Source organism: Mycobacterium marinum (assembly GCF_003391395.1).
Taxonomy (GTDB): domain Bacteria; phylum Actinomycetota; class Actinomycetes; order Mycobacteriales; family Mycobacteriaceae; genus Mycobacterium; species Mycobacterium marinum.
Map to the genome: position 1 here is coordinate 2303636 of NZ_CP024190.1, position 56244 is coordinate 2359879.

At 67.7% G+C, this 56244-nt stretch carries 47 protein-coding genes, 4 tRNA genes and 3 pseudogenes (2 of these 54 only partly in view); 24 read left to right on the forward strand and 30 right to left on the reverse strand.

The annotated features are described in order from the left end of the window. The 3 genes in view from CCUG20998_RS09705 to CCUG20998_RS09715 are tightly spaced (each overlapping or abutting the next) and all read left to right on the forward strand, a layout consistent with a single transcriptional unit that may run on beyond the window. A protein-coding gene (locus CCUG20998_RS09705; protein ID WP_020728417.1) for an ABC transporter ATP-binding protein crosses the window boundary here: on the forward strand, positions 1–7 show its 3' portion. The gene continues 893 nt to the left of window position 1, outside the view; the window shows 7 of its 900 coding nt (coding positions 894–900); its start codon lies beyond the left edge, outside the window; the stop codon is at positions 5–7. Further along, positions 4–714 (forward strand): fluoroquinolone export ABC transporter permease subunit, encoded by a 711-nt coding sequence (locus tag CCUG20998_RS09710; RefSeq protein WP_036455479.1) that lies wholly within the window; start codon positions 4–6, stop codon positions 712–714. The genes CCUG20998_RS09705 and CCUG20998_RS09710 overlap by 4 nt, the downstream gene beginning before the upstream one ends. Next, positions 711–1475, forward strand: a complete 765-nt coding sequence (locus tag CCUG20998_RS09715; RefSeq protein WP_036455482.1) for a hypothetical protein — start codon at positions 711–713, stop codon at positions 1473–1475. The genes CCUG20998_RS09710 and CCUG20998_RS09715 overlap by 4 nt, the downstream gene beginning before the upstream one ends. Before the next feature lie 5 nt (positions 1476–1480). Here CCUG20998_RS09715 and CCUG20998_RS09720 read toward each other — a convergent pair whose 3' ends face one another. Genes CCUG20998_RS09720 through CCUG20998_RS09730 form a run of 3 tightly spaced genes read right to left on the reverse strand, consistent with a single transcriptional unit; the run spans position 1481 to position 4594 of the window. Next, positions 1481–2767, reverse strand: a complete 1287-nt coding sequence (locus CCUG20998_RS09720; protein ID WP_020728420.1) for an ArsB/NhaD family transporter — start codon at positions 2765–2767, stop codon at positions 1481–1483. 38 nt (positions 2768–2805) lie between these two features. Continuing rightward, positions 2806–4095, reverse strand: a complete 1290-nt coding sequence (locus CCUG20998_RS09725; protein ID WP_020728421.1) for an ArsB/NhaD family transporter — start codon at positions 4093–4095, stop codon at positions 2806–2808. A 55-nt stretch (positions 4096–4150) separates the two neighbouring features. Continuing rightward, complete coding sequence (locus CCUG20998_RS09730; RefSeq protein WP_012393810.1) at positions 4151–4594, reverse strand: CBS domain-containing protein; 444 nt, start codon at positions 4592–4594, stop codon at positions 4151–4153. 203 nt (positions 4595–4797) lie between these two features. Here CCUG20998_RS09730 and dxs point away from each other — a divergent pair, with 203 nt between their 5' ends. After that, on the forward strand, positions 4798–6711 hold the full coding sequence (gene dxs, locus CCUG20998_RS09740; RefSeq protein WP_020728423.1) for a 1-deoxy-D-xylulose-5-phosphate synthase: 1914 nt from the start codon (positions 4798–4800) through the stop codon (positions 6709–6711). 42 nt (positions 6712–6753) lie between these two features. On the opposite strand, the gene CCUG20998_RS09745 is transcribed toward dxs, so the two are convergent. Then, on the reverse strand, positions 6754–10623 hold the full coding sequence (locus CCUG20998_RS09745) for a PE family protein (RefSeq protein ID WP_116269101.1): 3870 nt from the start codon (positions 10621–10623) through the stop codon (positions 6754–6756). Positions 10624–11308: 685 nt separating this feature from the next. Between CCUG20998_RS09745 and CCUG20998_RS09755 the strand changes: the two are divergent. Beyond that, a pseudogene (locus CCUG20998_RS09755) lies at positions 11309–12164 on the forward strand (transketolase C-terminal domain-containing protein); the annotation flags it as partial. Here the strand turns inward: CCUG20998_RS09755 and CCUG20998_RS09760 are convergent. From CCUG20998_RS09760 to CCUG20998_RS09770, 3 genes and pseudogenes are all read right to left on the reverse strand, one after another. Beyond that, positions 12161–13468 carry a ribonuclease D gene (locus CCUG20998_RS09760; protein ID WP_036455486.1) on the reverse strand — a complete coding sequence of 436 codons (1308 nt, stop codon included), beginning with the start codon at positions 13466–13468 and terminating at the stop codon, positions 12161–12163. The pseudogene CCUG20998_RS09755 and the gene CCUG20998_RS09760 overlap by 4 nt on opposite strands. A gap of 1 nt (position 13469) precedes the next feature. Further along, positions 13470–14149 (reverse strand): annotated as a pseudogene (locus CCUG20998_RS09765) (DUF3000 domain-containing protein). A 40-nt stretch (positions 14150–14189) separates the two neighbouring features. Next, a complete protein-coding gene (locus CCUG20998_RS09770; RefSeq protein ID WP_020728428.1) occupies positions 14190–14999 on the reverse strand; it encodes an enoyl-CoA hydratase/isomerase family protein in 810 nt (269 codons plus the stop codon). A 122-nt stretch (positions 15000–15121) separates the two neighbouring features. Between CCUG20998_RS09770 and hemE the strand changes: the two genes are divergently transcribed. Genes hemE through CCUG20998_RS09790 form a run of 4 tightly spaced genes read left to right on the forward strand, consistent with a single transcriptional unit; the run spans position 15122 to position 18994 of the window. Continuing rightward, positions 15122–16183: a uroporphyrinogen decarboxylase gene (hemE, locus tag CCUG20998_RS09775; protein ID WP_036455489.1), complete on the forward strand. Its 1062-nt coding sequence runs from the start codon at positions 15122–15124 to the stop codon at positions 16181–16183. Then, complete coding sequence (locus tag CCUG20998_RS09780) at positions 16180–17547, forward strand: protoporphyrinogen oxidase (RefSeq protein WP_036455491.1); 1368 nt, start codon at positions 16180–16182, stop codon at positions 17545–17547. The genes hemE and CCUG20998_RS09780 overlap by 4 nt, the downstream gene beginning before the upstream one ends. A 5-nt stretch (positions 17548–17552) precedes the next feature. Further along, positions 17553–18248 carry a hydrogen peroxide-dependent heme synthase gene (hemQ, locus tag CCUG20998_RS09785; RefSeq protein WP_020728431.1) on the forward strand — a complete coding sequence of 232 codons (696 nt, stop codon included), beginning with the start codon at positions 17553–17555 and terminating at the stop codon, positions 18246–18248. Beyond that, positions 18245–18994 (forward strand): class I SAM-dependent methyltransferase, encoded by a 750-nt coding sequence (locus CCUG20998_RS09790; protein ID WP_020728432.1) that lies wholly within the window; start codon positions 18245–18247, stop codon positions 18992–18994. The genes hemQ and CCUG20998_RS09790 overlap by 4 nt, the downstream gene beginning before the upstream one ends. 5 nt (positions 18995–18999) lie before the next feature. On the opposite strand, the gene msrB is transcribed toward CCUG20998_RS09790, so the two are convergent. From msrB to CCUG20998_RS09810, 4 genes are read right to left on the reverse strand one after another with little or no spacing between them, the layout of a single operon-like run. Beyond that, positions 19000–19440: a peptide-methionine (R)-S-oxide reductase MsrB gene (gene msrB, locus CCUG20998_RS09795; protein ID WP_036455494.1), complete on the reverse strand. Its 441-nt coding sequence runs from the start codon at positions 19438–19440 to the stop codon at positions 19000–19002. Continuing rightward, the gene (gene aftC, locus CCUG20998_RS09800) at positions 19437–20747 is read right to left on the reverse strand and encodes an arabinofuranan 3-O-arabinosyltransferase (RefSeq protein WP_020728434.1); all 1311 of its coding nucleotides are present in this window, start codon (positions 20745–20747) and stop codon (positions 19437–19439) included. Before aftC ends, msrB begins: the two co-directional genes overlap by 4 nt. A 19-nt stretch (positions 20748–20766) precedes the next feature. Continuing rightward, positions 20767–22356 (reverse strand): alpha/beta fold hydrolase, encoded by a 1590-nt coding sequence (locus tag CCUG20998_RS09805; protein WP_103654031.1) that lies wholly within the window; start codon positions 22354–22356, stop codon positions 20767–20769. 30 nt (positions 22357–22386) lie between these two features. Next, positions 22387–23169, reverse strand: coding sequence for a pyrimidine reductase family protein (locus CCUG20998_RS09810; protein WP_020728436.1), 783 nt, complete (start codon positions 23167–23169; stop codon positions 22387–22389). A 21-nt stretch (positions 23170–23190) separates the two neighbouring features. Here CCUG20998_RS09810 and zapE point away from each other — a divergent pair, with 21 nt between their 5' ends. Further along, positions 23191–24303, forward strand: a complete 1113-nt coding sequence (zapE, locus tag CCUG20998_RS09815; protein ID WP_036455498.1) for a cell division protein ZapE — start codon at positions 23191–23193, stop codon at positions 24301–24303. Here zapE and CCUG20998_RS09820 read toward each other — a convergent pair. From CCUG20998_RS09820 to CCUG20998_RS09830, 3 genes are all read right to left on the reverse strand, one after another. Then, complete coding sequence (locus tag CCUG20998_RS09820) at positions 24281–24784, reverse strand: GNAT family N-acetyltransferase (protein ID WP_223161269.1); 504 nt, start codon at positions 24782–24784, stop codon at positions 24281–24283. The genes zapE and CCUG20998_RS09820 overlap by 23 nt on opposite strands. Before the next feature lies 1 nt (position 24785). Beyond that, the gene (locus tag CCUG20998_RS09825; RefSeq protein WP_020728439.1) at positions 24786–25346 is read right to left on the reverse strand and encodes a hypothetical protein; all 561 of its coding nucleotides are present in this window, start codon (positions 25344–25346) and stop codon (positions 24786–24788) included. Positions 25347–25424: 78 nt separating this feature from the next. After that, a complete protein-coding gene (locus CCUG20998_RS09830; RefSeq protein WP_020728440.1) occupies positions 25425–26168 on the reverse strand; it encodes a Clp protease N-terminal domain-containing protein in 744 nt (247 codons plus the stop codon). A gap of 108 nt (positions 26169–26276) precedes the next feature. Here CCUG20998_RS09830 and CCUG20998_RS09835 point away from each other — a divergent pair, with 108 nt between their 5' ends. From CCUG20998_RS09835 to CCUG20998_RS09845, 3 genes are read left to right on the forward strand one after another with little or no spacing between them, the layout of a single operon-like run. Further along, a complete protein-coding gene (locus CCUG20998_RS09835; RefSeq protein ID WP_036455818.1) occupies positions 26277–26600 on the forward strand; it encodes a DUF732 domain-containing protein in 324 nt (107 codons plus the stop codon). 53 nt (positions 26601–26653) lie between these two features. Then, positions 26654–27613 (forward strand): alpha/beta fold hydrolase, encoded by a 960-nt coding sequence (locus tag CCUG20998_RS09840; RefSeq protein WP_020728442.1) that lies wholly within the window; start codon positions 26654–26656, stop codon positions 27611–27613. Continuing rightward, positions 27613–29280 (forward strand): tetratricopeptide repeat protein, encoded by a 1668-nt coding sequence (locus tag CCUG20998_RS09845; protein ID WP_020728443.1) that lies wholly within the window; start codon positions 27613–27615, stop codon positions 29278–29280. Before CCUG20998_RS09840 ends, CCUG20998_RS09845 begins: the two co-directional genes overlap by 1 nt. Here CCUG20998_RS09845 and CCUG20998_RS09850 read toward each other — a convergent pair. The 4 genes from CCUG20998_RS09850 to CCUG20998_RS09865 all read right to left on the reverse strand — a co-directional run bounded on the left by CCUG20998_RS09850 (position 29258) and on the right by CCUG20998_RS09865 (position 31054). Continuing rightward, on the reverse strand, positions 29258–30658 hold the full coding sequence (locus CCUG20998_RS09850; protein ID WP_020728444.1) for an APC family permease: 1401 nt from the start codon (positions 30656–30658) through the stop codon (positions 29258–29260). The two genes, CCUG20998_RS09845 and CCUG20998_RS09850, sit on opposite strands and share 23 nt — an antisense overlap. A gap of 130 nt (positions 30659–30788) precedes the next feature. Further along, positions 30789–30863, reverse strand: a tRNA-Val gene (locus CCUG20998_RS09855). A 15-nt stretch (positions 30864–30878) separates the two neighbouring features. After that, positions 30879–30952 (reverse strand) — tRNA-Cys (locus CCUG20998_RS09860). Between the two features lie 29 nt (positions 30953–30981). Beyond that, positions 30982–31054: transfer RNA gene (locus tag CCUG20998_RS09865), tRNA-Gly, on the reverse strand. 170 nt (positions 31055–31224) lie between these two features. Between CCUG20998_RS09865 and CCUG20998_RS09870 the strand changes: the two genes are divergently transcribed. Then, positions 31225–31296, forward strand: a tRNA-Val gene (locus CCUG20998_RS09870). A 103-nt stretch (positions 31297–31399) separates the two neighbouring features. Here the strand turns inward: CCUG20998_RS09870 and CCUG20998_RS09875 are convergent. From CCUG20998_RS09875 to CCUG20998_RS09900, 5 genes and pseudogenes are all read right to left on the reverse strand, one after another. Beyond that, a complete protein-coding gene (locus tag CCUG20998_RS09875; protein WP_116269102.1) occupies positions 31400–33613 on the reverse strand; it encodes a PE family protein in 2214 nt (737 codons plus the stop codon). Between the two features lie 539 nt (positions 33614–34152). Further along, positions 34153–34968, reverse strand: coding sequence for a hypothetical protein (locus CCUG20998_RS09880; protein WP_020728446.1), 816 nt, complete (start codon positions 34966–34968; stop codon positions 34153–34155). A 127-nt stretch (positions 34969–35095) separates the two neighbouring features. Beyond that, positions 35096–36618, reverse strand: a pseudogene (gene arsB / locus CCUG20998_RS09890) (ACR3 family arsenite efflux transporter). Then, positions 36615–36992 carry an ArsR/SmtB family transcription factor gene (locus CCUG20998_RS09895; RefSeq protein ID WP_012393832.1) on the reverse strand — a complete coding sequence of 126 codons (378 nt, stop codon included), beginning with the start codon at positions 36990–36992 and terminating at the stop codon, positions 36615–36617. Before CCUG20998_RS09895 ends, arsB begins: the two are co-directional and overlap by 4 nt. 79 nt (positions 36993–37071) lie before the next feature. Beyond that, positions 37072–37542 carry an ArsI/CadI family heavy metal resistance metalloenzyme gene (locus CCUG20998_RS09900; protein WP_020728450.1) on the reverse strand — a complete coding sequence of 157 codons (471 nt, stop codon included), beginning with the start codon at positions 37540–37542 and terminating at the stop codon, positions 37072–37074. 101 nt (positions 37543–37643) lie between these two features. Here CCUG20998_RS09900 and CCUG20998_RS09905 point away from each other — a divergent pair, with 101 nt between their 5' ends. The 3 genes from CCUG20998_RS09905 to CCUG20998_RS09915 all read left to right on the forward strand — a co-directional run bounded on the left by CCUG20998_RS09905 (position 37644) and on the right by CCUG20998_RS09915 (position 39381). Further along, on the forward strand, positions 37644–38003 hold the full coding sequence (locus CCUG20998_RS09905; RefSeq protein ID WP_011741093.1) for an Rv2640c family ArsR-like transcriptional regulator: 360 nt from the start codon (positions 37644–37646) through the stop codon (positions 38001–38003). 97 nt (positions 38004–38100) lie between these two features. Further along, positions 38101–38391: a hypothetical protein gene (locus CCUG20998_RS09910; RefSeq protein WP_012393834.1), complete on the forward strand. Its 291-nt coding sequence runs from the start codon at positions 38101–38103 to the stop codon at positions 38389–38391. A gap of 42 nt (positions 38392–38433) precedes the next feature. Then, on the forward strand, positions 38434–39381 hold the full coding sequence (locus CCUG20998_RS09915) for a catalase family peroxidase (protein WP_020728451.1): 948 nt from the start codon (positions 38434–38436) through the stop codon (positions 39379–39381). Positions 39382–39400: 19 nt separating this feature from the next. On the opposite strand, the gene CCUG20998_RS09920 is transcribed toward CCUG20998_RS09915, so the two are convergent. Beyond that, a complete protein-coding gene (locus CCUG20998_RS09920; RefSeq protein WP_020728452.1) occupies positions 39401–39841 on the reverse strand; it encodes an anti-sigma factor antagonist in 441 nt (146 codons plus the stop codon). A 152-nt stretch (positions 39842–39993) separates the two neighbouring features. On the opposite strand from CCUG20998_RS09920, the gene CCUG20998_RS09925 reads away from it, so the two are divergent. Further along, the gene (locus CCUG20998_RS09925; protein ID WP_020728453.1) at positions 39994–40599 is read left to right on the forward strand and encodes a TetR/AcrR family transcriptional regulator; all 606 of its coding nucleotides are present in this window, start codon (positions 39994–39996) and stop codon (positions 40597–40599) included. 10 nt (positions 40600–40609) lie between these two features. Here the strand turns inward: CCUG20998_RS09925 and CCUG20998_RS09930 are convergent, their stop codons facing one another. Further along, on the reverse strand, positions 40610–41266 hold the full coding sequence (locus CCUG20998_RS09930) for a DedA family protein (protein ID WP_020728454.1): 657 nt from the start codon (positions 41264–41266) through the stop codon (positions 40610–40612). A 231-nt stretch (positions 41267–41497) separates the two neighbouring features. Here CCUG20998_RS09930 and CCUG20998_RS09935 point away from each other — a divergent pair, with 231 nt between their 5' ends. After that, entirely contained in the window at positions 41498–43135 is a 1638-nt protein-coding gene (locus CCUG20998_RS09935) for an acyl-CoA synthetase (protein WP_020728455.1), read from the forward strand. 9 nt (positions 43136–43144) lie between these two features. Here CCUG20998_RS09935 and CCUG20998_RS09940 read toward each other — a convergent pair whose 3' ends face one another. Together CCUG20998_RS09940 and CCUG20998_RS09950 are read right to left on the reverse strand one after the other, a co-directional pair. Then, positions 43145–43774, reverse strand: coding sequence for a phosphotransferase-like protein (locus tag CCUG20998_RS09940; RefSeq protein WP_020728456.1), 630 nt, complete (start codon positions 43772–43774; stop codon positions 43145–43147). 522 nt (positions 43775–44296) lie between these two features. Continuing rightward, positions 44297–44800: a nitroreductase/quinone reductase family protein gene (locus CCUG20998_RS09950; RefSeq protein WP_051173348.1), complete on the reverse strand. Its 504-nt coding sequence runs from the start codon at positions 44798–44800 to the stop codon at positions 44297–44299. Between the two features lie 627 nt (positions 44801–45427). Here CCUG20998_RS09950 and CCUG20998_RS09955 point away from each other — a divergent pair. Together CCUG20998_RS09955 and CCUG20998_RS09960 are read left to right on the forward strand one after the other, a co-directional pair. Further along, complete coding sequence (locus tag CCUG20998_RS09955) at positions 45428–47746, forward strand: PE family protein (RefSeq protein ID WP_116269162.1); 2319 nt, start codon at positions 45428–45430, stop codon at positions 47744–47746. Positions 47747–47846: 100 nt separating this feature from the next. Beyond that, positions 47847–48128: a DUF1876 domain-containing protein gene (locus CCUG20998_RS09960; RefSeq protein WP_012393843.1), complete on the forward strand. Its 282-nt coding sequence runs from the start codon at positions 47847–47849 to the stop codon at positions 48126–48128. 33 nt (positions 48129–48161) lie between these two features. Here the strand turns inward: CCUG20998_RS09960 and CCUG20998_RS09965 are convergent, their stop codons facing one another. The 3 genes from CCUG20998_RS09965 to CCUG20998_RS09975 all read right to left on the reverse strand — a co-directional run bounded on the left by CCUG20998_RS09965 (position 48162) and on the right by CCUG20998_RS09975 (position 52626). After that, the gene (locus tag CCUG20998_RS09965; RefSeq protein WP_020728459.1) at positions 48162–49472 is read right to left on the reverse strand and encodes a phosphoribosyltransferase; all 1311 of its coding nucleotides are present in this window, start codon (positions 49470–49472) and stop codon (positions 48162–48164) included. Positions 49473–49571: 99 nt separating this feature from the next. Beyond that, entirely contained in the window at positions 49572–50696 is a 1125-nt protein-coding gene (locus CCUG20998_RS09970; protein ID WP_036455504.1) for an Rv2629 family ribosome hibernation factor, read from the reverse strand. 64 nt (positions 50697–50760) lie between these two features. After that, on the reverse strand, positions 50761–52626 hold the full coding sequence (locus CCUG20998_RS09975) for an AMP-dependent synthetase/ligase (RefSeq protein ID WP_036455507.1): 1866 nt from the start codon (positions 52624–52626) through the stop codon (positions 50761–50763). Positions 52627–52879: 253 nt separating this feature from the next. Here CCUG20998_RS09975 and CCUG20998_RS09985 point away from each other — a divergent pair, with 253 nt between their 5' ends. The 3 genes in view from CCUG20998_RS09985 to CCUG20998_RS09995 are tightly spaced (at most 57 nt apart) and all read left to right on the forward strand, a layout consistent with a single transcriptional unit that may run on beyond the window. After that, entirely contained in the window at positions 52880–54133 is a 1254-nt protein-coding gene (locus tag CCUG20998_RS09985; RefSeq protein WP_036455509.1) for an alpha/beta hydrolase family protein, read from the forward strand. A gap of 15 nt (positions 54134–54148) precedes the next feature. Then, entirely contained in the window at positions 54149–55576 is a 1428-nt protein-coding gene (locus CCUG20998_RS09990; RefSeq protein WP_020728464.1) for a wax ester/triacylglycerol synthase family O-acyltransferase, read from the forward strand. Between the two features lie 57 nt (positions 55577–55633). Beyond that, positions 55634–56244, forward strand: partial view of a hypothetical protein gene (locus CCUG20998_RS09995; protein ID WP_020728465.1) — the 5' portion only. 70 nt of this gene lie beyond the right edge of the window; only the first 611 of its 681 coding nucleotides appear in the window; it begins with the start codon at positions 55634–55636; its stop codon lies off the right edge, out of view.

Sequence of the window (56244 nt, forward strand, 5' to 3'; positions counted from 1 at the left end):
GTCGTGAGCCGCTTGAGCACGGCGCTGCGGCTGGAGCTGACGCTGCAAAACCGTCAGCGGTTCCTGCATGCCGCGGTGTTTTCGGGGTTGATCTGGCTGGCGGTGCTGCTGCCGATGCCGGCCGACTTGCGTTCGGTTGCCGAACCTTACGTGCTCTCCGGTGACATCACCATCATCGGGTTCTTCTTTGTCGCCGGCACGGTCTTCTTCGAAAAGCAGGAGCGCACGCTGAGCGCGGTGATCGCCACCCCGCTGCGGTTCGGGGAATATCTGGCGGCCAAACTGGCCGTCCTGCTGATGGTTTCGGTCGGGGTGGCGGTGGTGGTGGCCACCATCGCGCATGGGTTTTCCTACTCGCCCGCGCCGATGATCGTCGCGGTGGCGCTGGGGACGTTGTTGATGCTGCTGGTGGGGTTCATCAGCTCGTTGCCATTCGCCTCGATCAGCGACTGGTTCCTGGTGGCGACGATCCCGCTGGCCGTAATGAATCTGCCGGTGCTGTACTACTCCGGGGTGTGGCCGCACCCGGTGCTGTATGCCATTCCCACCCAGGGGCCGCTGTTGCTGCTCGGCGCGGCCTTCGGTCAGCTGACCCTGGCGCCCTGGCAAATCGGATACGCGCTGTTGTATCCGTCGGTGTGTGTCGGGGTGCTGTATCGAGTGGCTGAGGCAAGTTTCGCCCGTTACGTCGTCGCTGCGGCGGGTAGCTGGTGAGCGCCCCGGCCGGCGCGTCGATACGCGCACTGATCGCGTTTGGGCGCAACGACATCCGCGGTACCTATCGTGAGCCGCTGTTGGTCATGATCGTGGTCGCACCCGTCATCTGGACCAGCGCAGTCGCGCTGCTGACGCCGCGGGTGACCACGATGCTGGCCGATCGCAACGGGTTCGACCTGAGGCCCTACTATCCGCTGATCCTGACCGCATTCCTGTTGTTGACCAGCATCATCATCGTCGGTGGTTTGGCGGCGTTTCTCGTTCTCGACGAGGTGGACGCCGGCACGCTGGCCGCGCTGCGGGTCACCCCGGTGCCGCTGTCGACCTTCTTTGTCTATCGTGCCGCCACCGTCATGTTCGTCACCACCATCTATGTGGTGGCAACGTTGTCGCTCAGCGGCATACTCGAGCTGCGGCTGTTGCCCTCGCTGATCCCGATCGGCCTGCTCGCGGGACTGTCGGCGGTGGTGACCCTGCTGTTGATTCTGGCCGTGGCCAACAACAAGATTCAGGGTCTGGCCGCCGTCCGCGCGCTGGGGATGCTGATCGCGGGATTGCCCTGCCTGCCCTGGTTCATCCACTCCAACTGGAACTTCGTGTTCGCGGTGTTGCCCCCGTATTGGCCGGCCAAAGCGTTCTGGCTGGCCAGCGATCACGCCACCTGGTGGCCGTACCTGGTGGCGGGAAGCGCCTACAACCTGGCGCTGGCCTGGGCGCTGTTCCGCCGTTTCCACGCCAAACACGTGGCCTCGGTGTAGCCGGGTCAACTCCAAACGAAGTAGCGCAGCCACAGGTAGGCCGCCGCCACCAGCAGTGAGATGGTGGTGACCACGATGCCTTTGCGGGTGAATTCCCAGAATGAGATGGGAGTGCCTGCCCGGCGGGCGATTCCCAGCATCACGACGTTGGCGCTGGCGCCGACGGCGGTGAGGTTGCCACCGAAGTCGGCGCCCAGGGCCAGCGCCCACCACAGCGCGTCCGGGTTGACCTGACCGGGCATCACCGCGACCAGTTCGGTGACGATCGGCGTCATGGTGGCGACGTAGGGGATGTTGTCGATGATGCCCGACACCGGAGCCGACACCCCGATGATCAAGAAGACGGTGAATAGCTCGTTGCCGCCGGTCAGTTCGATGGCCCCGCGTGCCAACTTGTCCACGACGCCGGTCTTCACCAGAGCCCCGACCATGATGAACAGTCCCGCGAAGAACAGCAGCGTTTCCCACTCGACGCTGGCCAGATAATCGCGGCCGGCCAATCCGGAGATGATGATCAGCACCCCCGCGCCCAGCAGTGCCACCACCGAGGGCTGGATGTGCAGCACCGGATGGCCGACGAAAGCGGCGAAAACCGCCAGCAGCACCACGCCGCATTTGATCAGCAGCTTGCGATCGCTGATCGCTTCGCGTTCGTTCAGCGACATGACGTCGGCGACCCGTTCCGGCTCGACGGTGATCGAGCCGAACAGGCGGGGCAGTAGTGCGACAAAGATGACCAGCACGATAAGAACTACCGGAGCCATGTTGATCAGGAAGTCGTTGAAGGTCAGCCCGCCCTTGCTGGCGATGATGATGTTCGGCGGGTCGCCGACCAGTGTCGCCGCGCCGCCGATGTTGGATGCGAAAACCTCGGCGATCAAGAACGGAGCCGCGTTGATCACCAACCGGTCGCAGACCAGCAGCGTGACCGGGGCGATCAGCAGCACCGTGGTGACGTTGTCCAACAGGGCCGATCCGAATGCCATCACCAGGACCAGCAGGATCATGATGCGGGTTGGGGAGCCTTTGGCACGTTTGACGGCCGAGATGGCGATGTACTCGAAGACACCGGTCTGCCGTAGCACGCTGACGATGATCATCATCCCCAGCAGCAAAAAGATGACGTCCCAGTCGATTCCGGTGTCGTGCGAATAAAACACGTCGTGGGAGTCAACGATCCCGATCGCGAGCATGATCGCCGCACCCACCAGCGCCGCCCGGGTCTTGCTGACCCGGTCGCTGGCGATGAGCGCGTAGGTGACGACGAACACCCCGATCGCAATGGCGCTCACGGGATCTCCTCAAAAACGTTACCGGGTGTCTGCACTGGTCAACTCAGCACGAAGTAGCGCACCCAGAGATAGATGGCGGCCAGCACCAGTGACATCGTGGTGACCACAATGCCCTTGCGGGTGAATTCCCAGAAAGAGATGGGATTGTCCGCCCGCTTGGCGATGCCGAGGACGATGACATTGGCGCTGGCCCCGATAGCGGTGAGGTTGCCACCGAAGTCGGTGCCCAGGGCAAGGGCCCACCACAACACGTCCGGGTTGCCCTTGTCGACCAGGACCGGCACCAATTCGGCGACGATCGGCGTCATGGTGGCCGCGTACGGAACGTTGTTGACGATGCCGCTGATCACCAGCGAGGCGGCCAGGATCACCATGGTCGCCAGCAGTGTGTTGCCGCCGGTCGCGGTCACCGCCATTTGCGCGACCTGCGTGACCACACCGGTTTTCACCAGCGCGCCGACCATGATGAACAGACCCACGAAAAACAGCAGCGTGTCCCACTCGACGCTGGACAGATAATCGGAGTGGTCCAGCCGGGAGACGACCACCAGAATGCCGGCACCGATCAGCGCCACCATGGACGGCTTCACGTGCAGCGCAGAATTCGCGACGAATGCCGCGAACACCAGGAGCAAGACGATGCCGCACTTGATCAGCAGGCCGTGGTCGCGGATGGCCTCCTTCTCTTCCAACGACATCACGTCGGCGACTCGCTCGGGGTCGGCCTCGAATGCGCCGGGGAACAGGCGCGGCAGCATCAGGATGAACACCGCCATCACGATGACCACGATCGGAGCCAGGTGGATCAGGAAGTCGTTGAACGTCAGCCCGCCCTTGCTGGCGATGACGATATTGGGCGGGTCACCGACCAGCGTCGCGGTGCCGCCGATGTTGGAGGCAAACGCTTCGGCCATCAGATACGGCGCCGGGTTGATCACCAGCCGGTCACACACCAGCAGGGTGACCGGGGCGATCAGCAACACCGTGGTGACGTTGTCCAGCAGCGCCGATGCGACCGCGGTGACGATCACCAACAGGATCATGATCCGCAGTGGTTTGCCGCGGGCCCGCTTGGCCGCCCAGATAGCGACGTATTCGAACACACCGGTCTGGCGCAGCACGCTGACGATGATCATCATGCCGAGCAGCAAAAAGATGACGTCCCAGTCGACCCCGGTCTCGTGGGAATAGAAGACGTCCTCGGAATTGATGACCGGCAGCATCACCACGATCGCCGCACCGGCCAACGCCACTAGGGTCTTGTTGACGCGTTCGCTGGCGATCAGCGCATAAGCCACCACAAATATGGCGACCGCGACAATGCTCATCGAGTCGCTACCTGTGCCTTTACCCGCAGACCGTCTATCGCTGAATCCGTTGAGATCAAGGCCTTAGCGCCGCTCCCAGAAGGCGCGATGCCGTGATCACCCCGTGCAACTTGCCGTTCTTGACCACCGCGAGCAGCGGGCTGCGCAACCGAGCCATCAGCGCGGCCACCTCGATGATGGTGTCGTCGGCATTGACCGGCGGAACGTCATTGAGGTGATCGGGCAACACATCGCTGACCTTCTTGCCGCGCAATTTCTCCGCGCAGCGGTCTGCCATCGATTCGTTGAGCACACCGGCCAGCGATGGGTCGTCCTGGACATAGCGGGGAACGATGAATCGGACCACCTGCGACGCCGGTAACACCGCGTAGGGACTGCCGGTTTTCTTGGTAACCAGCAACCCGGGCAGGCGGTGCTCGGCCAGCGTGCGTGCGGCCTCGAGTGCGTCTGAGTCGATGCTGATTACCGGATACTCCTCGGCGATGTCCTCGGCGCGCATATGGTGACCATACGTTGCCGGTGTGGTCAGGGTTAGCTCATTTGCGCCCATCGTGTTCTTTCGCGTCGTAAGTGCTTGCAGGACAATCAGACGCCGACCAGGCTTCCCGGCTCACCGGTCTCCGACGCTATCAAGCCGTCGAGATGATGGGCGGCGGAGGTCAATGATGGCTCCGACGCGCAGGCGCTGCGTACACTGGCGGGATGCTGGAACAGATCCGTGGTCCCGCTGATCTGCAGCACCTGTCTCAGGCGCAGTTGCGTGATCTGGCCCAGGAGATCCGAGAGTTTCTGGTGCACAGGGTCGCCGCCACCGGGGGACACCTGGGACCGAATCTTGGGGTCGTGGAGCTGACGCTGGCTTTGCACCGGGTGTTCGACTCGCCCCATGATCCGATCATCTTCGACACGGGTCACCAGGCCTACGTGCACAAGATGCTGACCGGCCGCGCCCAGGACTTCGAAAGCCTGCGCAAGAAGGGCGGGTTGTCGGGTTATCCGTGCCGGGCCGAGAGCGAACACGACTGGGTGGAATCCAGCCACGCCAGCGCGGCGCTGTCCTACGCCGACGGTCTGTCCAAGGCGTTCGAGCTGAGCGGGCTCCGTAATCGGCATGTGGTTGCGGTGGTCGGCGACGGCGCGCTCACCGGCGGCATGTGCTGGGAAGCGTTGAACAACATCGCAGCCTCGCACCGGCCGGTGGTCATCGTCGTCAACGACAACGGGCGCAGCTACGCGCCCACCATCGGCGGGGTCGCCGATCACCTGGCCAAGCTGCGGTTGCAGCCGGCCTACGAACAGGTGCTGGAGAAGGGCCGAGACGTGGTACGGGCGGTGCCGCTGGTCGGCGAAGTCTGTTACCACTTCATGCACAGCGTCAAGGCCGGTATCAAGGACTCCCTGTCGCCGCAGTTGCTGTTCACCGACCTCGGGTTGAAGTACGTCGGCCCGGTCGACGGACACGATGAGCGGGCGGTAGAGGTCGCGTTGCGCAGTGCCCGCGGTTTCGGTGGCCCGGTGATCGTGCACGTGGTCACCCGCAAGGGAATGGGTTACGGCCCGGCCGAGGCCGACGTGGCCGAGCAGATGCACTCCACGGTTCCGATCGACCCGGCCACCGGGCAGGCCACCAAGCTGGCGGGCCCGGGCTGGACGACGACGTTCGCCGATGCCTTGATCGAATACGCCGGCAAGCGCCGCGACATCGTGGCCATCACCGCCGCGATGCCGGGCCCCACCGGTTTGACCGCGTTCGGCCAGCAGTTCCCGGACCGCCTGTTCGACGTCGGTATCGCCGAGCAACACGCGATGACGTCGGCGGCCGGGCTGGCGATGGGCGGAATGCACCCGGTCGTCGCGATCTACTCGACGTTCCTGAACCGCGCATTCGACCAGATCATGATGGATGTCGCGCTGCACCAGCTGCCGGTCACCATGGTGCTCGACCGGGCCGGGATCACCGGTTCGGATGGTCCCAGCCACAACGGCATGTGGGATTTGTCGATGCTGGGCATCGTTCCCGGAATGCGGGTAGCCGCGCCCAGGGATGCCGCCCGGTTGCGGGAGGAACTTGGCGAGGCGCTCGAGGTCAGCGATGGTCCGACGGCGTTGCGGTTCCCCAAAGGCGATGTGGGCGAAGATATTCCGGCACTGGAACGGCGCGATGGCATGGATGTGTTGGCCGTGCCGGCTAGCGGCTTGAACCACGACGTGCTGCTGATAGCGGTAGGTGCATTGGCGTCGATGGCGCTGGCGGTGGCCAAACGGCTGCACAACCAGGGGATCGGGGTGACGGTGATCGACCCTCGCTGGGTGTTGCCGGTGGCCGATGGGATCGGCGACCTGGCGGTGGCGCACAAGCTGGTGGTGACGCTGGAGGACAACGGCGTCAACGGTGGCGTCGGGTCAGCGGTGTCCGCTGCGCTGCGGCGTGCCGAGATTGACGTGCCCTGTCGCGATGTGGGGTTGCCGCAGCAGTTCTTCGAGCACGCCTCGCGTGGTGAACTGCTGGCCGACCTGGGGTTGACCGATCAGGACGTGGCCCGCCGGGTCACCGGTTGGGTTGCCGCGCTGGGTGCATGCGTTTCGGAAGCCGAGATCAAAGAACATCTCGACTAGGGTTCCGCTGATTTAGCTGCCGCCCCGGTTGGCTGGACGGGTTCATCCGGCCTTGCCGTCGGTGCCATTCTGGCCGGTCTGGCCGCCGGGGAAAATGCCAAACCCGCCGGCACCGCCGGTACCGGCCAGGCCGCCTGCCCCGACGGGTGTGCCGGTGCCGCCGTTGCCGCCGTCGCCGCCGGTGCCGCCGTCTCCGCCTTTGCCGATGCCGAGGAGTGACTGGAACTCGCCGGCGTTGCCGCCCGTGCCGCCGGCGGCCCCGTCTCCGCCTTTGCCGCCGGCACCGCCATCGGTTGCGTTGCCACCGTTGCCGCCGGTGCCGGCGTTGCCTCCAACTCCGCCGTCACCTGAGGGGAGATTGCCTAAGCTCTTGCCGCCGGTTCCGCCGGTTCCGCCCCCGCCGGACTTCCCGCCGTCGCCGCCGTTGCCGCCGCCGCTGGCGTCGGCGCCGTTCCCGCCGTCGCCGCCGACGCCGCCGGCCCCGCCGTTGCCGGCGGCCTTGGCGGCTGAGGGGGCTGCTGCGCCCTGCCCGCCTGTTCCGCCCTGCCCGCCGTTGCCGCCGTCGCCGGCATTGCCGGCGTTGCCGCCGTCGGTTGCTTGGCCGCCCTGCCCGCCGGCTCCGCCGACGCCACCGTCCCCGCCGGCCCCGCCGTCGCCGGCGGTGTCGTTGACTGTGGGGCCTGTTGCGCCCTGCCCGCCTGTTCCGCCCTGCCCGCCGGTGCCGCCGTCGCCGGCATTGCCGCCGTCGGCTGCTTGGCCGCCCAGCCCCCCGGCTCCGCCGGCCCCGCCGGTGCCGCCGGAGCTGGCTTCGAAGAGGCTTGTTGCGCCCTGCCCGCCTGTTCCGCCCTGCCCGCCGGTGCCGCCGTCGCCGGCATCGCCGCCGCCGGTTGCTTGGCCGCCCTGCCCGCCGGCTCCGCCGGTGCCACCGATGCCGCCGGGGAAGGCGGATAAGCCGCTGACGACGCCCGCACCTCCAGTGCCTCCAGTGCCTCCAGTGCCCCCGGTACCGCCGTCTTTACCGCCGATTCCGGCGCCGCCTTCGCCGCCAGCGCCGCCAGCGCCGCCAGAGGCGCCGCTGTCACCAGCGCCACCATTGCCCCCGGTGCCGCCGGTGCCGGCGTTGCCGGCGCTACCCCCGGTGCCGCCGGTCCCGGCGGTACCCCCGATTCCGCCAGTGCCGCCTGTCCCGCCGTTGCCGCCGATGGTGCCGGTACTGCCGTTGCGGCCGTCGCCGCCGGTGCCGCCCTTTCCGCCGTTGCCGCCGCTGCCGTTGGTGCCGCCGGTACCGCTGTTGCCGCCGGTGCCGCCGTCTCCGCCGGTACCGCCGGCAAAGCTGGTGGCGCTTTCGGCGCCTGTGTCGCCGGTTCCGCCGGTGCCGCCGGTTCCGCCGGTGCCGCCGGTGCCGGCGTTGCCGTTGGTGCCGCCGGTGCCGCCGGTGCCGGCCGCGCCGCCGGATCCGGCGTTGCCGCCGTTGCCGCCGGTGGCGCCGTTGCCGCCGGCTTTGCCTAGGCCGACTCCGGAGGCGCCGTCGCCGCCGTCTCCGCCGGTGCCGCCGTTTCCGCCGTGGCCGCCGGTGCCGTTGGTGCCGCCGGGGCCGCTGTTGCCGCCGGTGCCGCCGTCGCCGCCGGTACCGCCGGCAAAGCCGCTGTCACCCACGGCGCCCTTGTCGCCGGCGCCGCCGTTGCCGCCGGTGCCGCCGGTGCCGCCGGTGCCGGCGCTGCCGTTGGTGCCGCCGGTGCCGCCGGTGCCGGCCGCGCCGCCGGATCCGGCGTTGCCGCCGTTGCCGCCGGTGGCGCCGTTGCCGCCGGCTTTGCCTAGGCCGACTCCGGAGGCGCCGTCGCCGCCGTCTCCGCCGGTGCCGCCGTTTCCGCCGTGGCCGCCGGTGCCGTTGGTGCCGCCGGGGCCGCTGTTGCCGCCGGTGCCGCCGTCGCCGCCGGTACCGCCGGCAAAGCCGCTGTCACCCACGGCGCCCTTGTCGCCGGCACCGCCGTTGCCGCCGGTGCCGCCGGTTCCGCCGGTGCCGGCGCTGCCGTTGGTGCCGCCGGTGCCGCCGGTGCCGGCCGCGCCGCCGGATCCGGCGTTGCCGCCGTTGCCGCCGGTAGCGCCGTTGCCGCCGGCTTTGCCTAGGCCGACTCCGGAGGCGCCGTCGCCGCCGTCGCCACCGGTGCCGCCGTTTCCGCCGTGGCCGCCGGTGCCGTTGGTGCCGCCGGGGCCGCTGTTGCCGCCCTTGCCGCCGGCACCGCCGGGTCCGCCATCGCTGCCATCGCCGCCGGTTCCGCCGTTGCCGCCGGCACCGCCGTTGCCGCCGGTGCCGGCGTTGCCGGTGCTGTCGCCGGTGCCGCTCAGGCCTCCCGCGCCAGCGTTGCCACCGGCCCCGCCTTCGCCGCCGTTTCCGCCGGCTTGGGCTAAGCCGCCGGCCGCGCCGTCGCCGCCTTTGCCACCGTTCCCGCCGGATCCGCCCGTGCCGGGTTCACCGAATTGACCGGCGTTACCGCCGCCGCCGCCGGCGCCCCCGTTGCCGCCGGTGTGGCCGCTGCCCGCCGCGTCACCGGCGGCTCCGGCGGCGCCGTTGCCGCCGTTGCCGCCGTTGCCGCCGTTGCCGCCGTTGCCGAATTGGCCGGCGTCTCCGCCCTTGCCGCCAGACCCGCCGTCTTGGTCGGAGGTGGCGGGACTAAAGCCGTCTCCGCCCTTGCCGCCGTGGCCGGCCGCGGTGGTGGGGGTGTTGCCAGTGGTACCGGGTGCACCGGTGCGGGATCCGTTGCCACCGGCGCCGCCGGCCCCGCCGGCTCCCGGGTTGGCGCCGTTGCCGCCGGTCCCGCCGTTGGGGTTGCTAGCGTCGCCGTTGCCGCCGGCCCCGCCGTTGCCCGCGAGTCCGCCGGTGCCGCCATTACCGCCATCGCCGCCGGCGCCGGTGGTACCCGCATGGCCGAACAGGCCACCTTGGCCTCCCGCGCCGCCGGCTCCAGCGTTACCGCCAGCGCCGCCACCGCCGCCGTCGCCCGCGTTGCCGCCAGTGCCGCCAGGGGTCGTGGCGGCCAGCCCGTCGCCACCGGTGCCGCCGGCGCCGCCGGCCCCGCCGGTGCCGCCGGCCCCGCCCTCGCCGCCGGCGCCGAACAGCAGCCCGCCTTTGCCGCCGGCCCCGCCGACGCCGCCGGTACCGCCGTCGGTTCCGGCTAGTCCGGTTTGGCCCGCACCACCGTTGGCGCCAGCAACGCCGCTAGCGCCGGTGCCGCCGGTGCCGCCGTCACCGCCGTGGCCGAAGAGGAACCCGCCGTTGCCGCCGGCTCCGCCGGCCGCCCCGGTCCCGCCAACGGCTCCGGTCCCGCCGATGCCGCCGTTGCCTCCGGCGCCGAAGAGGACGGCGTTGCCGCCTTTTCCGCCGGCCGCGCCGGTTCCGCCGATGCCGCCGGCGCCGCCGGAGCCGATCAGTCCGGCGGCCCCGCCGGCGCCGCCGGCCTGGCCTGCTGCGCCGGAACCGCCGGCGCCGCCGTTGCCGATCAGCAGGCCCCCGTCACCGCCGGCCTGCCCGGTGCCTGGGGCCCCGCTGGCGCCGTTGCCGATCAGCGGGCGTCCCAACAGTGCTTGGGTGGGTCCGTTGATCAGGTCTAGCACCGGTTGCAGGGGTGCGGCTCCGGTGGCCTCGGCGCTGGCGTACGTCTGTGCTGCGCCGGACAGGCTGCGCACGAACTGGTCGTGGAACCGCGCCATTTGGGCGCTCAGGGCCTGATATTGCTGGGCGTGGTTGCCGAACAGTTCGGCGATGGCCGCCGAAATCTCATCGGCGGCCGCGGCCGCGATAGCGCTGGTTGGGATCGCCGCGGCGGCATTGGCGGCGGTGATGGCCGAGCCGATCCCGTCCATATCCGCGGCCGCGGCGGCCACGATCTCCGGTGCAATGGCTAGGTAGGACATCAGGTTTCTCCTCCGAACTCAAACAACAACGCAGGCTTGAGGCAGCGCGGTCGACAAATGCTGACCGCGCCCTGAAAAACACCGGACGGCCGAATGGTTTCCGCACGGTCGGGCGACAGCGATCGCACCCGGTCTCGAACCGAAGGTTCCTTGTCGGCAATGTCTCGGGCTGCCGGAAATTCGCTGTGAACCGTGCCGTCCATTACATGAGAAAGAGTTCTTTTCCGGCCCTTCGGCAGACTCTCGCAGCGACTGGTTGCGCTGCTGTCGACCAGCGCTACTGCGTAGCAACAGGGAGTTCTCGGCGTGGAACCACACATCTGCCTCGCTTGCCATTCACATGGAATGTGGTGGGAATTAGATTGGACGAATGTACGCCAATGTGTAGCTATTTCCACTAATTTGAGCACTTTTCTTAAGTCATTCACTGCTGAATTTCTGACAGGAAATTAATTCTCTATGGAGTTAATTCGGATGCGGTTGCTGCAGTTGTAATTCACCACGTCTAAATTAATCGCTTTGTCTATTGAAATTCGAAATGTGCCGCACCGTCCTACGGCTTCGCTCACCCGCGCCTCGACGTCCCCCGGCCCTGCTGGGGATGGCAGCCCTAGGCTTCCGGCGCTGGTGCCGCCCGCTCCGGCGCCGCCGTTTCCGCCGGCCAGGCCCGCGCCGACGCCGGAACCGCCGTTGCCACCTTGTGGCCATCACCGCGGCCATGCCGGGGCCGACCGGGCTGACGGCGTTCGGGCAGCGCTTTCCGGACCGCCTGTTCGATGTCGGCATTGCCGAGCAACATGCGATCACGTCGGCAGCTGGGCTGGCGATGGGTGGGATGCACCCGGTAGTGGCGACCTATTCGACGTTCCTCAACCGGGCAGTCGACCAGTTGAGGATGGATGTGGCGCTGCACCAGCTGCCCGTCACCATGGTGCTCGACCGGGCAGGGATCACCGGTTCGGATGGTCCGGTCCACAACGGCATGCGGGATTTGTCGATGCTGGGCATCGTCCCCGGAATGCGGGTAGCCGCGCCCAGGGATGCCACCCGGTTGCGCGAGGAACTGGGGGATGCGCTCGAGGTCAGCGATGGTCCGACGGCTTTGTGATTCCCCAAAGGTGACGTCGGTGACGATATTCCGGCTTTGGAGCGGCGCGGAGACGTCGATGGCGCTGGCGGTGGCCAAGCGGCTACACAACCAGGGCATCGGGGTGACGGTGATCGACCCACGCTGGGTGTTGCCCGTCCCCGACGCGGTGCTCGAATTGGCGGTGGCGCACAAGCTGCTGGTGACCCTCGAAGGCAACGGGGTCAACCGGGGGACCGGGTCAGCGGTGTCGGCAGCGCTGCGGCGTGCCGAGATCGACCTGCCGTGTCGCGATGTGGGCCTGCCGCAGGATTTCTTCGATCACGCGTCGCGTGGCGAGGTGTTGGCCGACTTGGGGCTCACCGACCAGGATGTCGCCCGCCGCATCACCGGCTGGGTTGCCGCGCTGGGTTCCAGCGTTGCCGAAACCGAGATCACCGAACAGCTCGACTAGCGGGCGCCCGGTTCGGTCTCGGGTTCGGCGGCATTGGCCAGCGCCGCGGCCAGGGCGGGTACCACCAGCTCACGCTGCCAGACCCGGGCTTGCCCGGTGGCCAAGAATTCATCGATGGTGCTGGCTATCTCGGCGGCGGCCACCGGTGCCCAGTCCCAGCACAGGCGCCGCACCAGCTCGGGCGTGACCAGGTTCTCCGTCGGCACTCCCACCGAATCCGACACCTCGGACAACGCCGCGCGGGCGGCCTCCAGGCGCGCGGCAGCTTCGGGTTTGCGTCGGCTCCACCGCGCCGGAACGGGCGGCCCATTGGAGGGTTCGGCCACTTCCGGCGGATGCTGGCTCTTGCGCGCGACGTCGAGGGCCCCGAGCCACATCGTCGCGTTACGGCGCTGGTTGCGCCCGCCGAACACCGGCAATGACACCAGGTCTTCGACCGACTTCGGGTCGGCGAGGGCGGCATCGATGATCGCCGAGTCCGGCAGAATCCGGCGGGGTGCGATGTCACGACGCTCGGCGATGCGGTCTCTGGTTATCCACAACTCGCGAACGGCGGCCAGACCTCGCCGGTCACGCACTTTGTGGATCCCCGAGGTTCGCCGCCAGCGGTCCGGTTTGGCGGTCGCCGGCACCCAACGTGATTCGAACGTCCGCAGATACTCGAATTCTTGCGCGGCCCAGTCGGATTTACCTTGCTCGGCCAGCACCCCCGAGATCGCCGAGCGCAGCTCGATGAGCAACTCCACGTCCAACGCGGCGTAGTTGAGCCAGTCCGACGGCAGCGGACGCTTGGACCAGTCGGCGGCGCCGTGGCCTTTGACCAGCCCCATGCCGAGCAGCCGCTCGACCATGGTCGCCAGGTTCACCCGGTCGTACCCGGCCAATCGCCCCGCCAGTTCGGTGTCGTACAACGCCGACGGACGCATCCCAACCTCGGCCAGACAGGGCAGGTCCTGGTCGGCCGAGTGCAGGATCCACTCGTCTTTGGCCAGCACTTCGGCCAGCGGTTGCAGCACGGTCAGCGGGTCACCGCCGTGGCTGACCGGGTCGATCAGCACCGTTCCGGCGCCGGCCCGCCGGATCTGGATCAGATAGGCCCGATTGGAGTAACGAAAGCCCGATGCGCGCTCGGCGTCGACGGCAAAGGGGCCGCTGCCGCGGTCCAGGAGTGTCGCGGCCGCCTCGATCTGGCCAGCGGTCACGGAGAGTTCCGGAACCCCGCTCGCCGGGCTCAGCAGGGGAGTGGCTTCGGGTGCTGTGCCCTCCGGCGGTTCGTTCCCCTCAGGAGATAGGGCTGAGCACATATCAGGCGCGCGACCTCGAGCCCAGGTCGACGACCCCGGCCGGCGGCAGGCCCGCGGCGTGCTCGAGGACAGCGCAGAACGCCTCGACGTGGCTGCCTAGATCGGGTGTGGTCGCCGTCCACGACGCTCGTAGCTCGAGCTGATGGGCGCGCGGCGGTCCGGAGATGTCGCCGTAGCGCACCGATGTGGTGGCGGTGACGGTGCCGCCGAGCGCGGTCACGTGTTCGGTGCGTGATTCCAGCGCCTCCACCAGCCAACTCCACGCCACTTCCGGTAGCAGCGGATCGATCGCCTCGTGCGAGTCCAGATCGGCCTGAATGTAGGCAACCAGGCGAATGGTGCCGTCCCACGCATCAGAACCATCAGGGTCATAGAGCAGAATCAGCCGTCCGAAAGCGTCGCCTTCGGATCGTTCGGGCACGATGTCGAGCTCGGGATGCTTGACTTCGGCCCCCAGGGCATAGCTGTACGGGGCCAGCCGCTGTGGCGGGCGGATGGGGCCGAGTTCAATCTCGGGCCGCACGGTGACAGCGTTCATCGCCGCTACCGCCTCGCGGAAAGGGGTCGGTTCGGCTGAGGTCACAAGCGCCGCTCCTCTCCCCCGCAAGCGGGAGGTGCCCCCCAATCGCTGCGCCCCGTCTTATCGTCGGCGCGGTTCACAGAATTCGACGGTAGACCCATCGGTCGACACGCGGGGACAGGCGCGCCGTTTCGTCGCCGGCTAGGGCCCCTCGGTGCGGTCGGTAAACCGGGCGGGACGCTTCTGCCGGTGCGCGGCCAGGCCTTCCTGCACGTCGGGGCCGGTGAACCCGAGAAACTCCAGGCCAAGCGACGTTTCGAAGGTCGGCCCGAACATCCGGTACCAGTGATTGAGGCTGCGCTTGGTCCAGCGGATCGCGTTTTGCGCCCCCTGCCCCAGATTCTCGGCCAGCCGGGTGGCGGTGGGCAGCACCTCATCGTCATCGACGCACGTCGAGACCAGGCCGATGCGTTCAGCTTCTTCGCCGGACAGTGTCTCGCAGGTGAGTAGGTAGTACTTGGCCTTGGCCATGCCGACCAGCAGCGGCCAGCAGATGGCGGCGTGGTCACCGGCCGCCACCCCGAGCTTGGTGTGGCCGTCGATGATTTTCGCGGTTGCGCTTGCCACCGAGATATCGGCGAGCAGCGCTACCACCAGACCGGCGCCAACGGCCGGGCCGCGAATCGCCGAAACCACCGGCTTGTCGAGGTTGACCAGGTTGAGCACCAGGTCACGGGCCTCGCGCATGATGCGGATTCGGGCTTCGTAGTCGCCGATCGTTTCGTCGATGAGCTCAAAACTGCCCCCGGACGAAAACGCTTTGCCCTCACCACGAACCAGCACCACCCGCACGTCGGGGTCACGGTCGATCACCGGCCAGACGTCGGCGAGGTCGCGGTGCATCTGCGGTCCGACCGAATTCAGCCCGGGGGAGTCCAGCACCAGATTCAGCACGCCGTGCTCACTCGGCTCGAAGCGAAGGCTGGGGAAATCTTGGTAGGTGAGTGGCATGCGGCGCTCCTGACCGTTGCTGGTTGCCAGCTGGTTGCCGTCGTGATGTTACGCAGCGGCCCGATAGCCTGCGGGGCCGCCCAAACCGCCTCATGGCAGCCCTCATGGCAGCATTGAGGCCGATGAGTACCCGTCGCGACCTTCCGCAGTCGCCCTATCTGGCCGCGGTGGCCGGCCGCAAACCCAGCCGAGTACCGGTGTGGTTCATGCGGCAGGCCGGCCGCTCACTGCCGGAATACCGGGCGCTGCGCCGCCAGCACAGCATGCTGGCCGCCTGCTTCGAACCCGAGGTGGCCTGCGAGGTCACCATGCAACCGATCCGCCGCTACCACGTCGATGCCGCGATCCTGTTCTCCGACATCGTGGTACCGCTGCGCGCGGCCGGTGTGGACTTGGACATCGTGGCCGATGTCGGACCCGTCATCGCTGCGCCGGTGCGTACGGTTGCCGATGTCAACGCGATCAAACCCATTGACCCCCAGTCGATTGCGCCGGTGTTCGACGCGGTTGAGCTGTTGGTCGCCGAGCTGGGTGACACTCCGCTGATCGGATTCGCCGGAGCGCCCTTCACGTTGGCCTCCTACCTGGTCGAGGGCGGACCCAGCCGCCACCATGCCCGGACCAAGGCGATGATGTTGGCCGAGCCCGCGACCTGGCATGCGTTGATGACCAAGTTGACCGACCTGACCATCGAATTTCTGCTCGGTCAGATCCGTGCCGGGGTGGATGCCATCCAGGTGTTCGACTCGTGGGCGGGAATGTTGTCGTTGGCCGACTACCGCCAGTACGCGTTGCCGCACAGCGCGCGGGTATTCGCCACGCTGGCCGAGCATGGTGTTCCGATGACGCACTTCGGGGTCGGCACCGCAGAACTGCTGGGTGCGATGTCGGAGGCGGTCAAGCCGGGGACGGCGAAGGTGGTCGGCGTGGACTGGCGCACCGCGCTGGCCGATGCCGCCGCCCGGGTGCAACCCGGCACCGCGCTGCAGGGCAACCTGGATCCGGTGGTGCTGCTGGCGGGCTGGCCCGCGGTGGAACGCGCCGCACGCGCCGTCGTCGACGATGGACGTCGGGCCGTCGACGCGGGTGCGGCCGGGTACGTCTTCAATCTGGGGCACGGGGTACTGCCGCAGACCGATCCGGGGGTGCTGACCGACCTGGTGTCACTGGTTCACTCGCTATGACGCCGGGCTCGTATTGTGTTGTGGGCGGTGGAATCTCGGGCCTGACCGCGGCCTTCCGGTTGCGGCTGGCGGTCGGTGAAGACGCCTCGATCACCCTGTTGGACCCCAGCGATCGGCTGGGCGGAATCTTGCGCACCGAGCGGGTCGGCGGACAGCCGATGGATCTGGGTGCCGAAGCGTTCGTGGTGCGCCGTCCGGAGATGCCCGCCCTGCTCGCCGAACTCGGTCTGTCCGGGCTGCAGCGCTCCACCACGGGCGCCCGGCCGCTGATCTACAGCTGCCAACAGCTGCACCCGCTGCCAACGGGCACCGTGATGGGGATCCCGGCTTCGGCGCGCTCGCTTGCCGGCCTGGTTGACGACGCCACGATTGCCCAGATCGAGGCCGAACCGGACCGGCCGCTGCACTGGCGCCCGGGCGGCGATCCCGCGGTGGCCGAACTGGTGGCCGAGCGGTTCGGCGAGCAGACCGTGACCAGGTCGGTCGATCCGCTGCTGTGCGGCGTCTATGCGGGCTCGGCCGCCACGATCGGTGTGCGCGCGGCCATCCCGGCGGTGGCGGCGGCGCTGGACCGCGGCGCCACCAGCCTGACCGAGGCGGTTCGGCAGAGCTTGCCACCGGCCGGTGCCGGTCCGGTATTCGGCGCCTTGGCGGGCGGCTATCAGGTGCTGGTCGAGGAGCTGGTCGCACGCAGTGGGGTGCAATGGGTGCAGGCCGCGGTCAGCAAGATCGAACCCGGTTGGACGCTGCACGACGATGCCGGCCGGCGCTGGCACGCCGACGCCGTCATCCTGGCCATCCCGGCCCCGCGCCTGGTGCGGATCCTCGACGGTGTCGACGGGGTGGATCCACGCAGCGTCGCGGCCGCGAGCCGGGTGCGCAGTGCCTCCTCGGCAGTGGTGGCGCTGGCGGTGCCAGCAGATACCCCCTTCCCGCAGTGTTCCGGGGTGCTGGTGGCCAACGGTGAGCCGTTGCGGGCCAAGGCAATCACGTTGTCGTCGCGGAAATGGGGTATCCAGGGCGACGTCCAGCAGCTGCGGATTTCGTTCGGGCGGTTCGGCGACGACCTGGCCGAGCGCGTGTCCGACCACCAGCTCCTCTCGTGGGCGCGCGACGACCTGGCCACGGTGTTCGGTGTGACGGTGGATCCCATCGATTCACGTGTGCAGCGGTGGATCGAGGCGATGCCGCAATACGGTCCCGGTCACGGGGAGCTGGTCGCGCAGGTGCGGGCCGGGCTGCCCCCGACATTGGCCGTGGCCGGCAGCTATCTGGACGGAATCGGGGTGCCGGCCTGTGTCGGGGCGGCGGGCCGCGCGGTGGACGGCGTCGTTGGGGCGCTCAACCCGCAAGTGGCACGATAGGTGCCATGGCACGCCTCGACTACGACGTCCTGAACGCAACCATTCGGTACCTGATGTTCTCGGTGTTCTCTGTGCGGCCGGGCGAACTCGGTGACCACCGCGAAGCCGTGATCGACGACGCTGCGACGTTTTTCAAGCAGCAGGAGGAACGCGGCGTCGTGGTGCGCGGCCTCTACGACGTCGCGGGCCTGCGGGCGGACGCGGATTTCATGATCTGGACCCACGCCGAGCACATCGAAACGTTGCAGGCAACCTATTCGGACTTTCGGCGCACCACCACCTTGGGGCGGGCCTGCACTCCGGTGTGGAGCAGCGTCGGGCTGCATCGCCCGGCCGAGTTCAACAAGAGCCACATCCCGGCATTTCTGGCCGGCGAGGAGCCCGGCGCCTACATCTGCGTGTATCCGTTCGTGCGCTCCTACGAGTGGTATCTGCTGCCCGACGAGGAGCGACGTCGCATGCTCGCCGAGCACGGCATGGCCGCGCGTGGCTACAAGGACGTTCGGGCCAACACGGTGCCGGCGTTCGCGCTGGGCGACTACGAGTGGATCCTGGCGTTTGAGGCCCCCGAGTTGGACCGCATCGTCGATTTGATGCGTGACCTGCGGGCCACCGACGCCCGACGGCACACCCGTGCGGAGACGCCGTTCTACAGCGGGCCGCGGGTGCCCGTCGAGCAGCTGGTGAACTCGCTGCCATGACCGCCCCGGATCCGACCGACCCCACCCGCTTCGAGGAGATGTATCGCGACCAGCGGGTGGCACACGGCCTGCCGGCGGCCACACCGTGGGACATCGGCGGCCCGCAACCGGTGGTTGAGCAGCTGGTCGCGCTGGGCGCGGTCAAGGGGGAGGTGCTCGACCCGGGCACCGGGCCCGGCCACCACGCGATCTATTACGCGTCCAAGGGTTACTCGGCGACCGGCATCGACGGATCGGCGACCGCCATCGAGCGGGCCCGGGACAACGCGGCCAAGGCCGGGGTGTCGGTGAACTTCCAGGTGGCCGACGCTACGAGGCTGGAAGGCTTGGACAACCGATTCGACACCGTCGTCGACTGCGCCTTCTATCACACCTTCGGTACCGCGCCCGAGCTGCAGAGGTCCTACGTGCAGGCGCTGCGGCGGGCGACCAAGCCGGGCGCACGGCTTTACATGTACGAGTTCGGCTCCCACCAGGTCAACGGATTGACCGCCATCCGGTCACTGCCGGAGGAAAACTTCCGCGAGATGCTGCCACTTGGTGGTTGGGAGATCACCTATCTGGGGCCGACCACCTACCGCACCACGGTGAGCATGGAGACGCTGGAAACCATGGCCGCGCGAAACCCCGAGGTGGCTGACCAGGTCGGGCCCCTGGTGGAGCGGTTCAAGACGATGCAGCCCTGGCTGACCGACGGCATCGCGCACGTCCCGTTCTGGGAAGTCCACGCCACCCGGCTGGACTGACCCCGCTATTGCGCTGATGAGTCCGTGGGAACCAGGCGCAGCGAGATCGAGTTGATGCAGTAACGCAGATCCGTCGGTGTCGGATACCCCTCGCCGGCGAACACATGGCCCAGGTGGCTGTGGCAGTTCGCGCACAGCACCTCGGTACGCAGCTGGCCCAGTGAGTGGTCGGGACGCAGGATCACCGCCTCGCTGGCCGACGGGTCAAAGAATGACGGCCAGCCGCAATGCGATTCGAACTTCTCGGTACTGCGGAACAACTCCGCGCCACAGGCCCGGCATTGGTAGATGCCTTGCGTCTTGGTGTCGGTGTACTCGCCGGTGAACGGGCGTTCGGTGCCGGCCAGACGCAGCACGTCGTACTCCCGCTGGCTGAGCCTTTTGCGCCACTCGTCTTCGCTGAGTTGCAGTTTCGGACGCTGCGAGCCGGCGTCGGAGGAGGTCATGCGTCCACGCTAGCGCGCTCTCGCTCGGCCGTCAGCCACGCCGGATCGATCCCGCTATCCAACCGGTCTTCGGCCTTGGCGTCCAGGTAGCGGAAATACAGCACGGTGAACGTCACGATCAACAGCAGCGACCACCCGTAGGTGATCTTCAGATACTCGAGGGCGCGGCCCCACCGCATCCAGTTGAACAGCAGCCAGCGATCCAGCGTCATGAAGCCGTAGATCCCCAGCCACGCCGGCCAGTTCCGGATCACCGAGTTGCGCAGCGTGATCGTCATCAGGAACGGGAACAGCATCATCGAGTAGTAGCCCTGGGCCAGCGACATCGCCAGCCACGACCACAGCAGCAGCACACCCGAGGAGGTGGTGAACCAGAACAGGGGATCGCGGGTGCGGTAGTAGCGGTACAACAGCCACAAGCTGGCGATCGCGATTGCGGTGAACAGCAGCCGCAGGAACAGGATCAACCAGGTCGGCAGGCCGAAGTAGATGCCATTGCCCTGGATCGAACTGTTGAAGTAGTCGCGGGTGCCCAGGATGTAGGGCAATGTCCGCGTGAAGAAGTCCATCGGATGATTGATCAGCGGCAGGGCGGCCACGTTGATGGCGATGGGGATCACGATGGCGGTCACCAGCGTGCGCCACTGGCGGTTGAGCAGGGGCAGCAGCAGCAGCGGGCCGAGTAGTGGTTTGAGTACCAGCGTGAATCCGATGGCTATCCCGGCCCACCATTGATGACTGACCCGGCCGTCCAGCAGCCACCGCAGGAACAGCACCTCGAGCAGCAGAATGCAGCCGTTGATGTTGGTGAAGACCAGGGTGTTGGTCACGGTCTCGGTGGCGAACATGGCCAACACCAGGGCGGGAGCGGCGACCGAGGTCAGCGTGAAGTTGAACAGCCGCAGCAACAGGTACGCCGCCAGCAGGATGGCCGCGGTGTTGATAGAGATGAACAGGTAGCGCGACGGCGCGAAGGGCAGGTACCCGAACGGGGCCATCAGCAGTGTGCCGCCCGGCGGGTAGAGATAGTGCGGGTCGACGTAGTCGAAATGCTCGTTGTAGATATCCCAGCCGCGGCGGAAGTTGAGCACCGCCCGATACACCGGCTTGAAGTCGTCAGTGATGTTCCCGTTGGTGGTCAGCACGATGGCGCGATGCAGTACCGACAAAATGGCCGCCGGCCACAGCACCGAGCGCAATATCGTAGACGCGCTCGGTGGGCCGGTACGGGGACGGAATGCGGCTTGCATGCATTCACGCAAGCCGGTTCGGGTCGAGTCAGCCGCGGTCACCAGCGCACCGTACACCGGGGCGGCCGAGCCGGTTTCAGGCGGGACAGTAGGTGTCGGTGCCCGGCAGTTCGCCGTCGTTGAGATAGCCGATCAGCGGCGGTACCGCGCAGGACGAATAGATGCTGGCACCGTGTCCGATGCCCTGCCACATCACTCGCTTGCTGGCGGCGTTGGCGTTGATGATCGTGGCCGCGGTCTGGGCGACGCCTTCGTTGCCCACGATCGGGTCGTTCTGCACCCCCAGCAACAGCACGTTGACCTTGAGGCTCTTGGGGGCGTCGGTTGTCGAGCCGCTGGGCCAGTGCACGCACTTGACCAGGTTGAGTGCGGCGACCGTGCCGAATTGCGGATAGATCTTGCCCCAGGCGACCACCAGTTCGCGAACCCGGTCCGGGGTGGGGCGATTCACCGCGTCGCTGCACGAGCTGACGAACTGGCCGTCGGTGTGCTGCAGGGCATCGGCCCGGTTGATCAGGTTGGACAGCTGGTTCATGTCACCCGCGCGGGCGGCCACCAGCGCGTCCGCCAGGCTGGTCGTGGTGCGGATGCGGTCCGCGGTGGGAAAGCCCAGGGCGGTGGTGATGGCGGTGGCTATCGAGGCCACCGACTCGCCGCCGGGGCCGTTGTCGGAACGGGCGTCGTTCAGCAGTGCGGCGACGGCGCCCTTGGGATCGGATCCGAGCGCGCAGTGCACCGCGACACACTGTGCGGCGAACGCATCCAGCGCCGCTTGCTGACCCTTGACCTGTTGTTCAGCGGCGGCTTCGGCGCTGACCCCCAAAGCCACCGGGGAGTCGAGGATCAGCCGGGCGACCTTGTCGGGTCGTGATCCGGCGTAGGTGAGGGCGACCTGAGCGCCGTTGCCGATGCCGACCAGCGCCAGTGCCGGCACATCCCACAGATTGCGCAGCCGCTCGATGTCGGATGCGGCGTGTCCGTTGTCGTAGGCGGATGCGCCGGGGGCGATGGCGTCGGTGCAGTCGGTGGTGGCTTCGTTGGAGATCGTCGAAAGGTTGGCCACCGGGTCATCGCCGGTCTGGAACTGCGACTGATCACGCATCTCGGTGCGCTCGTAGTGGTCGCGGCAGTCGATCGGGCTCGACATGCCCATCCCACGGCGGTCGATGGCAACGATCGGGTGGGTGCGCAGCACGTCGGCACCGGCATGGGACAGCCAGACCGGCAACTGAGTCGACGACGGCAGGTCGGAGCCGGTGGTGAAGACCAGGGGCCCGGCGTCGCGTGGCGTCTGGCCGGAGCGGGCGCGCACCACGCCGATACTGACGGACCCGGATCCGCCGTTGACCGGATCCAGGTCGTTGTCGAAGGTCGCGCACTCCAGCCTGGTGCCGGGGGCGCCCTGAACGCCGGCATCGGAATAGACCTGTGAGGTGCAGTCGGTCCAGGACAGATCGTTCTTGGGCGCGGCGATCGGCGGCGGGCCGCTGGGCGGTGGTGTGGTGGTGGCGGCGCCTTGCGGGCGCGCGCCGGTATTGGTGGCAAAGCGCGGGTCAGCGCCCAGTACCGGAACGCAGGCAGCCAGCACTGTGGTCACCGAGAAGGCCACCGCGACGCGAATCGGGGTGGACGGGAGGCGCCGACTCATGCCGACAACAGTAACCACTGCGCTCAGCGATGCTGCGCGACGTGCAGTTCAGGCTCGAACGTAGCGGGTGTAGAGGTACCCGGCATCGTCGGTGATGACGTGGGCGCAGTGCATCCGGGTTTGCAGCTGGCCCGGGCCGGACGCGATGCGCCGGGGCAGACCACCCACCACAACGGGGGCGATGGTCAGACACAATTCGTCGAGCAGATCCTGCTCGATCAGCGATCCGAACAGCGTTGGTCCGCCCTCGGTGAGGATGCGGCGCATGCCCCGCCCGGCGAGTCTGGCCAGCAGCAGGCCCTCGTCGACCCGGTGGGGGTCCTTGCCGGAGCAGTCGACCACTTCGGCGAGGCCGGTCAGCCGCCGGCGGGTGTCGTAGACGGCCGCCGCGGCGGTCAGTACCAGCGGTGGTACCTCGGTTCGGGTGAACACGGGCAGATCCCGGTCCAGCTGACCCGTGTTGGTGGCGATCGCCAGTTGCGGGACTTCGCTCTGTCCGCGGGCCTGCCGCTGCTGGCGTTCCGCGACGCCCAGTTGCGCACCGGAATAGCCCTCGATGCGCACCGTGCCCGCGCCGACCAGGATGACGTCGGCCAGCTCACGCAGCAGAACAAACACGGCTCGGTCGCCCGGCCCCGCTAGGCCGCCGCTGGTGCCCCCGACGGTCGCGCCGCCGTCGAGGCTGGTGATGAAATTGGCCCGCAACCAGGTGCCGCTCAGCTTCGCCGGATAGCCGTAGAACTCGGGCAGGTCCTCGTCGGTGAGTTGGCGGTCGGTTCCGAGCAGCGTCAGCTGTGCATCGGCGGACCGGCCTGAGGTTGGGTCAGGCATGGGCAGACCTCCACGTCGGCTATGAAGTTGATTGCAACACGCCGCTACAGTGCCAGCATGCACGGGTCCACTTCTGCGGGTGCTTGGGGAGGGGTGGCGCATCTGGTGGACCGTCATCCGTCGGTGTCGCCAGAGCGGCTGATTGCCCAATTGCGGCCGCCCCCAACCTTCGCCGAGGTGAGCTTCTCGACGTATCGGCCGGATCCCGCGGAACCGACCCAGGCCGCCGCCCTGGTGGCGTGCCGGGAATTTTGCCAGGAGGCGGTGCAGCGCCGGGCTGGCCGCAAGAAGCTGTTGGGCAGGCGTGAGGTGTTGCCCGGCGTGGGGCTGTACCTCGATGGCGGATTCGGTGTGGGTAAGACCCACTTGCTGGCCTCGTCCTACTACCAGCTGCCCGGCTTGGGGCCGGACGCACCCGAACAGCCCAAGGCGTTCGCGACCTTTGGTGAGCTGACCCAGTTGGCGGGCGTTTTCGGCTTCGCGGAATGCATCGACCTGCTGGCCAATCACACGGCCGTGTGCATCGACGAGTTCGAGCTTGATGACCCCGGTAACACCACGCTGATCTCCCGGATGCTCTCGGCGTTGGTGCAGCGGGGCGTGTCGGTGGCCGCCACCTCCAATACGCTGCCCGAACAGCTGGGTGAGGGGCGCTTTGCCGCCCAGGACTTTCTGCGCGAGATCAACACGCTGGCAAGTATTTTCACCACGGTGCGGATCGAGGGGCCGGACTACCGCCACCGTGGCCTGCCGCCGGCGCCGCGGCCGTTGTCCGATGATCAGGTCGCCCAGCGCGCTGCTACGGTGCGCGGCGCGACCCTCGATGACTTCGACGCCCTGTGCGCCCACCTGGCCACCATGCATCCATCGCGTTATCTGACCCTGATCGACGGTGTGAGCGCGGTGTTTCTGACCGGTGTGCACCCCATCGAGGACCAACATGTTGCGCTGCGGCTGGTGGCGCTCACCGATCGGCTCTATGACGCCGGCATCCCGGTGGTGGCATCCGGGGCCAAGCTGGACACCATTTTCAGCGAGGAGATGCTGGCCGGCGGCTACCGCAAGAAGTATCTACGTGCCACCTCACGACTGTTGGCTTTGACGGCCCCGGTCAGCGAAGCTCGCGAACCATGATGTAGTCGTTCTCTTGGTGGGGGCCCAACTGAAATGTTCTGGTGCCACTCACCGTGAACCCGCGTTTGGCGTAGAAGCGTTGGGCCCGTTGGTTTTCCTGGTTCACCCCGAGCCATACTCGGCGGGCTCCCCAGTCTTGGGCGGTAGTGAGCGCATTGTCCATCAGCGCCTTGGCGGTTCCGGTGCCGTGCTGGTCGGGCAATAGGTACAGCTTGGACAACTCGACATCGCAGTCGTCGGTATCGGCGCGAACGAGCATGGCGTAGCCCACAATTCGGCCGCCAGCGCGAGCGGCAAGAATGGTGCGCTGCGGATCGTTGAGATATTCGGCGAACCGGTCGCCCGACAAGTTGGTCTCGATGAACGACGCGACGTGTTCGGCCGGTGCCGACGGCGGACAAGCCAGCGGGAAGGTGCGCGCGGCCACCGCACCCAACTCGGCGGCGTCGACGGGGCCCGCCGCGGCGATCTGGACGTTCAGCTCAGAGGTTCCACTGTGCGAGGTGCTGGCCGGTCTTGCGGTCCAGCAGCACGACGACGGAGACCGGATCGCGATAGGCGTCCCAGTACACCCCGCCGCGCACGATCGAGCCTTGTGGTGCGTTGCCCAGTGCGGCGTCCAGCCAATCCGGTGCGTCGCAGGGGCGCGGCTTGTAGGCGTCGGCGAATTGGGTGACGCCGTCGAAGCTGAAATTGGTGGCCATGATGAAGGAATTGGGCACCCGGACCGCACGGACCGTCACGTCGGCGCGGTTCACCGAGCTGCCGGGGAAGCTCTTTACCGGCACGCCGCTGCGGGTGTAGCCGAATCCCGGCGGTGGATCGACCGGTACCACGTTGCTCACGGTGACATCGGCGACGTAGGTGCCGGTATCGACTCGAAGCGTGTCACCGATGTGTCCGATCGGCGCATCGCCGGCCCAGGCGCGGGGAGCGGCCGAGTTCAATGCCAGCACCCCGGCACCGGCGGCGAGCAAGACGGCAAAGACGGGGGCCGCGAGAACGACGAGGGCGGAGCGAACAACCTTCGGCCAGCGGTGCATGTTTGCCTCCTCGGCGCCCTGTTCTGCGACCTTCGCATGATTACACATGCGGCAATGCGAAGGGGAGGGGTTAAGTCTTCAGGACTTGCCGGGCCGGCCGTCCGGTCCGTGGCCGGTCAACGATTCGAGTGCGCTGCTCAGATCGGCCTCCGCACGTGACTTCTCGACACCGGATCGGTGTAGCGGTCCGGCTCCGTCCTCGAGTTCGAGCAGCGCGAGCAGCATGTGCTCGGTGCCGATGTAGTTGTGGCCGAGCCGAAGGGCCTCACGGAAGGTCAGTTCCAGCACCTTGCGCGCCGGCCCACTGAACGGGATGAGGGCAGGGGTTTCGCCGGTGGCCGCGGGTAGGCGCACCGACGCGCGCAGGGCCTCGGTGTCGATCGCTTGCATCCGCAGCAGCGCGGTGGCCAGCGCGGCGGGGTCGGCCAGCACTCCCAGCAGCAGGTGGTCGGGGGTGATCTCGTCGTTGGCGCCTTGGTGGGCGGCGTTTTGGGCGGCGACCACCGCGCTGCGAGCGCGTGGCGTGAAGCGTCCGAAGCCTTGCTCCGGGTCCAGCGTGGTGGCTTCGGCTCGGGGGACGAATCGCTTCTGTGCGGCCTGTTTGGTCACTCCCATGCTCTTGCCGATGTCGGTCCATGAGGCTCCGGAACGACGCGCCTGGTCGACGAAGTGTCCGATCAGATGGTCGGCGATCTCGCCGAGGTGTTCGGCGGCCAGGACGGCGTCGGTCAGTTGGTCCAGCGCGTTGGTGTGGACCTGTTTGATCGCGTCGATCAGTTCGTCGAGGCGGACGGGATAGGTGATTTTCGTCGACTCGGCCACGTCGTCAACGATAGGTTGACGACGGCGGCTTCGTCAACGCTAGGTTGACGATCTTGGCGTGTTCTCCGGGATGCAGGGATGGCGCCGGTCTGGGACCATCAGGGGGATATGAAGCTCTTGGTTGGGGTGACAGGGTTGGCCGTCATGGTCGGCCTGGCCGCACCCGCACAGGCCGATGCCAACGATGACGCATTCCTGGTTGCGCTGGGAAAGGCCGGCATCACCTATCCGGACGCGGCGCGGGCGATCGCGGCCGCCAAATGGATATGTCAGCAAGTGAACAACGGGACTCAGACGGTCGACGTCGTCAAGCAGGTGCAGAGCTCCAACTCCGGGCTCCAAGAAGATGGCGCAGCCAAGTTCACCGCGATCGCGGCCAATGCCTATTGCCCCACGATCCTTTCCGGCCACGGCGCAAACCCTCCCGGCTGAGCCCGCTAGGCCATTGCGCGCTCTGAGCCGGGCAAATCAGGCAAGCTGGACGGATGAGACCGACGCTGGCCGCCGCGGCCCTAGCCGGTGCAAGCGGTCTGGTCGGCTGGGGTGGTGCCCGGGCCCTGGCCCGCCGAATCGAGCGCAATCCCGACCCGTTTCCCAGGGAACGGTTGCTGGCCGAACCACAAGGTGAGCGGGTCGCGATCACCCGCCCCGACGGGACCGTGCTGCATGCGTTGGTGGCAGGCCGGGGGACGCCGGTGATTTTGGTCCATGGCTACTGCGCCAGCCTCATCGAGTGGAATTTCGTCTGGGACGAACTGCTGGCCCGGGGCCTGCGGGTGATTGCCTTTGATCAGCGCGGCCATGGCCGGTCGACACTGGGCGCCGAGGGAATCGGATCGGAGCCCATGGCCGACGATCTTGCCGCGGTGCTGCACCACTTCGACATCCGCGACGGCGTGCTGGTCGGACATTCGATGGGGGGCTTCGTCAGCATCCGCGCCCTGCTCGACCATGGTGCCCTGGCACAGCGGCTGCGCGCGGTGGTGCTGTTCGCCACCTGGGCGGGCCGGGTGCTGGACGGGGCTCCGCAGAACCGCCTGCAGATCCCGCTGCTGGAACGCGGGATCCTGCAACGGCTGCTGCGCAGCAGGACCATCGCGGTGCTGTTCGGGGCGGCACAGTGCGGGGCGCGTCCGTCACCGGCAATGATCTCGGTATTCCTCGACTGGTTCCATCAACATCTCGACCGGCACGGACCGCACCTACCCATCGTGCGGGCGTTCTCGCGCGAGGATCGCTATCCACGGCTGGCCGAGATCTCGGTGCCGGCGGTGGTGATGGTGGGCTCCTCGGATCGCACCACCCCGCCCAGCCACTCGCACCGGCTGGCCGCCGGAATTCCGGGTGCCCGGCTGGTCACCGTGCCCGGCGCGGGACACCTGCTGAACTGGGAGGCGGTTGACGAGCTGGCCGAAGTCGTCGAATCCTTTGCGGCGCAGCGGTGATGACGGCCGGCGAGCAATATTTCGACCTCGGCAGTTACCACCGGCCGGTCCAGACCCCCTCCGCCCAGGCGCAGGTCTGGTTCGACCGGGCGATGGTGTGGGCGTACGCGTTCAATCACGAAGAGTCGATCCGCTGCTTTGAACGGGCGCTGGACCTTGATCCCGGCCTGGCCATTGCGCGGTGGGGGATCGCCTACGCGGTGGGCCCGAACTACAACAAGCCGTGGGCGGCATTCGACCCCGTCGATATGACCACGTCACTGGCCCGCGCACGCATGGAGCTGTCCCTGGCCGCCCAAGGGCGGGCCAGTCCGGTCGACCAAGGCCTGGTCGCGGCGCTGCAAGCCCGCTTCCCGACCGACGACCCCGACGACGCGGAGGCGCTGCGCGCCGGCCTGGGCGCCTACGCCGACGCAATGGCCGCGCTGGCCGCCGCCTATCCGGCCGATGTCGACGTGCAGGCCCTGGCCGCCGACGCGCTGCTCAACGTCACCGCCTGGGCCCTGTGGGACACGGCGACCGGGGAGCCGGCCGCCGGCTCGCGGGTGCTCGAGGCCAAGCGCCTCCTGGACCAGGCACTGGCCACTCCCGCGGGCCGGGCCCATCCGGGAGTCCTGCACCTGTACCTGCACGCCATGGAGATGTCGGCGACCCCCGAGGTTGCCCTGCCGGCGGCCGACCTGTTGCGCGGCTTGGTGCCCGACGCCGGGCATCTGCAGCACATGCCTAGCCATATCGACGTGTTGTGCGGCGACTACCGCAGCTCGGTGCTGGCCAATCTTGCTGCGGTGCGGGCGGATCGGCGGTTCGTCAGTCGCGAGGGCCCGCTGAACTTCTACTCGCTCTACCGCGCGCACGACCTGCACTTCATCGTGTACTCGGCGATGTTCGAAGGGCAATCGCAGATCGCGCTGCGGGCCGCCGACGAGCTGGCCGGCCAGCTGGGGGCCGAGCTGCTATCGATCGAGTCTCCGCCGATGGCCGACTGGCTCGAGGCGTTCGTGCCGCTGCGGACCCACGTGCTGGTGCGGTTCGGCAGCTGGCAGGAGCTGATCGCACAACCACTGCCGTGCGACCGGGACCTCTACTGCACCACGACGGCCACGATTCACTATGGCCGTGGCGTCGCCCTGGCGGCCACCGGCCAACTCGCTCAGGCCCATGCCGAGCGCGCCGCGTTCGTCGAGGCATGCGCGCGGGTGCCGGAGTCGCGGTACCTGTTCAACAACACCAGCCGCGACATCCTCGCGGTGGCCGCGGCCATGCTCGACGGTGAGATCGCCTACCGCGACGGGCGTTTCGACGAGGCCTTCGCTCACCTGCGGCGCGCGGTGACACTCGATGACACGCTGCCCTACGACGAGCCCTGGGGCTGGATGCAGCCCACCCGGCATGCGTATGGGGCGCTGCTGCTCGAACAGGGCCATGTCGAGGAGGCGGCCGCGGTGTATGCCGCCGATCTGGGACTGGACCCCACCCTGGCCCGGCCGTGTCAGCATCCCGGAAACGTTTGGAGCCTGCATGGGTATCACGAGTGCCTGCAGCGGCTCGGTCGAACCGGGGAGGCCGCCATCATCGGCCAGCAGCTCGCGCTGGCCACCGCGCGTGCCGACGTGCCGATCCGCGCCTCGTGTGCGTGCCGAGTTACGGCGTGCTGCGACCAGTGACGGGGTCGCCGCCCAGGCGCGCGGGCAACCTTCGCCGGGCTATCCGATAACCTAGGGCCGCGGCGGCGGCGAGGCCGGCGCCGATAGCGAGGTCCTTGACTTCCTGGGTGGCCAGCGTCACGACGACGCCCGCGATTGCCAGCAGCGGCGGCAGCGGCCACAGCGGCATCCGAAAGGGCCGCACCAAGTCGCGGTCTCGAAGGCGACAGACGATCGCCGACGACGCCACCAGCAGATACACGATGGCGATGATCACGCCGGTGAACGTGATGAGCTTGGGCAGCGACATGAAGACGCACAGCAGGCCGTTGCCGAGGAAGAGGAAGAGGAATCCGTGCACCGGGACCCGCGACCGGGTTGACAGTCGACCGAACAGAGGTTGCAGCCGTCGCGGCAGTATCCCATCCCTGGCCGCGGCGTAGTAGACGCGCGCATACCCGAGGTTTGCCGCCAGGCCGGTATCGAACATCGCCACCACCACGCCGGCGACCAGAACCGTCGCGCCGGCCGGACCCATCATTTGGCGAGCAAGAAACTCGACCGCAGAACCATCGGTGATGGCGGCGGGAATGTCGCGGATGGCCAGGGTCGCGGCGATCACCGCGACGCACTCGACCACGACGGCCAGGACCGCGGACAAGACCACGGCGTGCGGAATCGCGCGTCGTGATCCCGCCGTCTCTTCGGAGAAATACAGCGGCCAGTCGTAGCCATTGAAGGCAAACAGCGCCGGACCGACGGCAGCGAAGATGCCGGCGATGCCGACACCAACGAGGGCGCCGCCGGGCCCGGCCGTCACCGGCTGGGTGAACGGGTTGGTGACCGCGGAAGCGTGCGCGAAGGCCACGACGGTGAAGACGATGATCACGGCCAGTTCGAGGGCCAGCATGGCCGCGACGACCCAGCTGGCCGGGGCGATCTTGCCGATCGATAGCGCCGTGATGAGCGCCATCATCCCCAGCGCCAGCCACTGCACCGGTACGGCGGCGCCGATCAGCGACGACAGATACGTCGCCGCGGCGACCAGGATGGCGGCCGTCGAGACCACTCCGAGCAGCAGGAACAGCACGCTGGTGACGCCACCCGCTACGGGGCCGATGGCGCGGCGCACGATCGTGTAGGCGCCGCCGGCGGAGGGAAAGACCGAGCCGACCTCGGCGTAACACAGCGCCATACACACCGCGATGGCGGAGCCAATGACAAACGCCCACACGACGCCGGTTCCGGCGATCTGCAGCCCGTCGCCGTAGATCAAGAACACCGACGTCGTCGGGGAAATCGCGGAGACCGCGATCGCCAGCACGTTGCGTGGCCGTAGCGCCGATGCCGCAAGAGTTGCCGGCGCGGCCTCGGCCCGCCGCTGTCGCCCTTCAGACATGAGAACTACGTACACCTCCGCCGCAGAGACGACCGTCTCTGCGGTTCGAACGGTAGGCGACGGTGTGGCCGAATTCGACCACGAGAATTGATGAGCAGTGCTAGGTGGAACCTGCGAACTGCGCTGACTCTGGTGCGCGATACTGGGATTGAACCAGTGACCTCTTCCGTGTCAGGGAAGCGCTCTCCCGCTGAGCTAATCGCGCTGGGGGGATCAAATCTGGAGGTGGAGACGGGAATCGAACCCGTGTGCACGGCTTTGCAGGCCGTTGCCTCACCACTCGGCCACTCCACCGCTGGGGATTGATGCCACTTGCACCTTCGAGCGGATGACGGGATTCGAACCCGCGACCCTCACCTTGGCAAGGTGATGCGCTACCAACTGCGCTACATCCGCGCGCAACGGGCGAGATCGTCGTCCGGTGCGAAGCAAGACATTAGTCCACCTGAGCGGACGGGCACAAATCGCGAGGTCCTTTGGGGCGCTTTGGTGGTCGCCGGCTCAGACGGCGCGTTCATTGACGCCGTGGATCGTGCTAGTCTTCCTCCTCGTTGCCGTTCGGCGCCGGTCCCGTGGCTCAGTGGGAGAGCGTCCGCTTCACACGCGGAAGGTCGCTGGTTCGATCCCAGCCGGGACCACAAGGTTTGTTTATGGGTTTTCTTCACCCATGCCCGATGCGAACTCGCAATCAAGCACCGGCTTAGGGGCCGCGAGCGGCCGTCGGGCAGCGGTCGGTGGTGGTTACCCGGTTGCCCCGTCTGCGCCGAACAGCACTCCGCCTTTGCCGGCGGCGCCAGCGGTCCCGTCGGTCCCGCCGAGGGCGGCGGTGCCGCCCGCTCCGCCGTTGCCGCCGTTGCCGATCAGCTGGGCCCTGCCGCCGTCGCCGCCGTCCCCGCCATCACCGCCCATGCCTGGCCCACCGCCACCGTGCGCGCCCGTGCCACCGGCTCCGCCGTTGCCGTACAGGAACCCACCGGTTCCGCCACCAGCACCGGCGCCGCCGTCGCCGCCCGCGCCGAGGGTGGTGTCGACGCCCGCCCCGCCGTCCCCACCCTGCGCGCCGGCGCCGCCCTGCCCGCCGGCGCCCCACAGCCCGGCGCTGCCGCCCACGCCGCCGCTGCCACCGCGACCACCGGTTACCCCGCTCTCCGCGATGTCAACGCTGCCGCCCATGCCGCCGGTGCCGCCGGCGCCGCCATCGCCGTAGAGCTGGCCGCCGTGCCCGCCGGCACCGCCGGCCCCACCCGCTCCAGCCGACAAGGCGAAGTCGTCGCCGCCGCCATGCCCGCCGTTGCCGCCGGCGCCGCCCTGGCCGAACAGCCCCGCGGCTCCACCGATGCCACCGTTGCCGCCCTGACCGCTGGGCGCACCGAGGCTGCCGCTGGCGCCGATTCCGCCGATTCCGCCGGCTCCGCCGTTACCGACCAGCCAGCCGCCGCTTCCCCCGGACCCGCCGGCGCCGCCGGGTGCGCCGATCCCTGCGGGGGGCAGGCCACTCGCGCTGTAGCCGGCGCCGCCGGCGCCGCCGTTGCCGATGAGTCCGGCCGATCCGCCGCTGCCGCCGGTGGGGTGCGCAGCGGTTCCGGTCCCGCCGGCTCCGCCGTTGCCCCACAGAAGTCCGCCGTCGCCGCCGTTCTGCCCGGCTGCCCCCGTGGCGCCGTCGCCGATGAGCGGGCGCCCCAACAGGGCCTGGGTGGGCGCGTTGATCGCTCCGAGCACCTGTTGTTCGACCGCGTACAGCGGGGCGGCGCTGGCCGAGCTCAACAGCACCCCGTCGCCGCCGGCGGTGCCGGGGTCCCCGTCGGCGGCGCCAGACGCACCCGCGCCGCCGGCGCCTCCGCCGCCGCCGTCACCGATCAGCTGGGCGTATCCGCCATTGCCGCCGTCACCGCCGGCGCCGCCGGCGCCGCTCATCGCACCGGTCCCACCGATGGCGCCGTTGCCGCCCACCCCGCCGGCGCCGCCGCTGCCGAACAGCAACGCGGCGTCGCCGCCGACGCCGCCCATGCCGCCGTGGCCCCCGGCACCACCGCTTGCGGGGGGTCCGAAGGCGCCGGCGTCGCCGCCGACGCCGCCGCTGCCCCCATCGCCGCCGATTCCTCCGTTGCCGACTAGCCAGCCGCCGTGTCCGCCGGCGCCACCGGTGCCGCCGGCACCGGCGGCACCGCCGTTGCCCGTCTCGATGGCGATGCCGCCGTTGCCGCCTTGCCCGCCGCTACCGCCGGCGCCGCCATTGCCGAATAGCCGGGCCGCACCGCCGCTGCCGCCGCTACCGCCGGCGCCACCCGCCGCGCCGCTGTCGGGCCCATCCAGCCCGCTGCCGCCGGTGCCGCCGATTCCGCCGGCCCCGCCATTGCCGTACAGCCAGCCCCCGGTTCCGCCAACCCCGCCGCTGCCGCCGGTCGCGCCGGTCTGGGCGGCCGGGCCGTAGCCGGCGCCGCCGGCCCCGCCGGTGCCGATGAGTCCGGCCGATCCGCCGCTGCCGCCGGTGGGATGCGCGGCGGTCCCGACGCCACCCGCCCCGCCGTTGCCCCACAGAAGTCCGCCGTCGCCGCCGTTCTGCCCGGGCGCGCCCGCGGTGCCGTCACCGATCAGGGGCCGCCCCAACAGGGCTTGGGTGGGCGCGTTGATCACCCCGAGCAGTTGTTGTTCGACAGCTTGCAGCGGGTTGGCGCTGGCCGCCTCGGCGGCCGCATAAGAGGCCCCGGCGCTGTTGAGGGCCGTGACGAACTGCTGGTGGAACCCGGCCATCTGGGTGCTCAGGGCCTGGTAGTCCAGGGCGTGGCCGGAAAACAGTGCGGCCACCGCCGCGGAGATTTCGTCGGCGCCGGCGGCCAGCACGCCGGTGATCGGGGCCGCAGCGGCGCCGTTGGCGCTCTGCAGTGCAGCGCCGATGCCGGCCAGGTCCGTGGCTGCGCCCGCCAGCATTTCCGGGGCCGCGATCACATACGACATCGGTGTCCTCCCAGCCCCTGGCCGTGTCAGAGGGGCACTGTTTCGTTGGCGAATAGTCGCAGCCGTCAATACTAGGCACGACCATTCGCGAATTCAGGGTTTTGGCGGTTTCTGCAGAGTATTTAACCGCCATTTGATGAGCCGGTACATTGCCGCAATTCGTGACCGTCACGAACGGAAATTCCTATTGTGGAATGCCATTCCAATTATTCGGATGCAAAATTTGCTAGCTGCGACTCCGCTCGGGTGCGATTGATCTATCTGCCTGCTTGGCGGCGCGTCGGCAGCGTCTCGGTGCGTCAGGTGTTTGTTTGCTGATCAGCTAGGGTTCGTGTGCGATCACAAGCGCTGCGTGTCGACGTCTGCTGTTGCTGAGTTAACGGCTAAAAGCCTTGCGGGCCAGGGGGATAACGCCATGGTCAATGGCATGCCGATTCGGCAAACAAATCCCGCTCTATCCCGGCCCCGGACCGCCCGGTAGGCGCGCCGCGGCACCTGGCTACCCCTGGGGCACGGCAAGGCCGCGGCAGCGGAACCGGTCAGGCCGCGAAGTACCCGCTGACCCCGACGGTAAAAGTCGGGCAGTCGGCGCCGAAGAGGTCCACGGTGAAGGTCACCTGGTTGCCGGCGGCGACGAAATCATCCGGCTCAGCAAATGCGTCCGCCTCGCTAAGCAAATTGTTGCCGTCAAAGCAGTAGGCCGCGACGGAGAATGGGCCCTCGACGGATTTCCCGGTGTTGTTGATGGCCGCTCCGACGATGGAATACGGCGTCATGTTGGCCTCGGTGGCCTTGAGCAGTGCCGTGCCGGACAGGTCCGCATCGGCGGTGGTGCTGTTGACCGAGAACTCGTACTTGGCATCCGGGGGTGGAGGTGGCGTCCTGTCGTCGAAGTAGATGAACGCAAGGCCCACCTCACCGGACTTCACCCGCGCGGGGATCGTGCCCTGGCTGCTGCCGGTCTTGATGACGGTGCCCTCACTGCGGACCAGCCCCGTCCAGTCGATGAATGAGATCGTCTCGCTCGTGTTGTTGCGGAAGGCAAACGGGAGCTTGGCCGATCCGCCCTCATGCACGGTCAGCGGACCGACTTGAACGACGGACATCTTGTTCGGCTCGCCCTCGGGGAAGCTGGGGTGCGCCGAACCGGCAAGCAGGCCGCCGGCGTTGAAGGGCAACGGTTCGGCGCTCAATTCTGGCGCAGTGGTGGTTTCCGGCGCTGACGACGAGCCATGAGCCGCGGGGTGGCCCGCCCGTCCGGACCCGCCACAGGCGACGAGGAACAACAACAGGAAGCTGGGAACGGCGACCCGCAGTATTTGCCCCGGCCCGGGAGTGGTACCGGCCTCACGCATATGGATCGCCGGCGGGCTGGCTCGTGAGCTGGCTCATTTGACAGGTCTCCTCGGCGGGCGATTTCGCACCGGCAGTAACGATCCCGACAAAACCTAGCAAACCTCGCCTCGGAAGAGGCCGAAATGGCTATCCCCGGCAAATCTGTGCGGTATCGGGATGCTCGTTGAGCAACTCGGCGATCAGGGCTCGCACTCGTTCGCCGATGTCGTCCCGGATCGGCCGCACGACGTCGAGGGGCTGGCCGGCCGGGTCGGCCAGGGTCCAGTCGCGGTAGCTGACGCCGGGGAAGTACGGGCAGGCGTCGCCGCAGCCCATGGTGATGACGACGTCGCTGGTCTGTACCCACGCCCCGGTGAGCACCTCGGGTGTGTTGGCGGTGATGTCGATGCCCAGTTCGGCCATCGCTGCTACCGCGACGGGATTGATGCGGTCAGCGGGCTCGGTACCGGCCGAGCGAACCTCGATGCGATCGCCGGCGAGGTGGCGCAGCCATCCGGCGGCCATCTGCGAACGTCCGGCGTTGTGTACGCAGACGAACAAGACGCTGGGCTTGATCATGTCGTGCTTGCGCCGGTGGGGGCCGGACCGTGGTAGCGGTTGCGCAGCGCCAGGGACACATAGACCAGTCCCACCAGAACCGGCACTTCGATCAGCGGGCCGACGACTCCGGCCAACGCCTGACCCGAGGTTGCGCCGTAGGTGGCGATGGCCACGGCGATGGCCAGTTCGAAGTTGTTGCCCGCGGCGGTGAACGCCATGGTCGTGGTGCGTTGGTAGCCCAGGTGCAGCGCCGCGCCCAGCAGGTAGCCGCCGCCCCACATGACGGCGAAGTAGACCAGTAGCGGCAGCGCGATGCGCGCGACATCCTGGGGGCGATTGGTGATCTGATCGCCTTGCAGCGCAAACAGGATCACGATGGTGAACAGCAGGCCATAGAGCGCCCACGGCCCGACCTTGGGCAGAAACCGGGATTCATACCAGCCGCGGCCTTTCGCCCGCTCGCCCAACCGCCGGGACAGGTATCCGGCCAGCAGCGGGATACCAAGGAAGATCAGCACCGACTTGGCGATCTGCCACGGCGAGGTGGAGATGGTGGTCTGTGTCAGATGCAGCCAACCCGGAAGCACCGACAGGTAGAACCAGCCCAGCACCGCGAACATCGCCACCTGGAAAATCGAGTTCAGCGCGACCAGCACCGCGGCCGCCTCGCGATCCCCGCGGGCCAGGTCGTTCCAGATGATCACCATGGCGATGCAGCGGGCCAGTCCGACGATGATCAGGCCGGTTCGGTACTCCGGCAGATCCGGCAGCAGCAGCCAGGCCAGTGCGAACATCAGCGCCGGGCCGGCCACCCAATTCAGCAGCAGGGAACTGATCAACAGCTTGCGATCGCCGGTGACGCTATCGAGGCGGTCGTAGCGCACCTTGGCCAGTACCGGATACATCATGATCAGCAGGCCCAGGGCGATCGGGAGCGAGATCCCGTCGACCTGAACCTTTTCCAATGCCGTGTTCAGGCCTGGAATCCAGCGCCCGAGCAGCAACCCGGCGGCCATCGCCAGCCCGATCCATACCGGCAAGAACCGGTCCAGGGTGGAAAGCTTGCCCACCACCGCGGGCGCGGGCTGGTGGTCGACGGTGCCGGTCATGCCGATGTCTCCAGCTCGGTTGCGCTGCCCGCGTGAACGCTCAACAGCCGCGACAGTGCGTTGAGTGCTTCCGGGACCACGGCGTAGTACACCCACGAGGCGCGCCGTTGTGAAGTGAGCAAACCCGCGTCCCGCAGCACCTTGAGATGGTGGGAAATCGTGGGCTGGCCCACCTCGACTCCGGCGGAGATGTCACAGACGCAGGCTTCGCCTCCGGCATGACTTGCTACCGAGCTCAGCAGCTGCAACCGCACCGGATCGGCCAATGCCTTGAATCGGGCCGCCATTTCGACCGCTGAGCTGGCCTCGAGCGGCTCACGCAGCAGCGGCGCTGCCACGCAGCACGGCGCATCCATTTCGACACGATTCGACATGCATCGATATTGATAGATATCGAATCCGATGGCAAGTGGGGCGCTCGGCCCAGCCGCCCCACCCGCCTCGGGTCATCACCTAGCAGCAGGATGTCGCGGCCGCGGTCTGCGCGCCGCAGCACCCGCCCGCCTCACCCGCGTCGCTCTCCTGGTCGGCGGGGTGTTGCGGACTGGTGCCGAAGGTTTCGGAGTCGGCCAGCACGGTGTATACCTCCCAGCGCTCACCGCCGGGGCCGGTCACCCACACCTTGTCTTGGGTGGCAAAACAACACGTCGTGCCCATCTCTTCCTCGGTGAACATTCCGGTCTCGGCCAAACGGGCGATCTCGGCATGCACGGTGTCGCTATCGCCGACTTCCACGCCGAGATGGTTGAGGGTGCCGCCAGCGCCGGGGTTTTCCAGCAGCACCAGCTTCAGTGGGGGATCGGCCACCGCAAAGTTGGCGTATCCGGGTTTGCGTTTAGTCGGTTCGGCGTTAAACAGCTTGGAATAGAACGTGATTGCCGCGTCAAGGTCATCGACATTGAGGGCAAGCTGAACACGGGACATCGGGTGAAACCTCCGGCTGGTTAGACATATATCAAAGTGGCGCCGCTGCCCAGTGTCGCCACCTTTTTGATATATGTCAAGATATCTGGCAGAGTGAACTTGTGCCCAAGGCCCTGCCCGTGATCGACATCTCCGCACCCGTTTGCTGTGCCCCGGTGGCCGCCGGACCGATCGGCGACGACGACGCCTTGGCGGTGGCTTTGCGGCTCAAGGCCCTGGCGGACCCGGCGCGGGTCAAGATCATGTCGCTGCTCTTCGGTTCCCCGGCCGGGGAGGAGATCAGTGGCACCCTCGCCACCGCACTCAACCTCAGCGACGGCACCGTCAGCCATCACCTGACCCAGCTGCGCAAGGCGGGCCTGGTGGTCTCCGAGCGCCGCGGCATGCACGTCTTTCACCGAGTGCATACCGAGGCCCTGCAGGCGTTGTGCGCGGTGCTGAGCCCCGACTGCTGCACCTGAGCCGGCCGGGGTCGCCGCACGGCGAGGCGCTACCCGGCGCGATGGCATACCGTCAGCCTTGGCAGGTTGTCCAAAACAACACGGAGGATGGCAGACGATGAGCTTTTCCGACGGGCTGGGCGTGTTGAAACTCGAATGCCCGCAAGGTCATCCGGTGGGCAGGATCCTCAAAGAGGCCGCGCATCAGTCGGTCCAATTCGACCCCGGTGCACAGGTCGGGCCACGCCGATTCTGGCCGGACGAAGACGGGCAGGGCCAGTTCAAAGCGCACTGCCGCTATTGCGACAAACCCGTGGGGGACTCCATCGCGACGCTGCAGAACAAGTACAACGAATTGCTCGCCGACCCCGCCCAGATGTACGCAACCGCGACGGTCCCGTACCTGTAGCCGCCGCCCCGGCGGGCCGACGGCAGGACTTAGGATTCGCCAATGGGCGGTTCAGTCACTCCTGACGGGGCGATCGAAGCGATCCGGGGGACCGGGGGCGCGTGTCCCGGTTACCGGGCGTTGCACGCCAAGGGAACCCTGTATCGCGGCACGTTCACCGCGACTCCCGAGGCGGCCGGGCTTTCTCGCGCCAAACACCTCGACGGCGCACCCGTCGCGGCGCTGATCCGGTTTTCCAACGGATCGGGCAAGCCCGCCCAGCGCGACGGCGCGCCCGGAGTGCGCGGCATGGCAGTGAAATTCACACTGCCCGACAAGTCCACCACCGATGTGTCGATGCAGACCGCGCGGCTGTTCACCTCGAGCACGCCGGAGGGGTTCGTAGATCTGCTCAAAGCGCTGCGGCCGAGCCTGACCACCCCGGCGCGCATTGCGAAGTATCTGGCCACCCATCCGCGCATGCTGGCCGCGCTGCCGATCCTGGGTGCGGCGAACAGAATTCCGGCCAGTTACGCCACCTGTGAATATCACGGGCTGCACGCTTTTCGCTGGGTAGCCGCTGACGGCAGTGCGAGATTCGTTCGCTACCACATGATTCCCGCGGTCGGGGAGAAATTCCTGTCGCCGCTGGCGGCCCGCAACCAGGGCGCCGACTTCCTCACCGACGAACTGCAAACCCGCCTTGCGGCCGGGTCGGTGCGGTTCTATTTTCGCGTCCAAATCGCCGGCCAGGGGGATTCGATCGTCGATCCGTCGGTCCCTTGGCAGGGTTCGGACATGGTCACCGTCGGCACCCTTGACGTCACTGGCGTTGACACCGAACGCGAACACGACGGCGATATCGTCGTGTTCGACCCGATGCGGGTGACCGACGGCATCGAAGCCTCTGATGACCCGGTGCTTCGCTTTCGCACACTCGCGTACTCGGCGTCGGTCAAGTTGCGTACCGGTGTGGATCGCGGCCCGCAGGCCCCGCCTGACCCCGCTTGAACCCAACGGGGCCGGGCGCTCAATCCGATGGGGCGGGCACCGCTAGGGCGGCGTCCACCGACCGGTAGACGGGCAGTGCGTCGCTGAGCCCGCACGCCGCCACGATGCGAGTCACGCGTGTGTGGGCGGCACTGGCGATGCGCAGCTCGACGCCGCGGGTGCGACATTGGTCGGCCTGCTCGGCCAGAACCTCGAACGCACAGCAGCCCATGAAATCAAGGCCGCTCACGTCGACGATGAACAATCCCGGCGACGGGGCACTGGCGGCCGTCTCGGCGACCAGCTGGCGCCAGGTGTGTTCGTTGGCCGCGTCCACCTCACCGCCCGCGTGGATCAACACCGCGGCCGTGCGGAAGTCGGTGGTTGCTCGCAATGTGCTGTGCGGGTCGCCCAACTCGCGGACCAGCCGAGTGCTGAGCATCGGGTGGTAGGTATAGGGATCTGCGATATCCACGCTCATGGTGCGCTCCTAATCGACTGGCGCCGTAACGCCGCGATGGATGCCCGTCCTGCGCGTCTGAAGACAGACTTTCGTCGCTCGAATCTCTTTTCTATAACAAGACAGGGCGGTCTGTCTACCTCTTCCGCCTGAGAGTATGGTTAATTCTCGCTATGGCAATCCCGGAGGCCACCACGCCGGCTGTGTCGGCTCGCGAGCGCATTTTGGGGGCCGCATACGATCTGTTCAGTCGGCGCGGCATCCGGGCCGTCGGCACCGATGAGGTAATCGAACGTGCCGGGGTGGCCAGAGCCACGCTCTACCGGCACTTCGCCACGAAGGACGACCTGGTGCTGGCGGTGCTGCAGCGTCGCGAAGAACTCTGGACTTTCGGTCTGATCGAGCAGAAGTCGCGGGCGCGCGGCAACACGCCCGAGGAACAGTTGTTGGCGATCTTCGACGTCCTGCACGAGTGGTTCCAAAGCCGCGACGGCTACGAAGGCTGCTCATTCATCAATGTGTTGCTCGAACTCGGCGCCGATCACCCCGCCGGGCGGGCGTGCATCGGCCACATCGACCACGTCCGCGGCATCGTGCGTGAACGAGCGGTGGCCGCTGGGCTCCACGACGTCGAGGATTTTGCCTGGTCCTGGCACATCTTGATGAAGGGCGCCATTATCTTGGCGGCGGTGGGTGACCCGGATTCGGCCCGCCGCGCCCAGCGCATGGCCCAGGTGCTCATCGAACAGCACCGCGCGGCCGGTGCGGCGGCCTGCTAGTCAGGCCAGGTCAAGCCCCGGCGGTCTGCGCCTTGCGGTGGTGTTCTTCCTCCAATTCGGCGATGGCCCGGGCGGTGCGTTCGCGCAGCAGGATCGCCGCGATGAGGCCGCCCACGACGGCGATCACCAGCCCGATCCAGGAGAACCGCTGCAGCCAGTGTTCGGCCGCGATGCCTGCGTAGTACACCAGCGCGGTGGTGCCGCCCGCCCAGCAGATCGCCCCGGACACGTTGGCGGTCAGGAACCGCGGGTAGTGCATCTTCAGGGCGCCGGCCAGCGGGCCGGCCAGGATCCGTAGCAGCGCGATAAAACGACCGAAGAAGACCGCCCGAGAGCCCCAGCGACTGAACAACCGTTCGGCGAGCGCGACGTGCCCCGGGCCGAAGTGCTTGGGAAAACGCCGGCCGAGCCGGTCGAACAGCGGCATGCCGAACCGGCGTCCGATCGTGTAACCGATCGAGTCGCCGATCACCGCGCCGATCACGGCGGCCGCTCCGACCCCGACCGGATTCACGGCCAACTCGTGATGCGATGACAGCAGGGCGGCGCTGACCAACACGATCTCCCCGGGAAGGGGAATGCCCAGGCTCTCGACCCCGACGACGGCGCCGACCAGGATGTAGACCGCTAGTGGCGGAATTGTGTGCAGCAGGGCTTCCACATCCATGGCTAAAGGATGCCTGACGGACGCGAGATGTGCGTCCGAAACGCAGCCGAGCAATGTATCGGCGCGTCCGCGCCTCGGTCGCGACCAGCAAATTCCGGCCGACTCGCCGGTGGTTCGGCGAATTCGCGCAACTGGCGCCAAGTTCAGCCGCAACTCGCCATGCAGATCGGGGTCGGCGTTATAGCGTTGCTAGTGGCCCAGACGTTGGCTTGAACGAGCTCAGGAGAGCCGGTGGAATACAACATCGCCCAGGTATTCTCGGCGGTGGCCGCTGCCAACCCGGACGGAGACTGCATCGTCTACGGGGATCGGCGATTCACCTTCACTCAAACCGAACGGCGTGCCCGCCGCTTGGCTCGGGCGCTGCACCAGTGGGGTTTCGGCGCCAGCCGGGAACGGTCGCAATTGGCGCCCTACGAGTCGGGTCAAAGTCACCTCGGCCTGTATATGACCAACTGCAACGAGTTCCTCGAAGGGATGATCGGCGCGTATCAGGCGCGGGTCGCCCCGTTCAACATCAACTATCGCTACGTTGCTGACGAACTCGCGTACTTGCTGCGCAATGCCGGCGCGGATGCGGTCATCTACCACGCTCGGTTCGGTCCGACGTTGGCCGAGACGTTGGAGAAGGCCGGCGGTGAACCGCAGCTGATCCACGTGGACGACGAGTCCGGAAATGATCCGCTGCCCGGCGCGGTGCGCTATGAGGAGCTACTGGCGTCCGTATCCGACGAGCCGCTGGACGTCGAGTTGTCGCCGGACGACCTGTACATGCTCTACACCGGCGGCACCACCGGGATGCCGAAGGCGGTGCTGTGGCGTCAGCACGACATCTACATGAACTCGATGGGGGGACGAACGTTCGGCACCGGCGAGCTGGTGACCGGGCTCGACGACATCGTCGAGCGATCCCGGCAAGGAGGGCCGGGCTCGATGACGGTCGCGCCGCTCATGCACGGCGCTGCGCAATGGGCGGCGTTCATCAGCCTGTGCGGCGGCCGGCCGTTTGTCATGCCGCAAATGGCCACCCGCTTCGATCCAGCCGCGGCGTGGGCGATGGCGGCTCGGGAACGGGTGATGTCGCTATCGATTGTCGGCGACGCCTTCGGCCGGCCATTGCTCGACGAACTCGAGTCCGGCGACTACGACCTGTCCGCCCTGTCGGTGCTCATTTCGGGTGGAGCCGCGCTCAGCGCCGGGGTCAAGCAGCGCTTCGTCGATCTGTTGCCGCAGCTGACGATCCTGGACGCGGGCGGGTCATCGGAATCGGGATCACAAATGGTCCAGGTATCCAGTCGGGTGCTTCCCGCAAGCGGACGCTTCGACCCGATCCCGGGTGCGGTGGTGGTCAGCGAGGATTTGACCAGAATCCTCACGCCGGGGGACAGCGAGATCGGCTGGCTTGCCCAGCAGGGCGTGATACCGCTGGGCTACCTCGGTGACAAAGCCAAGACCGCGCGGACCTTTCCCGTCATCGAAGGAATCCGGCATTCGGTTCCCGGCGACCGGGCGCGCTGGGACGCCGACGGCACGATCGAGTTACTGGGCCGGGATTCGGTCACCATCAATTCCGGTGGCGAGAAGATCTTTGTCGAGGAGGTGGAGGCCGCGATCGCCGAGCATCCTGCCGTCTATGACGTCGTGGTGACGGGGCGTCCCAGCCCGCGCTGGGGACACGAAGTCGTCGCGATCGTGCAGCTGGCCGAGGGGGCGGACCCAGACCCCGACAGCATCATCGGGGAGGCCGCGCGACACATCGCCCGCTACAAGCTGCCGAAGGAGATTGTCTTCTGCCCCAAGGTGGAACGTTCACCGGCCGGCAAGCCGGATTACCGGTGGGCCAAAGCCACCGTCGCCCCGCAAGATTGAGGCTGCGGCTCAGGGCAGGAAGCGCTTGCGCAATCGGTCGAAAGCCGTGGGTTGCGGGCAGGCTTGGTAGGTCTCGTAGAGTTCGCGCGCCAACTCCCGAACCGGGCTCGCGGTGGTATCCAGCTCGAAGTCGTACTCGGCATCGCGGTGGGCAGCGCGCGCGCTGCCGCGGTTCCATCCCGCATAGCGGTCGCCGCGCTCTTCTTCCCGGCGGGCGCCTTCTTCATCGGAGACGTGAACCCCGACCATCCAGACCTGAACGCCTTCGAAAATCTGGAGTGCATCGATGAGCCACTCCCGTTTCCAGATCACGTCATCGGCGACGACATTCATGCCGTTGTCCAGGTAGGCCCTGATTGCGTGGTAGCGCGCATGCATGGCCTGGTCCAGGATGGGCCCCGGGTGCACGGTGAACCAGTCCAGCCCGTCGGCCTCGACCACGCTTTCCCAGGTGTAGTACTGCGGCCACACTCGCGCGAGGTCAAGTTGCTTGGGCGGCAGCGCCTTCCAAAACACGTCGATACCCAGGTGCATCCAGCATTCGGCCGCCAAATCCTGGAATGCCAGCGCGAGCGAAGTTTTTCCCGCGCTGGATCCGCCGTTAAGGAGGATGAGCTTGCCCTTGGCCATTTCTGTCATAGCGGCATGAGGCTATCGCAGCTGCTCACGCGTTGGGCCCGTTTGCGAGCGAGATTTGCTGGGCAAATCGCCAATCGCGCGGGTGGCGGGCGTGCCTGCACTTTAGTTTCCGAATGAGTGCAAAGACGGATTTTCGCGCTGTGGTCGAGGCCTATGAAGATCTGAATGCGACCGTTTCCAGAATGCCTGTCCGGGAGTTGCCCGCGGCCTAGGATCGGTAGCCACCGAGTGCCCGATATGTTGGGCGGGGGCTGCCGGTGGCACCGGGGTCGGCGGCACGGGCGGTCCGGGCGGTCAAGGCGGTGCGGGTGGCAACGGCGGGAGCGGCGGCGCAGCCAGTGGGAACGGCGCCAGCACCGCTGGCACCGGCGGCAACTTCGCGCTCGGCGGCAACGGCGGCGACGGAGGTGCCGGCGGCTCGCCGGACGGCAGTTCCGGACTGCAGGGCGACATCGGCGCGCCGGGCACTGCGGGCGGCGACGGGTAGCCGCTTTGGCCTCAGCCCCTCAGTCCCTCAGCCCGTCAGCGCCGCGCACTCACGGGCTCGAAGACGAACACTTTGCGGGTGCCGGTGCGCTTGACATAGGTGTCATGCGCAGGCCACAGCGCGATCAGCCTCGGCATGTTGCGGTCCACCTCTTGCGCCGTGGCGGGTCGCGACAGATAGTCAGCAGCAGCGCCGTCAATCTCGATGCGGGCCTTCGGGTCAGCGAGCAGGTTGTACGGCCAACTCGAGGCCGTATCCAAGCCGAAGTTCTCACACACGGCGACCACGTTCGAGCCATCCCACACGTAGTGCAGCGGAACCGTTCGCTCTTTGCCGGTGCGCCTGCCTGTCGTGGTAAGCAGCATCGTCGGCATCTCGGAACCACCCATGGAGAGCCGGCCCCGGCTCAGGCGTATCAGCGCCCGGTCTACCGGCGTGCCGACGCGCTTGAAGATCGCCGCGAACCATCGGTAGTGGCCTATGCGGCGCAGCATGCTCAGGTAGAGGCCATACAGCTGGTTCGGTCCTTCATGAGGCATGGGTCAAGGGTCTCACTGGAATCGAGCTGAGCGCGTGCAAATGGGCACGACATATTGACCGGTCGTGTGTGGTCGAGCCGGCCGCGGCCCTCGGCCTGACCGCGCCGTGTGGCCGGAGCGTTCGGTCGCTCGACGTGGATTGACAGCCCACGGTGGGGGGGCGTTGCGGCACAGGGCTTTTGCCAGCTGCGATGGCTTTGGGCCGAAGGCGGTGGCATCAACCCGACCTCGCATCGAACAGGATTTCGATTGTCTCATCGGGATTTGACGAGTTGGGAGTTCGGCCAAGCTCGGTGCGGGGATTAGGTTTTGGTATCGAAAACGGAATCTATTGGATTTCGACGGTCGGCCGGGACGGATTTCTCCGGTATGCGCCATTAACAATCTGCGGTACAGGGGATTTCAGTTTGTCGCGACTGCCAATTGCGCCGGATCGTGGGTGCGGCGATAGCTGGAGCGCGGCGTGTTTGGTCCGGTCGGGCGTTGGAGAAGGGCTTGCGGGGCAACCGAATTTCTCCGACGCGCGCACGCTGTTGGGCGAATATCCATTGTGTTATTCGCGACGGGGATAGGATTTGATGCTGCCCAGCGCTCGATCATCGCTTGTCCTGTATGGGAGGTTGGCAGATGTCGTTTGTGATTGCTGTTCCGGACGCGGTCACGGCCGCGGTCTCGGATCTGGCGAACCTCGGATCGGTGCTCACAACGGCCAATGCCGCTGCGGCGCTGCCGACAACGACCGTCGTGGCAGCCGCGGGTGATGAAATATCGGCGGCCGTCGCGGCGCTGTTCGGGTCCTACGCCCAGGGCTACCAGAGCCTGAGCGCTCAGGCCGCCGCGTTTCACGAGCGCTTCCTCCAAACACTTTCGGCCGGCGCCGGCGCCTACACGGCCGCCGAGGCCGCGAACGCCTCGCCGCTGGATCAACTGATGGGTGTGGTGAACGCCCCCGCACAGGCCCTATTGGGGCGCCCCTTGATCGGCAATGGCGCCAACGGTGCCGATGGCACCGGCGCTGCCGGAGGCGACGGCGGGATCCTGCTTGGCAATGGGGGCAATGGCGGCTCGGGTGCGGTGGGTCAGGTCGGCGGGACGGGCGGCGCGGCAGGACTATTCGGCAATGGCGGCACCGGGGGTACCGGTGGCGAGGGCGCCGCCGGCGGCCTGGGCGGACGGGGCGGGCTGCTGCTGGGCAACGGCGGGGCAGGCGGAGTGGGCGGGGTTGGCGCCACCGGGTTGGTCGGCGGTACCGGCGGGGCTGCCGGATTCTTGGGCAACGGCGGGACCGGGGGCGCGGGCGGGGCCTCGAACATGGGTGGTGACGGCGGTATGGGTGGCACCGGTGGCACCGGTGGCTTCTTCGGCAACGGCGGGTTCGGTGGCGATGGTGGCGACGGTGCCGTCGGCGGCGCGGGCGGTGCCGGCAGCTTCCTCGGCGGCGGCGGTGTCGGCGGTACCGGAGGGGTCGGGGCGGCCGGGGGCATGGGCGGCGCGGGCCCGCTGATCGGCAACGGCGGCAATGGCGGGATGGGCGGGGCCGGGGCGGCCGGTGGCGACGGCGGTGCCGGCGGAACGCTACTGGGTGACGGCGGTAACGGCGGGCAAGGCGGAGCCGCCATGACCGGCATCCTCGGCGGTTTGCCCGGCCAGGGCGGCAACGGCGGAAACGCGAACTGGTTCGGCTCGGGTGGTGCCGGTGGCCAGGGCGGCACCGGTCTGGCGGGGACAGACGGGACTAATCCGACCCCGGGTGCCACAGCCGGTACCGGTAGCGCCGGCGCTGACCAAAGCAACAACGGCAACGTAACGGGAGACAACGGGAATCCCGGTGACGCCGGCACGGGCGACGAAATCGGCGGCACCGGCGGTGCGGGTGGGCTCGGCGAGTCGACCGACGGTAACTCGGGCACCGGCGGTATGGGCGGGGGCGGCGGTACCGCTGGACCCAATGGTGGCAACGGCGGCGAAGGCGGTATGGGCGGTGAAGGCAGAACCGACGGTAGTTCCGGCGGCACGGCGACCGGCGGCGACGGTGGTGCTGGTGCCGACGGTGGAACCGGCGGCGGCGACGGCGGTGCCGGCGGTGACGGCGGCTTCGGGAACAACACCGTCAGCGGTGCCGCGGTAGGTGGTAACGGCGGGATCGGTGGTGCCGGTAGCACGCTGCAAGGGGCAACCGGCGGTAATGGCGACACCGGCGGTGCCGGCGGCAACGGCGGGCGTGGCGGGATGTTCATCGGCAACGGCGGCGCCGGCGGCGCCGGGGGCACCGGTGGCACCGGCGGCACCGGAGCGGCCGGCTATGCGGGCGGTATCGGTGGCGACGGTGGGGCAGCCTTCAGCGACGCCGCCGCGGCGACCGGAGGTGACGGCGCTGTCGGAGGCGTCGGAGGGCTCGGTGGCAACGGCGGGACCGGTGGTGCTGGAGGTGCCGGCGGCACCGGCGGCGCGGCCGGGTTCATCGGGATCGGGGGCAACGGAGGCGCCGGCGGTATCGGCGGCGTCGGGGGAATCGGAGGCATCGGCGGGGCCGGTGGGGACGGCGGTATCGGCGGCGCGGCCACCACCACTTCGGGAACGACGACCGGTGGCATCGGTGCCAATGGCGTGCTCGGTGGCGACGGCGGAACCGGTGGCGACGGCGGCGCCGGCGGCACTACCGGCGGCAGCGGTGGCGCCGGCGGCGTGATCGGGTGGGCTGGTTCGACCGGCGCTACCGGCGCCGGCGGTACCGGCGGGCAGGGCGGCCAGGGCGGTGCCGGCGGCAGTGGTGGCAACGGCGGCACGGCCCAGACCGGTGGTACCGGCGGCGCCGGTGGTGAGTTGGCACTGGGTGGTCAGGGCGGTGCCGGCGGTGCGGCCGGTGGTACGGGCGGCGACACCGGTCTCGACGGCCTTCTCGGGGTGCCCGGCAGCAACGGCCAGACCGGAGAGATTGTTCCGTGATGGTCGCTGGGCATCCCGGTGTCTCGTGACTTTCGCCCCTACTGCCGGCGGGTTCGGTGGTGGTGGCATCGAATGTGTCTGCAAGACAAAGGAGACGGCGATGACAGGAAACACCACCAACGCCAAGTCCTGCCACGTGGATGTGCTGATCGAAGAGCGCGACGAGCGCACCCGGGCAAAGGCGCGACTGGTCTGGGGCGACCAGACGCTGGTTGGTATTGGCTTGGCCAGGCTTGACCCGGCCGATGAGCCGGTGGCTCAGATCGGCGATGAACTCGCGATCGCCCGAGCGTTATCCGACTTGGCCAATCAGCTGTTTGCGGCGACGTCGGCCGACATCCAAGCCAGCACGCACGAGCCGGTTTCCGGCCTCCACCACTGAATCGCTGGCTATCGCAGCGGGTGCTAGCGCTGGCTAGTGATGGCGCTGGTGGCCGAGGAACCAATCACGCGCCAGTGTCGCTACTTGCTCGAGGGCGCCAGGTTCTTCGAAGAGATGAGTGGCACCGGGAACCACAACCAGCTCACACGGCGCCGGGATCGCCGCTTGCGCTTGCCGGTTCAACTCCAGGACGGCCTCGTCACTACCACCGACTATCAACAGCGTGGGAGCGTGCACTTCGCGCAACGCGTCGCCCGCGAGATCGGGCCGCCCCCCGCGGGACACCACCGCCTGCACCTTGACGCCGGGATGCGCGGCCGCGACCAGAGCCGCGCCGGCGCCAGTGCTGGCCCCGAAGAATCCCACCGGCAGCGCCGCGGTGTCCGGTTGTGCCGCCAGCCACCCGGTGACGTCGACCAATCGCCGGGCGAGTAATCCGATGTCAAACACGTTGGCGCGGTTACGTTCTTCCTCGGGCGTCAGCAAATCCAGCAGCAGAGTCGCCAGGCCGGCCTGGTTGAGTACCTCGGCCACGTAGCGATTGCGCGGGCTGTGGCGGCTGCTGCCGCTGCCGTGGGCGAAGACGACGATGCCGGTGGGGCGGTCGGGAATGGTCAGGTGCCCGATCACCGAGACCGGGCCCGCCAACACCCGAACCTCATCGTCTCGCCGCGCAGGATCTGCCGGCTGATGGCCCGCACCGAATTCGCTACGGGCCCGATCCAGTAGCGTCACCACCTCCTGATCGGAGGTCTGGGTGAAGTTGTCGTATCCCTGTCCGACGGCAAAGTAGGGCGTGGGCGTTTCCAGGCACACCACCTCGTCGGCGTATTCAGTGAATCGAGGTGCGGTATCGGTAGCACCGATGGGAACGGCCAGGATGACCCGGCTGGCGCCCTGAGCGCGCGCGACCTGGCAAGCGGCCGCGGCGGTGGCCCCGGTCGCGACGCCATCATCGACGATCACCGCGATCCGCCCCCGCAGCGGGATCGGATGGCGATCGCCACGGTAGCGCTGCACCCGGCGCTGCAACTCGGCCCACTGCGCGGTCTCGACCGCGGCCATCTCCTGTTCGCCGAGCCCAGCCTCGTGCACCACGGCACTGTTGATCACCTGCACACCGCCCTCGCCGATGGCCCCGAAGGCGAGCTCGGAATGCAACGGCACACCGAGCTTGCGCACCAGCAGCACATCAAGTGGCGCGTGTAAGGCTTTGGCTACCTCGAAGGCCACCGGGACACCGCCACGCGGCAGACCCAGCACCACAATGTCTTGACCACGTAGGAATTCCAGCCGGCGGCCCAACTTGCGGCCGGCGTCGATGCGATCGCTGAACTGCCTCATACCTCGGGTGTCCTTCAACCAACGCGAGCGTAACGCCAGGGCCGAATATCACGCCAGAGTTCGCCACGGCGTTACGCCCGCGACATCGCCCGTCAGGCCTTACGAACTCTGGCTGGCCAATCTGTCGCTTGCCGGATATCGCAGCAGCGCGCCCACCCCGTCGGCGGGCGTCATCTGACCATCGGCTCGAACCAGCGAGGCGTCGGCCGCGATCGCGGTGAATGGCAAGGCTTCATCGGCACGGGCAATCCGCACCGCGGGCTCGCCGAGCTCGGACAGCACGTCGGCGTTGGGTGCGATCGTGGTGAGCGCGGCCCCGGTTACCACCGTGGCATCGCGCAGCTCACCGACGATCAGGGTGTCGACCTCGCCGTTGCGCAGGGCCGCGCAGACCGCTGACAGTCCTTCGGTGGCCAGCCCCGAACGCCGCCCCAGCTCCGCTTCGAACCGCTGTGTCACCTCGGCCATTTCGGTGTCGCGCCGGCGAGCGAACTCGGCAAGGGTGAGCTCGTTGATCTCGTCCTCACCAATGCTGCTGTTGCGTGCCCCGCCATGCAATTGCCACACCCGCTGGGCCGCCCGGTGCGGCAGTGCCGCAACCAGGTCGGAGCGGGATCGGATCTCACCGGAGACGAACACCACCTCGGGGTCGGCCTCGTCCACCAGTTGGGTGAGGTGGTCGGCGACGGCACGGTAGTTCATCCGGGCGGCCTCCTCGGCGGTGTGCTGAAAGTCGCCATAGCCCTTCCAGCCGGCCGTGGCCGGTTTGTGGATGGGGTGGCCGCCGCCGTCGATGCTGGTGCAGCTGAACGTGTCACCGCGATACAACCGGACGTCGGCGCCGGCGTGATCCACCGCCGCGAACACGTAGGTCGGTCGCCGAATCTCGCGGTCGATCAGCGGCACCAGGTACGGGTACTCGGACAGCCGCACCACGGTTACCGGCGGTGGGCTGATGAGCTGTTCGTTGACCAGCACCTTGTCGCTGGTCGCCACCACCGCCCGGCCCCGCCGCCCGACGGCCGGGCGGTGGTGGCACACCGCCTCTTCGAGCCGGCCGATGAGCTGATCGTCGGCCTTCAGACCGTCGAGGTGACGCCGGATGTCGCGCCATGTCGCTTCCAGCCGCTCGGCGGCATCGGCGGTGTTGTGTGAATCATCGAAATACACCGAGGCGAATGGACCAGTCGCAGTTGTTAGCCAATGGAGGCGATCTGATTGCATACCAAACTTCTCCGCTGTGTCGTTTATGTTGTTGTGATACTTGCTGTCTCGTCGGCGCGCGAGCTCAGCCGGTCTTGGGTGCCGGGCCCGTTGGTTGCTGGTAGAGAGCCGAGATCTCGTCGGCGGACTTGTCCAGAACCACCTTGCGGCGCAGCTTCATGCTCGGCGTCAGGTCACCGGATTCGATGGACAGCTCGCGGTCGAGGACGGCGAATTTCTTGATCTGCTCCCACCGGTTGAGCTCGGCGTTGAGTGTGTCGATGTAGCCCGCGATCAACTCGCGTGTCTTGGGGTCGCGGGTTAGCTCCGCGAAGGACTTGCCGACCAATCCATGCCCCGCGGCCCACTCGGTGATCGCTTCACTGTCCAGACTGACCAGGGCCACGCAATAGGGCTTGGCTTCACCGACGACGATCAGCTCGCCGACGTAGGGGCACAGACCTTTGAACCTCACCTGGATCGCGGCAGGTGCGACGTACTTACCTTGTGAGGTCTTGAACATGTCCTTCTTGCGGTCGGTGATCCGCAGGTAGCCGTCGGCGTCGATCTCCCCGATGTCGCCGGTGTGAAACCACCCCTCGTGGTCGAGCGCCTCCTCGGTGGCCTCGGGCAAGTCGTGGTAGGACGTCATCAAGCCAGGCCCCCGCAGCAGGATCTCGCCATCCGTGGCGATCTGTGCCTCGGTAGCGGGAAACGGCCAGCCGACCGTGCCGAACCGATAGGCGTTGGGGCGGTTGATAAAAGACGCCGCGGCGGTCTCGGTCAGCCCGTAGCCTTCGAGCACGGTGATACCGATCGCGTCGAACCACTGCGCGACGTTGCGGTCCAGTGCGGCGGCCGCCGAGACGAAGAAGCGGATCCGGCCGCCGAAGCGCTCGCGAATGGTGGAGAACACCAACCGGTCGGCCAGCTGGTAGGCCAGCCTGGACAGCAGTGAAGGCTGGCGGCCCGCTTGCCGGGAGGCCGAGACTTTCAATCCCACACCGATCGACCAGTCGAACACCGCTTTCTTGAGCCCGCCCTGCTCGGCGACCATCTGCTCGATCCGGGCGTGAGCCTTTTCGAAGATGCGCGGTGCCGCCCCCATGACGGTGGGATGCAGCTCCGCCAGATTGTCGACGATCCGGTCGACCCGCCCGTCGATCGCGGTGGGGAACCCGATGAGCAGCGGCAGCGAAAGCATCACCTTGCCGAATGCGTGGGCCAGCGGCAGCCACAGAAAGTTCAGGTCGGCCGGGCCGAGCACGTTGAGGGCATCGATCGCCGAGGCGGTGTATGTCCAAGCCCCGTGGGTCAACCGCACACCCTTGGGCCGTCCGGTGGTTCCGGAGGTGTAGATGAGGCTGGCGAGCTGGTCGGGGCCGATCGCGGCGACCCGCTGGTCCACGGCGGCGGGGGAGTCGGCAAGCAGCTGCTTGCCCAGTTGTTCGAGTTCGGCGAGCGTGATCACCCAGCTGCCATCACCCTCGCCGTCGATCACCACCACCCTGGCCACCTCGGGCAGCTCGGCGCGGTGTTCGACCAGCTTGTCGACCTGGGTCTGGTCCTCGGCGACCACGACTCGACTTCCAGAGTTCGCCACGATGTAGGCGACGTCGGCGGCGATGGTCGTCGGATACACCGTGGTTGTCGCCGCCCCGGCGCACATCACGGCGAAATCGACGAGCACCCACTCGTACCGGGTCGACGATGCCAGCGCGACCCGATCCTGCGGGGCGATGCCCAACGAGATCAGGCCGGCCGCCAAGCGGCCTACCCGCTCGCCAACCTGCTCCCAGGTGACGCTCTCCCAGTCGTCACCGTGGGGATAGCGGAACGCTTCGGCGCTCGGGGAGGCGGCCACGCGGTCTAGGAACATCCGCGCCACCGATGGTGGCCGGTGGTCGATCTTGGCGATGTCGGGCCGCTCGTGGGCCAACGTGGGATGCATCACGCAAACCACCTCTCACCAGTGCAAACATCGACGACGAGCTGGATCTCTAGTGGGCCTGGCAAGCAGTGCATAACGCATCTCTTCTGTCGCTAGATGACACTTTCGATGCTTCTGCGGTTGCCTGGGCCGGGGTAGGGCCCAAAGTCATCCAGGCGATTGGCAATTGTCCTTTGGTGTCCTTGGGGCCCGTGACCTGCTCGGGACGTAAGACCCTAACCGGCGTTTTGGGCGACCTGTTAGCTTTGGCGCCATGGCGAAACCGGCCGGCGATGACGCACAGGTGAGCCCAGGGGCCCGGCAGGTCAACCCGCTTGGCCTCGGGGGCTTGGGCAGCGTGGTCACACCCTTCGTGCACACCGGCCGCTACTTCGCCGAGTCGTGGCGCGACTACCTCGATCAAGACTCCGACGGGCTCCCGATCGCCCGGCCCACCATCGCCCTGGCGGCCCAGGCGTTTCGGGACGAAATCGTGCTGATGGGGCTCAAGGCGCGTCGCCCGGTCAGCGATCCACACGTGTTCGAGCGAATCGATGACGAAGTGGCGCTGGCCCTGCAGTTCTACGGCGATCAGGGCTGGCTGCAGCGCCCGCGGACATTCTTCGCCGACCCCCCGCCCCCCTCCGAGGTCACGGTCCGCAAGGTCAAGGGGCGCAAACGCTCCTTCTACCGGATGTTCTTCGACAGCGGGTACACCCCGTTGCCGGGTGAGCCGGGTGGCCAACGGTGGCTGGGGTACACCGCGAACAATCGCGAGTACGCGCTGTTGCTGCGCCACCGGGAACCGCGCCCCTGGCTGGTCTGCGTACACGGCACCGAGATGGGCCGCGCCCCGCTCGATCTGGCGCTGTTCCGGTCCTGGAAGCTGCATCGCGAGTTGGGCCTGAACATCGTCATGCCGGTGCTGCCGATGCACGGTCCCCGGGCGCGTGACCTGCCCAAGGGCGCGGTATATCCGGGCGAAGATGTTCTCGACAACGTCCATGCCACCGCTCAGGCCGTGTGGGACATCCGTCGGCTGATCTCCTGGATCCGGATGCAGGAGCCCGAATCGCTGATCGGAATCAACGGTCTGTCGCTCGGCGGCTACATCGCGTCCTTGGTGGCCAGCCTGGAAGACGACCTGACCTGCGCGATCCTCGGTGTGCCGGTCGCGGATCTGGTCGATTTGCTGGGCCGCCACTCGGGTTTTGGTCGCGATGACCCCCGCCGCGAGACGGTGGCGCTGGCCGAACCCATCGGCCACATGATCTCGCCGCTCGCTCTGACCCCGCTGGTGCCCAGGGCCGGGCGCTTCATCTATGCCGGCGTCGCCGACCAGCTGGTGCATCCGCGGCGGCAGGTAGCCCGGCTTTGGGAACACTGGGGCAAGCCCGACATCGTCTGGTATCCGGGCGGACATACCGGGTTCTTCCGATCTCGGCCGGTGCAGCAGTTCGTCGAGGATGCGCTGCAGCAGTCGGGCCTGCTCGACGATCCCTCGGAGCAGCGCGACCGCCCTGCCTAGTTGCGGAGGAACCAGATGCATCCGCTGGATCCGCTGGACGCATTGATGTTGACCGCGGAGTTGGTATCCAACCCGATGCATGTCGGTGCGCTGCTGATCCTGTCACCGCCACCCGGTTCCGGGGCCGACTACGTCGACCAGCTTCACCGCGAAACACTGGCTGGTGGTGAACCGATAGATCCGAGGCTGCGCCGATACCCACATCGTGGCGTGGACACCGGGGGCGTCTGGGTCTGGAGAGATGCGCAAGCCGTCGACATCGGATACCACTGCCAGCGGCGCAGCGTCGATGCCGGCCGAGACGCGTTCTGGCGGCTGATCGCCGAGCTGGACGCGCAGCGCCTCGAACTGTCCCGCCCGATGTGGATGTCGTATCTGATCGATGGTCTCGAGGATGGCCGGTTCGCGTTCTACATCAAGGTGCATCACACCGTCGTCGATGGTGTGGCGGGTTTTCAAATGATCGCCGAGGCGCTGAGCACCGATCCCGAATGCCGGTCGATGCCCCCCTTCTATGCCGACCGCCACCTTGACCACCCGCCGTCGTCGACCTCGACCGGGCTGCTGGCGCGCCTTTCTGCGCCGCTGCGTTCGCTGGCCGGTGCCGCGGCATCGGGCATCGGGCTGATCAATCACGTCGTCACCGGGCAGGCATCCACGGTCTGGGATAGCTTGATCGGGCACACGACGGTGCTGCCATTCACCGCGCCCTACACGCGGTTCAACGGCCGCTTGGGCGCTCAGCGTGCCGTCGCGGCGGGCAGTTGGTCGCGGCACCGGATCGAGGCGATACAACGGGCGGCCGATGTCACGGCCAACGACGTGGTCACCGCGGTGATCGCCGGCGCGCTGCGCCGCTGGTTGCTCGCCCATTCCGAACTGCCCGATCACTCCCTGGTCGCCATCTGCCCGATCACCGTGCGTGATCGCGAGCATCCTTCGGCACCCGACGAGCACGCCAACATGTTCGGTCTTTGGTTGTGCCCCTTGGGCACCGATCTGCCAGATCCGCACCGGCGCCTGGATCTGATTCACCGGTCGATGTCGGAGGGCAAGCACTGGGTGAGCGCGCGGGGATCGGCGGCATCGTTGCTCACCACGGCGGCCAGCATCGCTGCCACCGTTGTCTTTCCGCTGCTGCCGTTCACCCCGAAAATCCGCACCGGATACAACCTTCCGATTTCCCACGTTGGGGGCCCACGCGCCGAAAGGTATTGGAACGGAGCACACGTCGACGAGATGTATCCGGTGTCGACCGTCTACGACGGTCAGGCGCTCAACGTCACCACGTGTTCCTACGCTGACCGGATCGGGTTCGGCTACGTCGCGGGCCGCGAGGTGATGCCCGATATCGACACCCTCATCCCGCTGACCGAGGAATGCCTGACCGAGCTGGAATCTGGTGTGGGCGTGCCTCCCCGACTGTCGGGGCACATTGGCTAGCGCATGGGGGACCATTGGCCCTGGTCAATGAGCATGCCGTGCTCGCAGACTGGGGGTATGGGCGCGACGACGAAACGGATTGCTGAAGCCACAGCCTCGTTGGCGCTGCTTTACGCCGCGCGACGCTACTACCGCAACTGGGGCGCGACCAAGCAAGAGGCTCAGATGCTGTTGCCCGGTGACAGTTTGGTGGGGGATCCGGCGACTCAGACCACCGAGGCGTTGTGCATCGACGCGCCCGTGTCGGCCGTGTGGCCCTGGCTACTGCAGATGGGGCAGGACCGGGGTGGCTGGTACGGCGGCGAGCGACTGAAAAACCTTGCCGGCCTTGGCTACCACGACGCCGATCGCATCCATCCGGAATGGCAACACCTTGCGGTAGGCGATGTGGTTCGACTGGCTCCGCCGGGGTGGCTGGGATTGCCGGACGGACTGACGTTGCGTGTCGCTGCGATCGAGCCCGAAAAGTACCTGGTGCTCAACGCGACCCAGCCGGACCAACGCTGGAACGCGGTCTGGTCATTTCACGTTCAGCCGCACTGGGAAGATCGGGTACGTCTGCTGACGCGCGCCAGGATCGCCCTGCGCCACCCGGGGGAGATCTTTGCCCTGGAGCTGGCCAGGCCGCTGATCTCGCTGGGCACCCGGGGTCTGCTGCTGGGAATCAA

What these genes read in the sequence shown, in the direction of transcription:
- CCUG20998_RS09725 (WP_020728421.1), bottom strand. Translation starts at nt 4,095, where the DNA reads ATGAGCATTGTCGCGGTCGCCATATTTGTGGTGGCTTATGCGCTGATC.
- CCUG20998_RS09730 (WP_012393810.1), bottom strand. Translation starts at nt 4,594, where the DNA reads ATGCGCGCCGAGGACATCGCCGAGGAGTATCCGGTAATCAGCATCGAC.
- dxs (WP_020728423.1), top strand. Translation starts at nt 4,798, where the DNA reads ATGCTGGAACAGATCCGTGGTCCCGCTGATCTGCAGCACCTGTCTCAG.
- CCUG20998_RS09745 (WP_116269101.1), bottom strand. Translation starts at nt 10,623, where the DNA reads ATGTCCTACCTAGCCATTGCACCGGAGATCGTGGCCGCCGCGGCCGCG.
- CCUG20998_RS09760 (WP_036455486.1), bottom strand. Translation starts at nt 13,468, where the DNA reads ATGTGCTCAGCCCTATCTCCTGAGGGGAACGAACCGCCGGAGGGCACA.
- CCUG20998_RS09770 (WP_020728428.1), bottom strand. Translation starts at nt 14,999, where the DNA reads ATGCCACTCACCTACCAAGATTTCCCCAGCCTTCGCTTCGAGCCGAGT.
- hemE (WP_036455489.1), top strand. Translation starts at nt 15,122, where the DNA reads ATGAGTACCCGTCGCGACCTTCCGCAGTCGCCCTATCTGGCCGCGGTG.
- CCUG20998_RS09780 (WP_036455491.1), top strand. Translation starts at nt 16,180, where the DNA reads ATGACGCCGGGCTCGTATTGTGTTGTGGGCGGTGGAATCTCGGGCCTG.
- hemQ (WP_020728431.1), top strand. Translation starts at nt 17,553, where the DNA reads ATGGCACGCCTCGACTACGACGTCCTGAACGCAACCATTCGGTACCTG.
- CCUG20998_RS09790 (WP_020728432.1), top strand. Translation starts at nt 18,245, where the DNA reads ATGACCGCCCCGGATCCGACCGACCCCACCCGCTTCGAGGAGATGTAT.
- msrB (WP_036455494.1), bottom strand. Translation starts at nt 19,440, where the DNA reads ATGACCTCCTCCGACGCCGGCTCGCAGCGTCCGAAACTGCAACTCAGC.
- CCUG20998_RS09810 (WP_020728436.1), bottom strand. Translation starts at nt 23,169, where the DNA reads ATGCCTGACCCAACCTCAGGCCGGTCCGCCGATGCACAGCTGACGCTG.
- zapE (WP_036455498.1), top strand. Translation starts at nt 23,191, where the DNA reads ATGAAGTTGATTGCAACACGCCGCTACAGTGCCAGCATGCACGGGTCC.
- CCUG20998_RS09825 (WP_020728439.1), bottom strand. Translation starts at nt 25,346, where the DNA reads ATGCACCGCTGGCCGAAGGTTGTTCGCTCCGCCCTCGTCGTTCTCGCG.
- CCUG20998_RS09835 (WP_036455818.1), top strand. Translation starts at nt 26,277, where the DNA reads ATGAAGCTCTTGGTTGGGGTGACAGGGTTGGCCGTCATGGTCGGCCTG.
- CCUG20998_RS09840 (WP_020728442.1), top strand. Translation starts at nt 26,654, where the DNA reads ATGAGACCGACGCTGGCCGCCGCGGCCCTAGCCGGTGCAAGCGGTCTG.
- CCUG20998_RS09845 (WP_020728443.1), top strand. Translation starts at nt 27,613, where the DNA reads ATGACGGCCGGCGAGCAATATTTCGACCTCGGCAGTTACCACCGGCCG.
- CCUG20998_RS09850 (WP_020728444.1), bottom strand. Translation starts at nt 30,658, where the DNA reads ATGTCTGAAGGGCGACAGCGGCGGGCCGAGGCCGCGCCGGCAACTCTT.
- CCUG20998_RS09875 (WP_116269102.1), bottom strand. Translation starts at nt 33,613, where the DNA reads ATGTCGTATGTGATCGCGGCCCCGGAAATGCTGGCGGGCGCAGCCACG.
- CCUG20998_RS09880 (WP_020728446.1), bottom strand. Translation starts at nt 34,968, where the DNA reads ATGCGTGAGGCCGGTACCACTCCCGGGCCGGGGCAAATACTGCGGGTC.
- CCUG20998_RS09895 (WP_012393832.1), bottom strand. Translation starts at nt 36,992, where the DNA reads ATGTCGAATCGTGTCGAAATGGATGCGCCGTGCTGCGTGGCAGCGCCG.
- CCUG20998_RS09900 (WP_020728450.1), bottom strand. Translation starts at nt 37,542, where the DNA reads ATGTCCCGTGTTCAGCTTGCCCTCAATGTCGATGACCTTGACGCGGCA.
- CCUG20998_RS09910 (WP_012393834.1), top strand. Translation starts at nt 38,101, where the DNA reads ATGAGCTTTTCCGACGGGCTGGGCGTGTTGAAACTCGAATGCCCGCAA.
- CCUG20998_RS09915 (WP_020728451.1), top strand. Translation starts at nt 38,434, where the DNA reads ATGGGCGGTTCAGTCACTCCTGACGGGGCGATCGAAGCGATCCGGGGG.
- CCUG20998_RS09920 (WP_020728452.1), bottom strand. Translation starts at nt 39,841, where the DNA reads ATGAGCGTGGATATCGCAGATCCCTATACCTACCACCCGATGCTCAGC.
- CCUG20998_RS09925 (WP_020728453.1), top strand. Translation starts at nt 39,994, where the DNA reads ATGGCAATCCCGGAGGCCACCACGCCGGCTGTGTCGGCTCGCGAGCGC.
- CCUG20998_RS09930 (WP_020728454.1), bottom strand. Translation starts at nt 41,266, where the DNA reads ATGGATGTGGAAGCCCTGCTGCACACAATTCCGCCACTAGCGGTCTAC.
- CCUG20998_RS09940 (WP_020728456.1), bottom strand. Translation starts at nt 43,774, where the DNA reads ATGACAGAAATGGCCAAGGGCAAGCTCATCCTCCTTAACGGCGGATCC.
- CCUG20998_RS09950 (WP_051173348.1), bottom strand. Translation starts at nt 44,800, where the DNA reads ATGCCTCATGAAGGACCGAACCAGCTGTATGGCCTCTACCTGAGCATG.
- CCUG20998_RS09955 (WP_116269162.1), top strand. Translation starts at nt 45,428, where the DNA reads ATGTCGTTTGTGATTGCTGTTCCGGACGCGGTCACGGCCGCGGTCTCG.
- CCUG20998_RS09960 (WP_012393843.1), top strand. Translation starts at nt 47,847, where the DNA reads ATGACAGGAAACACCACCAACGCCAAGTCCTGCCACGTGGATGTGCTG.
- CCUG20998_RS09965 (WP_020728459.1), bottom strand. Translation starts at nt 49,472, where the DNA reads ATGAGGCAGTTCAGCGATCGCATCGACGCCGGCCGCAAGTTGGGCCGC.
- CCUG20998_RS09970 (WP_036455504.1), bottom strand. Translation starts at nt 50,696, where the DNA reads ATGCAATCAGATCGCCTCCATTGGCTAACAACTGCGACTGGTCCATTC.
- CCUG20998_RS09975 (WP_036455507.1), bottom strand. Translation starts at nt 52,626, where the DNA reads ATGCATCCCACGTTGGCCCACGAGCGGCCCGACATCGCCAAGATCGAC.
- CCUG20998_RS09985 (WP_036455509.1), top strand. Translation starts at nt 52,880, where the DNA reads ATGGCGAAACCGGCCGGCGATGACGCACAGGTGAGCCCAGGGGCCCGG.
- CCUG20998_RS09990 (WP_020728464.1), top strand. Translation starts at nt 54,149, where the DNA reads ATGCATCCGCTGGATCCGCTGGACGCATTGATGTTGACCGCGGAGTTG.